Source organism: Actinomadura hibisca NBRC 15177, assembly GCF_001552635.1.
Lineage (GTDB): Bacteria > Actinomycetota > Actinomycetes > Streptosporangiales > Streptosporangiaceae > Spirillospora > Spirillospora hibisca.
On sequence record NZ_BCRO01000049.1, the window covers coordinates 1 to 57,105 of the forward strand.

Sequence of the window (57,105 nt, forward strand, 5' to 3'; positions counted from 1 at the left end):
CCCCGGTAGCTGGGGTAGCTGGTCAGGTTCGGGCGCGGAGCTGAGGTCGTTGGTCGGGTGCGGGGCACGGGGCTGAGGTTCTTGGTCACGCGCGGGGCGCGGGCTGGGGTTGTTGGTCGGGTGCAGGGCACGGGGCTGGCGTCGTTGGGCACGCGCGCAGCGCGGGCTGAGGTAGTTGCGCGGAGCGCCAAACGCGGAGCGTGCCCTTGGCGCGGAGCGCGCCTTTGACGCGGAGCGCGCCTTTGACGCGGAGCGCGCCTTTGACGCGGAGCGCGCCTTTGACGCGGAGCGCGCCTTTGACGCGGAGCGCGCCTTTAGCGCGGAGCGCGGGGTTGGGATTGTTGGGCACGTCCAGGACGCGAAACCGGGGTCGCTGGTCACGCGTGGGGCGCGGGGTTGGGGTAGTTGTTTGGGCGCAGAGCGCGGGAGCGGCACGGCACAGACGTGCAGCGGAGAGTTAGGCAGGTTGGGCAGGATTTCCGCCCCCGCCTGACTCTTAACGCCAGACGGCCCCGCACCAGACACGGTGCGGGGCCGTCACAAAACCGTTCAGTCAGCCAGGTTTCCGGCCGTCACCGACACCTCTATCTCCTCCGCCCGGCCGACCCCCATCGCCTCCGCCATCTTCCGGAACGTCGCCGCCCCAGCACCCCGGTTGCGCCGCTCCAGCGTGCGCGCCAGCGCCTCGTAGGCCCAGCCGTTGCCCGGGTCCAGCTCCACCAGGCTGCGCAGCGACTGCTCCGCGCGGCCCAGCTGGGCGCTGTGGAAGTACGCGCGGGCCAGCAGTTCGAGGGTGGCGCGGTTGGACGGGTCGGCCTCGTTGATGGGGGCCAGGATGCGCGCGGCGGAGATGTAGTCCTTGGCGTCGAAGAACATCTGGGCGCGCTGGAACTCGTCGTAGGTGTTCATGGGGCGCCTCCCTCGGTCCGGTGTGGTTGAACGTTAAACCAGAGGGGGTCCGCCTTTGTTCCCCTACTCCCCCAGCTCCTGCTGGAGGCGCTCGCGTTCGTTCTCCAGCGTCTCGATCTGCGCGTCGCGGTCCGCGCGGGCCTGCAACGCCTGGCCCGCGTCCCCGAAGTCCTGCGGGTCGTCGTTCGGCTCGCCCAGCTCGCCGCGCAACATCCGCAACGCGTCGTCGATCTCACGGATGCGCCCCCGCTTGTCCTCGGGCGTCTGGTTCACATCTCCGGTCGGGTCGTTCATTCGTTCCTCCTGATCTCGCACTGTCCGCTGAATCCGTCGTTCCCCGGGTGGGGTTCGGGCGCGGCTCTCAGCGCCGCCTCCACCGCCTCGCCCAGCGACTCCACGTCATACGAGCCCTCATGCAGCACCCCGTTCACGAAGAACGTCGGCGTCCCTTCCACTCCCGCCCGTGCGCCGCCATCCCGCACCCCATCCACCCTCGCCAGATGCCCCGGCACGTCCCCCCACGGCCGCACCCCCATCTCCTCCGCGTACCGCGTCAGGTCCGCATCCGTCAGTGCGAGCTGGTTCGCGAACAGCACCTCGTGCATCTCCCAGAACTTGCCCGCGTCCGCCGCGTCCTCCGCCACCAGCGCCGCCGGGAACGCGTGCGGGTGTATCTCGCGCAGCGGGAAGTGCCGGAACACCACGCGCAGCCGGTCGCCGTACCGGCTCCGCAGTTCGTGCAGGATCTCCTCCGCCTGGCCGCAGTACGGGCACTCGTAGTCCCCGTACTCCACCAGCGTCACCGGCGCGTCCGCCGGGCCGCGCGTGTGGTCGGCGGCCGTGATCGGCGGCATCGGTTCGGGCGGCGAGTCGCTCCGTTCCGCGTCCGGCGGCGCGCACGCCCCGCCTTTGTTCCACGCCAGCCGGAAGATCAGCCAGCCCAGCAGCGCCGACACCGTCGAGCCCGTCAGGATGCCGATCTTGGCCTGGCTCTGCAGCGCCGGGTCGTCGCGGAACGCCAGGCCGGTGATGAACAGCGACACCGTGAACCCGATCCCCGACGTCGCCGCGCCGCCCAGCACCTGCCCCCACTGGAGGTTGCCCGGCAGCTCGCCCCACTTGAGCCGCAGCGGCAGCCACGTCCCGGCCGTGATGCCGACGAACTTGCCCACCACCAGGCCCAGCACCACGCCGTGCGTGACCGGCGACGACGCCGCCGCGCGCAACGTCGCGCCGTCCAGTTGCACGCCCGCGTTGGCCACCGCGAAGACCGGCACGATCACGTAGCTCGTCCACGGATGCAGCAGCAGTTGCAGCCGGTCGTTGACCGACACCGCCTGCTGCACGCTGCGCTGCACCTCCCGCGCCTGCTCGGGCGTCGGGTCCCGGGTGAGCGCCTGCACCGCCTCGCCCGCCTCCAGCAACTGGCGGTCCTTGGGCGCGTAGACCGCCACCGTGATGCCCAGCAGCAGTCCGGCCAGGGTCGGGTGGATGCCGCTCTCCACCGTCGCCACCCACAGGCCGAAGCCCAGCACGACGTACGCCGGGCCGCGCCACAACCTGATCCAGCGCATCGCCACGATCAGGGCGATCAGCAGCAGCGCGATCAGCAGCGCCGTCCAGTTCAGCTTCTCGGTGTAGAAGACGGCCACGACCAGGATCGCGCCGACGTCGTCGGCCACCGCCAGCGTCAGCAGGAACACCCGCAGCGGCGCCGGGCAGCGCGCCCCCAGCACCGCCAGCAGGCCCAGCACGAACGCGGTGTCGCTCGCCATCGGGATGCCCCAGCCGCTCGCGCCCGGACCGCCCGCGTTGATGACGTAGTAGATCAGCGCGGGCAGCGCCATGCCGCCCAGCGCCGCCACGAGCGGCACCGCCACCAGCCGCCGGTCGCGCAGCTGCCCCACCTTGATCTCGCGCCAGATCTCCAGCCCGACGACGAAGAAGAACAGCGCCATCAGGCCGTCGTTCACCCAGTGTTCGAGGTCCAGGTCGAACGAGCGCGCCCCGAACTCCACCGCCAGCGTCGTGTGCCAGAAGGTGTCGTAGGTGTCACCCCAGGGCGAGTTGGCCCACACCAGCCCGGCCAGCGTCGCGACCAGCAGCACGCTGGTGCTGCCGGTCTCGGTGGCCAAGAAGGCGCGCAGCCCCTCCGGCACCACGCGCGGGGCGTGGGAGCGCTCGGTCATCGCGGCGGGCCGTCAGAGGCGGATGACGGTCTTGCCCCGCGCGCCCCCGGCCTTGTTGCGGGCCAGCGCCGCGGGCGCGTCCCGCAGGGAGACCTCCTCGTCGATGCGGATCGTGAGCTCGCCCGCGTCGATCAGGTCCGCCAGGGTGCGCAGCAGGTCGCCGCTCGCCTCGTTCTGCATGTTGACGCCGCGGAGCTCCTGGGCCTCCAGCGCGTCGGTGTTGAGCGCGTGCGCCGTGGAGACGATGGTCCCGCCGGGCCGCATCAGCGGCACGATCTCGTCCAGCTGGGCCTTGCTCCCGACCAGGTCGAGCACCGCGTCCAGGCCGTCGGGGACCAGCGCTCGCACCCGCTCGCCGAGCCCGCCGCCGGTGTAGTCCACGGTCTCGGACGCGCCCAGCTTCCGCATCTCCTCGGTCGTGTCGGGCCGGGCGGTGGCGATGACGCGGGCGCCGTTCCGCGCGCCGAGCTGCACCGCCGACTGCCCCACGCCGCCGGTCGCGCCGAGGATCAGCAGCGTCCGCCCCTCGTCGGCGCCGGCGATCCGGACCGCGTTCCAGGCGGTCATCGACGCGGTCGGCACCGCGGCGGCCTGGGAGTAGATCATCCCCTCGGGCATGGCGGCCAGCGTGCCGTCGGCGGGCGCGACGGCGAACTCGGCGTAGCTGCCCAGGCCGCGCGACACGTCCTGGAAGCTCCCGTAGACCTGGTCGCCGGGCCGGAACGCGGTCACGTCCGCGCCGACCGCCTCGACCACGCCCGCGCCGTCGCTGCCCAGGATCAGCGGGAAGGAGTGCTCGACGGCGTCCTTGAGGAGGCCGTCGGCGACCTTCCAGTCGATCGGGTTGAGCCCGGCGGCGACCAGCTTCACCAGGACCTCGCCCGGCCCCGGATCGGGCCTGGGCAGGTCGGTGAGCACCGGCGTGGCTCCGAACTCGGCAACGGCAACGGCTCGCATCGTGAGTCCCCCGATTCACCAGCGACGACTTCCATCCAAAAGTCGATCTACCCGATCGCCTTTCGTGTCACACAAATGACCAGGTCATCGGGGCTTGTCGGGCTTAACCGGCGCTTTGGGCGGAAAGGACCACCCCGGAAGGGGGACGACGACATGACCGAACGCACGCCGCAGGACGAGGCCCAGGCGCTCCAGGACCAGATGGGCGACGACGAGCAGGAGTTCGCCATCGCCGAGACCGAGCGCTACGTCGAGGACCCGCCGGACGACATGGTGATCGGGGAGCCCGAGGAGGGCCCGCTGGAGATCTCCGAGTACGAGCGCGAGACGGCCCGCCGGGGCGATCCGGCGCCCGACGACCGGCCGCAGGACGACCGTCCCGCCGAGGCCGACGCGATGCACGAGCTGCCGCGCCGCGAGCGCCGGATGGACGACTACGACCTCTGACGGGCCGGCTTGGCGGGCCGGTCTGACGGGCCGGTCTGGCGGGCTGCTCTGACGGGCAAGCCCAGCGATCCCGGCCGACGCGACCGGGACCACCGCTCAGCGGTCCCGGCCCGGCCGGTCCGGCTTCTTCGGCTTGTCGGGCCTCAACGTGCCGTCACCGCGCTTGTCCTTCTTATCCCGCTTGTCGCGCTTCTTGCGCTCCTTCTTGTCCTTGGGCCGCTTGGGCGGGTCCTCGCCCGAGCCCCGGCTGAAGTAGTGCCCCGGCGGCCGCACGAACGGCGTCGCGGCCCGTCCCGCCAGCGCCGCCGCCATCGTGTCCTGCCAGATCGGGGCCGGGATCGTCGCGCCGAACACCGTGCCGTAGCACTGGCCGTCCATGCACAGCGAGGTCATCGGGTACCGGTAGCCGCCGCGCGGGTCGCCCACCCACACCGCCGACGCCAGATCGGGGGTGTACCCGGCGAACCAGGCCGCCGAGAAGTTGTCCACGGTGCCGGTCTTGCCGGCGGCGGGCCGGCCGATGCCCATCCCGCGCGCGGTGCCCTGGGTCAGCACGCCGCGCAACACGTGGTTGACGGCGTCGGCCACGCCCTTGCCGATCACCTGGCGGCAGTCCGCCGACGGGATCTTGAGGTTCTTCCCGGCCGCGTCGGTGATCTGGTTGATGGCGACCGGCTTGCAGTAGCGGCCGCGCGCGCCGAAGGCGGCGTAGGCGGCGGCGAGGCGCAGCGGCGACACCGGGTTGAAGCCGAGGGTGAACGACGGGTACTGCTGCATCGGCTTGCCGTTGGCCTGCTTCATGCCGAGCCGCTCGGCCATCCGCGCCGTCTCGCACAACCCGACCTGCTTCTCCAGCGCCAGGAAGTAGGTGTTGACCGAGTGGTGGGTGCCGGTGACTAGGCTGAACGTCCGGCCGCCCTCGCCGTCGGCGGAGTTGCGCAGCGACGCGCCGGGGTCGCCGACGCGCCGCCCCTTGCAGTCGCGGAACCCGACGGGCGTGTAGCGGTCGGCGGCCATCAGCCGCGACCCGAACGGCTGGTCCTGCTCCAGCGCCGCCGCCAGCGTGAACGCCTTGAAGGTGGACCCGGCCTGCATCCCGATGCTGGACCCGTGGCTGGCGTCGGCCGCGAAGTTGATCCAGGTCTTGCCGCGCTCCTTGTTGGGGCCGAGCGCGCGGTCGACCGCCATGCCCTTGATCTGCCCGGTGCCCGGCTGCACCAGTGCCTGCGCGGCGGCCTTGCCCGCCGAGTTCTTGCGCGGGACGTGCCGGTCCACCGCGCGCTGCGCGGCGCGCTGGGTCTTCCAGTCCAGCGTGGTGCGGATGGTGAGGCCGCCCTGCTTGAGCAACTTCTCGCGGGCCTTGGGGGTCTTGCCGAACACCGGGTTGGTGAGGATCTCCCGGTGCACGTAGTCGCAGAAGAACGGGGCCTTGCTGGAGACGCACCCGCTGCGCACCGACTGGAGTTTCAGGCCGAGCGGCTGGGCCTTGGCGCGGGCGGCGTCGGCCTGGGTGATCTGGCCCAGCTCCGCCATCCGCGCCAGCACGACGTCGCGGCGCTCACGGGCCTGGCCGGGATGCTGGGTGGGGTCGTAGGCGTAGGGGTAGCGGACCACGCCCGCCAGCAGCGCCGACTCGGTGAGGGTGAGCTTGGCGGCGGGCTTGGAGAAGTAGCGGCGGGCGGCGGCCTCGATGCCGTACGCGCCCGCGCCGTAGTAGGCGATGTTGAGGTAGCGGCGCAGGATCTCGTCCTTGGAGAACTGCCGCTCCATCGCCACCGCGTACTTCAGCTCGCGGAGCTTTCGGGCCGGGGTGAGGGCGCGGGCGGCCTGGCGTTCGGCGTCGTTGTCGGCCTGGGTGAGCAGCAGGTTCTTCACGTACTGCTGGGTGATGCCCGACCCGCCCTGGGTGACCTCGCCCGCGCCCAGGTTGCTGGCCAGCGCCCGCGCGGTGCCCTTGGCGTCCAGCGCGCCGTGCTCGTAGAAGCGGCTGTCCTCGATGGCGAGGACGGCCTTGCGCGCGATGGGCGCGATCTGGTCGAGGCGGACGTCCACGCGGTTCTCGTAGAAGAACGTCGCCAGCAGCGACCCGTCGGCCGCCAGGATGCGGGTGCGCAGCGGCACGCCGCTGGTCCGGAGGTCGGCGGGCTCCTCGTCGAACCAGGTCGCCGCGTCGCGCGTGGCGACCCCGGCCGACCCGGCGAACGGCAGCACCATCAGCGCCACCAGCACGCCCGACAGCGCGCCGAGCCCGGCCAGGCCGCGCACCGCCCGCAACCGTTCGGCGGTGGTCAGGGCCGCACCGCGTCCGCCCCGGCGACGGCTCGCCCGCCCGCCACCACCGGTCCCATCGCGTCCTCGAACCCCACCTAGCACGCGTTCAGCGTAAAGGGGGACACTCCGCCCGACCACCCCATCGGGGATCTTGACTGCTCTAGGACGTCTGCTGCTGCTCCCACGCGCGGACACGATCGCGGAATACCCGGGAAACCGCGCGCAACTCCGCCTCGGCGTCAACTCCCGCCGCCTGCGCCTCCCGTACCAGGGCGAACAGCCGCGAACCGAAGTCCTCTCCCGCCGGGTCGAGGTCGGCCGGGGCGTCCAGGCGGGCGGCGCGGCGCTGGAGCTGGGCGGCCAGCGACAACGACGGCTGGCCCATCGGGACGCCGTCGAACTCCGACGCGGCGGCACCGCTCTTGGCCGAGCGCTCGGCGGCCTTGATCTGCTCCCAGTTGGCGTTGACCTCGTCGGCCCCCGACACGGTGACGTCGGCGAACACGTGCGGGTGGCGGCGCACGAGCTTGTCGACGATCCCGGCGGCGACGTCGTCGATGGTGAAGGCGGTCTCGTCGGTGCGCTCGGCGGCGACGACCGCGTGGAAGGCGACCTGCATCAGGACGTCGCCCAGCTCCTCGCGCAGCGCGCCGTAGTCGCCCTCCTCGACGGTGTCGGCGACCTCGTAGGACTCCTCCAGCAGGTACTTCACCAGCGACTCGTGGGTCTGCTTGGCGTCCCAGGGGCACTCGCGGCGCAGCGTGTCCATGACGTGGACGAGGTCGAGCAGCCGCGCGCCGGGCAGGTCGTAGGAGCCGTGCAGGACCTCCACGTCCAGCGGGTCGGCGACCACGAGCTGCCCGATCTCGCGCATGAGGCGCTCGTCGCCGTCCGGGTCGGCGATCCACAACGTGGGGTGCCGCCGGGCGGACTCCACCAGGGCGCGCGGGTCGGGGTCGGTGACCTGCTCGGCGTGCACGCCCGCGTCCACCAGGCCCGGCAGCAGCGGGTGGTCGTTGCGGACGAGCACGCGCGCCGACGAGCGCAGCGCCTCCCACGCGGGCCAGGACAGCAGACCGGGGGCCACCCGGTGCGTGGTCGCGAGCAGGGTCAGGGACGGCGAGGCCATGGTCAGCGGATACCCGATTCGGTGTTGGACAGGTGGTACTTCACCGGCGCGATCTCGACCTGGTTCGGGTCGAACGAGCCGTACCGCGGATTGATCTTGATCTTCATGCGGGTGGCGGTCCGCACCAGCAGCGTGTTCCAGCGCTCGCGGACCTGCGCGGTCGCCTGCGCGTCGGGCTGCGCGTCGGCGGGGGCGTCGCCCGCGCCGAGCCTGCGCAGGATCAGCTCGCGCGTCGCCAGGTAGCGGGCGAAGTCCTGGGTGTAGCGCTTGGGCAGCCCGCTCGCCAGGGTGTGCGAGGGCGCGCCGCCCTGCTGGTTCAGCACGCTCATGACCTGGTCGGTCTGGCCGCCGGTGACGCTGACGCCCGCGTCCTTGGCGGCCTCGTCGGCGATGCGGAAGTTGACCAGCGCGGCCAGCGCGTTGCGCACGTCCGACTCGGACTGGTCGCCCTGCTCGGGGCCCGCGCCGTCGCGCATCTGGTTGGCGACCGGGTCGGCCCGGAACTCCTTCTCCCAGTCGGTCACCGCCGTGTTCAGGCTGGAGACGCTGATGCGGTCGTCGCCGATGAGGGCGGCCGCGCCGGGCTGGGCCGCGCCGCCGCAGGCGGTCAGGGCGGCCGCGGCCGCCGCCACGGTCGCGAGGATCTTCACGCGCACAACGTCTCCCCGTCGAAGCGTTCGGTGTCAGGAATGATCATTCGCGGGAATCCTAGGCGCGGGCCGGTTCGAGGAACAGGGCTTCGACCAGGTCTGTGGCCCACTTGAGCAGCTCTTGGTCGCGCAGCGGCCGTCCGCCGAGGGGCGCGGTCTTCGGCACCGGCACCAGCAGCGTGCTGGTGGCGGGCTTCAGGACGCTCTTGGGGTAGAGCCGCTGGAGCCGCACCTGCCGCGACTCGGGCAGGTCCACGGGCGCGAACTTGACGAAGTTGCCCTGCAACCCGACGTCGGTGAGCCCCGCCCGGCGCGCCCTGGTGCGGAACCGGGCCACCTCCAGCAGGTTCAGCACCGGGACCGGCAGCGGGCCGAAGCGGTCCTTCAGCTCCTCGTGCACGGCGGCGATCTCGTCCTCGGCGGTGATCGCGGCGATGCGGCGGTAGGCGTCCAGCCGCAACCGCTCGCCGGGCACGTACTCGTGCGGCAGGTGCGCCTCGACCGGCAGCTCGACCTTGGTGTCGGCCATGGTCTCGGCCGCGCCGCCGCCCCCCTCCTTGAGGTCGCGGACGGCCTCGCCGACCATGCGCACGTACAGGTCGAAGCCGACGCCCGCCACGTGCCCGGACTGCTCGGCGCCCAGGATGTTGCCCGCGCCGCGGATCTCCAGGTCCTTCATCGCCACGTACATGCCCGCGCCGACCTCGGTGTGCTGGGCCAGCGTCGTCAGCCGCTCGTGCGCGGTCTCGGTGAGCGGCACCTCGGGCGGGTACAGGAAGTAGGCGTAGGCGCGCTCGCGGCCTCGTCCGACGCGGCCGCGCAGCTGGTGGAGCTGCGACAGGCCGTACATGTCGGCGCGGTCCACGATCAGGGTGTTGGCGTTGGGCACGTCCAGGCCCGACTCCACGATCGTGGTGGCGACCAGGACGTCGTAGTTCTTCTCCCAGAAGTCCACCATGACCTTTTCGAGCTGCTGCTCGTTCATCTGGCCGTGCGCGACGGCGATGCGCGCCTCGGGGACCAGGCGGGCCAGCGTGGCGGCGGCCTTGTCGATCGAGCGGACGCGGTTGTGCACGAAGAACACCTGGCCCTCGCGCAGCAGCTCGCGGCGGATCGCGGCGGCGATCTGCTTCTCCTCGTAGGGGCCGACGAAGGTCAGCACCGGGTGCCGCTCCTCCGGCGGGGTGAGGATCGTGGACATCTCGCGGATGCCGGTCAGGCCCATCTCCAGGGTGCGCGGGATCGGCGTGGCCGACATCGCCAGCACGTCCACCTGGGTGCGCAGCCGCTTCAGCTCCTCCTTGTGCTCGACGCCGAAGCGCTGCTCCTCGTCGATGATGACCAGGCCGAGGTCCTTGAAGCGGGTCTTGGACGACAGGATGCGATGCGTGCCGACCACCACGTCCACGCTGCCCTCGGCGAGGCCCCGCATCGTCTCCTCGATCTCGGCCTCGCTCTGGAACCGGCTGATCGGCTTGACCGTCACCGGGAACGCGCTGAACCGCTCGGCGAAGGTGGACAGGTGCTGCTGCACCAGCAGCGTCGTCGGCACCAGCACCGCGACCTGGCGGCCGTCCTGCACCGCCTTGAACGCCGCGCGCACCGCGATCTCGGTCTTGCCGTAGCCGACGTCGCCGCAGATCAGCCGGTCCATCGGGACCGGCTTCTCCATGTCGCCCTTGACCTCGTCGATGGCGGCGAGCTGGTCGGGGGTCTCCACGTAGGGGAAGGCGTCCTCCAGCTCGCGCTGCCAGGGCGTGTCGGGCGCGAACGCGTGCCCGGGGCTCGCCATGCGCGCCGAGTAGAGCCGGATCAGCTCCCCGGCGATCTGCTTGACGGCCTTGCGCGCCTTGCTCTTGGCCTTCTGCCAGTCGGCGCCGCCCAGCCGGTGCAGCGAGGGGGCCTCGCCGCCGACGTAGCGGGTCAGCTCCTCCAGCTGGTCGGTGGGGACGAACAGCTTGTCGCCCTTGGCGTACTCCAGGATCAGGTACTCGCGCGTCGCGCCCTGCACGTTGCGGCTGACCAGCTCCACGTACCGGCCGACGCCGTGCTGCTCGTGCACCACGTAGTCGCCCGCGTGCAGCCGGAGCGGGTCGACGCCGCCGCGCCGCCGCGAGGGCATGCGGCGCATGTCCTTGGTGGAGGTCTTCTGGCCCGACAGGTCGGTCTCGGTGAGGACGGCGAGCTTGACGGCCTCCCAGGTGAAGCCGTTCTCCAGCAGGCCGGTGGCCACGTTGACCAGCGACGGCGCGGGCAGGCCGGGCAGGTCGGTGAGCCGGGCCCCCAGGCCCTCCTCGCCGACCAGCTGCACCAGGCGCTCGGCGGGGCCGGGCCCGGCGGTGACCAGCACCACGTGCCAGCCGCCGTCGATCCAGCGCTTGAGGTCGCCGACGACGCGGGCGGTGTCGCCCCGGTACGCCTCGGCGGGGCGCACGTCCAGGTCGAGGGAGTTGCGGCCCTCGCCGAGCGGGGACGCGCCCGCGTCCTCGGGTCCGGCGTTCAGCGCGGTGACCGTCCAGCGGGGCAGGCCGATCTCGGCGTTGTGCTCGCGCACCTCCTCCAGGGAGCGGAACGCGGCCGCGCCGAGGTCGATCGGGGCCTCTCCCCCGGCGGCGGCGTTGACCCAGCTCGCCTCCAGGAACTCCTGGCTGGTGCGCACCAGCTCGACGGCGCGGGTGCGGATGCGCTCGGGCTCGCACACCAGCAGCGCCGAGCCGTCGGGCAGCAGGTCGGTGAGCAGCTCCATGCGCTCGGCGAGCACGGGCGAGAACGCCTCCATGCCCTCCACGGTGTCGCCGTCGGCGATGCGGCCGAGGATCTCCTCCAGGGCCGGGTGCTGCTCGGCCAGCAGCCGGGCGCGCTCGCGGACCTCGTCGGTCAGCGGCAGCTCGCGGCAGGGCGGGGCCCACAGGCCGTCGGGCGCGACCTCCAGCGAGCGCTGGTCGGCGGCCTTGAAGTAGCGGATCTCCTCGACGGTGTCGCCCCAGAACTCCACCCGCAGCGGGTGCTCCTCGGTGGGCGGGAAGACGTCGAGGATGCCGCCGCGCACGGCGATCTCGCCGCGCTTCTCCACCAGGTCGACGCGGTGGTAACCGGCGTCCACCAGGCGGCGGACGGCGTCGTCGAGGTCCGCCTCGTCGCCGCCGCGCAGCCGGACCGGCTCCAGGTCGGCCAGCCCGGACACGATCGGCTGGAGCACGGCGCGGACCGGCGTGACGACCACGTTCAGGCGGCCTCCGGCCCCGTCCCCGGCGTCCGGGTGCACCAGGCGGCGCAGCACCGCCAGGCGCTGGCCCACGGTGTCCGAGCGCGGCGACAACTTCTCGTGCGGCAACGTCTCCCACGCCGGGAAGTGCGCGACGCGGTCGGGGTCGAGCAGGCTGCTCAGCGCGGCGGTCAGGTCCTCGGCCTCGCGGCCGGTCGCGGTGACCGCCAGCACGACGCCCGCGCCCTCGCCGCCCCCGCCCCCGGCGGCGACCGCGCGCGCCAGGGCCGCGCTCAGGATCGGCCACATCGACGGCGGCGCGACCACGTCGGTGTCCACGCGCGCCTGCGCGACGGCACCGGCCAGCCTCTCGTCGGTGCACGCCAGATCAACAAGTCCAGAAAGCGTCATCTTCGCCCGCTACTCATCCGCCCCGGGAGGGACCGGCGAACCGCCTGGCACCTCCGCGCCGCCGCCCTCGCCCGATGCGGGGCAGCCCGAAAACCCGGGAATCGCTCCGACCCCGGCATCACCGTCCAGCCTACGCGCCCGACCACCCTCCGCGCGGGCGAGGTGGACCACACGGGACGCCCGCACCGTCGCAACACACGTGTAGCATGTGAGACATCGATGTCTCAAACAGGACGGGGATGGCGCAGATGCGGAACGAGGAGGAGATCCTCGGCGCGGCGACCCGGCAGCTCAACGAGAAGCCGACCGCCTCCATGGCCGAGATCGCCGAGGCCATCGGCATCAGCCGCGCCACCCTGCACCGGCACTACGCCTCCCGCGAGGCGCTGCTGCGGGTGCTGGGCGAGCGCGCCACCGCGCGCTGGGAGCAGTCGCAGGACGCCGCCGGGATCGACGCCGCCGCCGCGTCCGGCGACCCGGCCCGGCTGACGGCGGCATTGCGCGCGCTGCTGGCCGCCTACGTCACCGACGCCGACGAGTACGGCTTCGCCCTGACCGAGCATTTCCTCACCGACCTGCCTGACCTGGTCTCCTGGGGGGAACGCCTGGAAGAGCGCGAGATCGCCTTCTACGCCGCCTGCCAGGCGGCCGGGGTGCTGCGCGACGACCTGCCCGCGCGCTGGGTGAGCAACGCCGTCTACGGCTTCATGATCGCGGTGCGGGAGAGCCTGCGCCGCGGCGACGTGGCGCGGCGCGACATCGAGAACCTGCTGATCACCACCTTCCTGTCGGGCGCCGGGGCGCGCCCCGGCGGGACGTCCGCACCCGGGGGAACCTCATGACGACCGCCAAGACGCCGGCGGCGGCCGCGGCCGCGACGCCGCCGCCGGACCCGCGCCGCTGGGCGGGGCTGGCGGTCCTGTCGGCGAGCCTGCTGCTCGTCGTCATGGACATGACCATCCTGAACGTGGCGCTGCCCGAACTGTCGGCCGACCTCAAGCCCGACTCGGTCCAGCTGCTGTGGATGGTGGACATCTACTCGCTGGTGGTGTCGGGCCTGCTGGTCACGATGGCCGCGCTCGGCGACCGGTGGGGCCGCAAGCGCCTGCTGCTGACCGGCTTCGCGATCTTCGGCGTCGCCTCGCTGGGCGCGCTGGCGGCCGACAGCCCCGGCGCGGTCATCGCGGTGCGCGCGCTGCTGGGCGTCGGCGGCGCGATGATCATGCCGTCCACGCTGTCGATGATCCGGCACCTGTTCACCGACCCGCGCGAGCGCGCCACCGCGCTCGGCGTCTGGGCGACGATGGCGGCGGTCGGCGGCGCGCTCGGCCCGATCCTGGGCGGGGCGCTGCTGGAGCGCTTCAGCTGGCACTCGGCGTTCCTGGTGAACGTGCCGGTGATGGTGGTGGCGATCGTGGCCGGGCTGCTCCTGCTGCCCGAGTCGCGCACCCCCACGCCCGGCCCCTGGGACCTGGTCGGCACCGCGCAGTCGATCGTCGGCATGGTCGCGCTGGTCTACTCGATCAAGCACTTCGGCAAGGAGGGCTTCGGCGACCCGCAGGCGTGGATCTCCGGGGTGATCGCGGTGGTGGCGCTGTGGTTGTTCGTCCGGCGCTGCCTGAACCGGCCCGACCCGCTGCTGGAGGTGGGGCTGTTCCGCAACCGCGCCTTCACCGCCGGGACCGTCACCGCCCTCGCCGTCAGCATCGCGATGGCCGCCACCATGCTGCTGCTCGCCCAGTGGATGCAGCTCGTGCAGGGCTACTCGCCGCTGGAGACGGGCGTGCGGATGTTGCCCGAGGCCGTCGGCGCGATGATCGCCTCACCGCTGGCCCCGGCCCTGGCGGGCCGGATCGGCGCCCGCACCGTGCTGTCGGGCGGCCTGGCGATCTCCGGCATCGGCCTGCTGGTGATCTTCTGCTGGCCGGCGCCGCTGGGCTACCCCGCCGTGGCGGTCGCGCTGGCGCTGGTCGGCGTGGGCCTGGGCTCGCTGGCGATCGCCTCGGCCGTCATCATGGCGGGCGCGCCCCCGGCCAAGTCCGGCAGCGCCGCCGCCATCGAGGAGACCAGCTACGAGATCGGCGGCGCGCTCGGCGTCGCGGTGCTCGGCAGCATCGCCGCCGTGTTCTACCGCACCCACCTGAGCCTGGACGACCTGGCCGCCGACGGCGTCACCGGCACCACCGCGCACCAGGCGCAGGAGTCGATCGGCGGCGCGATGGAGATCGCCCGGCACCTGGGCGCCGACGGCGCGCGCCTCGCCGAGCAGGCCCGGGACGCCTTCACCGGCTCGCTGGAGTGGACGAGCGTCGCGGGCGGCGTGCTGATGCTGGCCACGGCGCTGGTGGTGTGGTGGCTGACCCCCCGCGACCTGGACCTGGCCGAGGTCGAGCACTGAGCCGAGGGCCGTGACGGCCGCGCGGCGGCGTCGGGTGACCGCGCCGTGCGGTCAGGCGGCCGCGCGGCGGGGTCAGCTGCGCGGCGCGCTGATGAGCTGGCGCAGCGCGGTGCTGGAGGTGTGCACCGTGTAGGGGAAGTAGACGACCCGGACGCCGACCCCGCCGAGGTCGCGCTCCAGCCGGTCGCCCTTCTCGGTGCCCTTCCAGTCGTCGCCCTTGAACAGCACGTCGAAGCCCAGCCGCTCCCACATCACCAGCTTGTCGCTGGACACGTCGGTGACGACCTCGTCCACGCAGCTCATCCCGCCGACGATGGCCATGCGCTCGGCGTGCGGGACGATCGGGCCCCGCCCCTTGGCCACCTTCAGCACCTCGTCGGTGACCACGCCGGCGATCAGGTGGTCGCAACCCTGGCGGGCCCGCCGCAGGATGTTCAGGTGCCCGATGTGGAACATGTCGTAGGCGCCCGGCACGTAGCCGACCACGCCGGTGCGGGCCGGGTCGCGGCGCGCCCTCATCGGCGCGGCCCGAGGTCGGGGACGGGCCGGGCCTGCGGCCCCGGGGCCTGCCCGGGGGCCTGGCCGTGGGTCTGCCCGGCGGCCTGCCCGTGGGCCGGGGCCGCGGGGGCGTCCAGCGCGGCGACCTCGCGGAACCACTTGACCGCGGCGGCCAGCAGGAACAGCAGGTTCCCCGCGAAGATCAGCGTGTAGACCGGCAGGAACACCGCCGGGAAGCCCAGCAGCAGGAACGCCACGCACAGGACCCCGTAGTCGGTGGGGATCACCAGCAGCGAGCGCAGCGTGGACGGGGCCCCGGCCGCCGGGGCGGGCGCGCCGGTCGCCGCGCGGTGCGCGCGGGCCAGCAGGTCCTTGAGGATCATCCCGAAGAACATCACCGCGGCGACCACCGTGAAGCCCAGCGGCACCAGCAGCCAGGCCGCCCGGTCCAGGTCGAAGAACCGGTACCAGGAGACCAGCACCGCGCCGTGCAGCGCGGAGATCTTGAGGCTGTCGACCATGTGGTCCAGGAACTCGCCGGCCTTGGAGCCGCCGCCGCGCAGCCGGGCGAGCTGCCCGTCGGCCGCGTCGAAGGCGTAGCCGACCACCAGCGCCAGGCACACCGCGACGCCGAGCCAGGCGGCGGGCTGCACCAGCGCGATCAGCGCGACGCCGGTGAAGGTGAAGGCGGCGCTGATGCCGGTGACCTGGTTGGGCGTCAGGCCGACGACGTACGACGCCGCCGCCAGCAGCCGACCCAGCTTGCGGTTGACGAAGCGCGAGTAGGCGGGCGCGCCCTTGGTGGTCTTCTGCGCCGACGCCAGGCGGGCCAAAGCGGCGCCGAACGTGCGGTCCGGGACGTTCACGCCACCGACTCCTCGGGCTCGAATCCGGCCAGCGCGGCGCGCAGCACGGGACCGGCGGTCTCGGCGACCCCGGTGAAGGCGACGACGCGCACGCCGGTGCCGGTCAGGGCCTGCTCGGCGGCGGCGCCGGAGGGGGCGTCGGGGCAGCCGGTGAAGACCACCGAGAACCCCAGCTCGGCGTGCGCGGCGCGCAGGTCCAGCTCCTCGACGGCGACGACCTCGGCGACGCCCCGCACGGCGGCGACGATCTCCATGCGCTCGATCAGCGGCACGATCGGCCGGGCGCCGGTCAGCCGCTCGGCGGCCCCGTCGCCCAGCACGCCGACCACCAGGCGGTCGCAGGCCATCTCGGCCCGGTCCAGCACGTCCAGATGCCCGATATGGAAGAGGTCGAAGACCCCGGGCGCATAGCCGACCAACCCGTCCATGCGTCCCCCTCGCGCGCTTGTGTCACCGGTGGTTCAGTCGCGGATCAAAGGTACGTTAGCAGTTCTTTGCTTACGCATTGCCACAGTTGGGGATGCTCGCGGCGACTTCCGCGCGGTCCCATTGATCACTCAGGGCGACACGGCCACCACCAACAATGAGCAAATAGCGGACAGTCCGCAGCGGTCCGGTTACGCTGCGAGTTTGTGACCGAACTGCGCACCTCGCCGGTCAGCCACGGCGAACTGTTCTCCGAACGCGCCCGCCAGTACGCCCAGGACCGGCCGCTACCGGAGCGGATCAGCATCCTGGAGGCCGGGTGCGGCTGGGGCTCCGGTCTCGACCTCGGCGACCTCGCGCACCAGGTCATCGGGGTCGACGTCGAGTCCCCCGCGCTGCGCGCCCACACCCGGCGGCGCGCCGACCTGGCCACCTGGCACCTGGGCGACCTGCGCACCGTGCCGATGCCGCCGCGCGCCTACGACGTGGTGTACGCGCCGTACGTGATCGAGCGGGTGCCGCACGCCGAGCTGGTGCTGGACCGCATGGTGGCCGCGCTCAAGCCCGGCGGCCTGCTCATGATCACCCTGCGTGACCGCAACACGGCCTTCGGGTTCCTGGACCGCACGCTGCCGCCGTGGTTGCGCGAGACGTTGTGGGACGAGCCGGGCGGCCCGCGGCGGCCCGGCCCCCCGGCGGGCGGCCCGCCGCCGAAGCCGGCGCCCGCGCCGCTGCCGCCGCCCGCCGCCGTCTACGACCCGGTCGCCTCCCGGCAGGGCATGCGCTGGTACTGCGTGATGCGCGGCCTGGTGATCGCCGAGGAGTACGCCTCGCGCCGCTGCCTGGAGGCACAGGGGGCCGGTTCCGGCCTGGCGGGCCGGGTGTGCGAGGCGGTCGCGGCGCTCAGCCGGGGCCGGCTCACCGCCGAGCACAGCGAGGTCTCGCTGGTGATCCGCAAGCCGGAGAACCGCTTCGCCCGGGTCATCTGAGGCGGCCCGCCGTGCCGGTGACCACATCCGTCCACGCCGGAGTGCCCCGGGCGAGGTGCGGCCACCCCGGGGACCTCGGTATTTTTCTGCGGAAAACCCTACTGACCTGGATCAGCCCGGCCATCCGAACCGGGCGGGATCGGAGACCGCGGTGACCGCCGAAGCCGGCCTTCCCGACACGCTGCGCGACCTGCCCACCTGGACCCCCGACGGGGTCGAGCTGGCCGACCTGGAACTGCTGCTGGCCGGGGTCTACCGGCCGCTGGCCGGGTTCCTCGGCTCGTTCGACACCGCCATGGTCATCGCGGGCGGCCGGCTGGCGGACGGCACCCCCTGGCCGGTGCCGGTCACCCTCGCGGTCCCCAAGGAGCTGACCGCGCACGAGCGGCTGGTCCTCCAGGACCCCGAGGGCGTGCCGCTGGCCGTGCTCGCCGTCGGCGAGGCGTGGCAGGACCCCACCACCCAGGGCTGGCGGCTGGCGGGGACGCTGGAGCCGCTGCGCGCCCCGGCGCACGGACCGTTCCACCGGCTGCGCCGCCGTCCCGACGAGATCGAGCCCGCCGAGGGCCCGACGCTCGCGGTCGCCACCCGCGAGCCGCTGCACCGCAAGCAGCTCGGCCAGCTCCGCCAGGTCGCCGAGCGGCTCGGCGCGCGCGTGCTGGTGCTGCCGCTGCTGGGCGGCGGGCACGACGAGTCGCTGGTGCGCGCGCTGCTGGCGGTGCGCAAGGAGCTGCCGGAGGGCGCGCGGATCGTCCCCGTGCCGCTGCCGCCGCGCGACCTGGACGGCCCGCGCGACGTGCTGTTGCGTTCGCACGTGGCCGCCGCCTACGGCGCGACCCACCTGCTGGCCGAGGCCGAGGCGGAGGGGACGGCCGTCCCGGTGGTGGTGCCCGAGCCGTGGGCCTACGACGCCGACATCGAGGTGTGGCGGCCCGTCGCGCGCATCGACCCCGACCACGTGCAGGCCGAGCTGACGCCCGAGCGCCTGGGCGAGCTGCTGGACCGGGGCGAGCCGGTGCCCGACTGGTTCACCCCGCCCGCCGTGGCCGCCGAGCTGGCCGTGGCCCGCCCGCCCAAGTCCTCGCGCGGCCTCACCGTCTTCTTCACCGGCCTGTCGGGCTCGGGCAAGTCCACCGTGGCGCGCGGCCTCGCCGACGCGCTGGTGGAGCGCGGCGGCCGCGACGTCACGCTGCTGGACGGCGACGTGGTGCGGCGGCTGCTGTCGGCCGGGCTGACCTTCTCCCGCTCCGACCGCGACCTGAACATCCGGCGCATCGGCTACGTCGCCGCCGAGGTGACCCGGCACGGCGGCGCGGCGATCTGCGCGCCGATCGCGCCGTACGCGGCGACCCGCGCCGAGGTGCGGCGGATGGTGGAGGCGGCGGGCGACTTCGTGCTGGTCCACGTCGCGACGCCGCTGGAGGAGTGCGAGCGGCGCGACCGCAAGGGCCTGTACGCCAAGGCGCGCGCGGGGCTGATCCCGGAGTTCACCGGCGTCTCCGACCCCTACGAGGAGCCCGAGGACGCCGACCTGGTCCTGGACACCTCGCAGGTCTCCCCCGAGGAGGCGGTGGCGAAGGTGCTGGACCTGCTGGTGTCCGGCGGCTGGGTGCGCGCCGAGTAACTCCGGGGCGACCGTCCCCCTCCGGCCCCAGGGGTACCGCGGATAAGGGATGGCCCTTACCCTGGTACTCGGTTTTTCCTATATAGCCGGTAGGTCATAGCGATGGACTTCGATTGGACGATGGCGCTGGGCTCGTTCCTGGTCGCCGTCGTCGTGGGCCTGACGGGCATGGGCGGCGGCGCGCTCATGACGCCCATGCTGGTCACCTTCTTCGGCGTCAGCCCGCTCGCGGCGGTCTCCAGCGACCTGGTCGCGGCGGCGGTGATGAAGCCGGTGGGCAGCGCGGTCCACTACCGCCAGGGCACCATCAACATGCGGCTGGTGGCCTGGTTGTGCGTCGGCTCGGTGCCCGCCGCGTTCAGCGGGGTGCTGGTCGCCCGCGCGCTGGGCGACGGCGAGGGCGTGCAGCGCGTCATCGAGATCGCCATGGGCACGGCCCTGCTCGTCGCGGCCGCCGGGCTGGTGGTGCGGGGACTGCTCGCCCGCCGCGCAGGCGGGGACGCGCCCGACGGCGCCGAGGCCCCGGAGATCACCGTCCGGCCGCTGCCGACGGTGCTGGTCGGCGCGGTCGGCGGCCTGGTGGTGGGCATCACCTCGGTCGGCTCCGGCTCGCTGATCATCGTGGCGCTGCTGGCCCTCTACCCGGCGCTGAAGGCCAACCAGCTGGTGGGGACCGACCTGCTCCAGGCCGTGCCGCTGGTGTTCGCCGCCGCGCTCGGCCACCTGCTGTTCGGCGACTTCCGGATGGAGGTCACCGCCGCGCTGCTGGTGGGCTCGGTCCCGGGCGTCTACCTGGGCTCGCGGATCTCCTCGCGCGCGCCGGGCGGGCTGATCCGCCGCGCGCTGGCGTTCGTTCTGGTGGCGTCGGCGCTGAAGATGTTCGGCGTGCCGCTGACCGCGCTGGCGTGGATCCTGGTCGCGATGCTGGCGGCCGCGACGGCGGTGTGGCTGGTGCAGCGCAACCGGGCCCCGCGCCCGTCCGCGACCGTCCTGGCGGACGACACAGGCGGCGCGGACGAGCGGGTCGATCAGCGCGTCTGAGGGACCAGCGGTTCCGCGGCGGCGACCGGGGCCTGCCGGGGCGGGTCGCCCTTGCGGAGCATCCGCCACAACATCGCCGCCGACACCAGGCCGCCCGCGCCCAGGCAGTACGGCGCGTACGCGGCGTGGCCCGGGTCGGCCAGCAGCAGGCCCGCCAGGACGGCCAGCCCGGTGAGGCTCTCCACGCCCCGGATCGCGAAGACCGTCCGGGACCGCTTGCGGGCCGTCGCCAGGCTGGCCAGCGGCAACGTGCACGCGAAGCACACCGCGTAGATCCCCCACCCGGCGAGCGCGACCTCGTCCACCGCGAACGACCCGCCGGTGACCAGCGGGCCCAGCCAGTCGACCAGCAGGACGCCGCCCAGGCTGAGCACCAGCGCGATCCCCGACATCAGCCCGCACGCGCGGACCGCCTGCCGGGCCCGCATCGGCCGCCCCTCCCGCTCGGCCTTGGCGAAGTCGCCGAGCAGGAACCAGCCCGCCCCGTTCACGAACGTCAGCGCCGGGGCCAGCAGCAGCCGGGCCGCCTCCACCCCCGCCAGCGCGGCGGTGGACGCGAACGCGGCGATCATCACCCGGGCCAGCAGCAGCGCGGTCGGCCGGATGCCGGCCTGGATCGACCGCCACCACGCGAACGCGGCGACCTCCCGCAGCGCGGTGCCGCGCAGCGGCGCGAGGGCGTACTCCTCGGCGGGCAGCCGGAACCGGGCCAGCACGATCGAGGCGGCGCAGCCCGCGCACATCGCGGCCAGCAGCAGCTCCACCGACGCGGAGCGGCCCGCCACCAGCAGCCCGCCCAGCGCCGCCAGCGTCACCACCAGGTAGCAGGCGTCGTTGAGGGTCAGCCGCCAGAACTCCATGCGGGCGGTGAAGACGCGGCGGCCGGTCTCGTTGGTCAGCCACAGCGCCACCAGCAGCGCGAACAGCGCGGTGCCCGCGGCTCCGGCCAGGCCCATCGCCACCGACACCACCGCGCCGACCAGCGCGCCGAGCGAGACGCTGCCGAGCACCGACCAGACCAGCGCGCCGCGCACCCGCGGCTCGAACCGGTCGAAGACGGTCAGGGTGTCGCCCACCCACGAGGTCTGCACCGCGGTGATCATGACCAGGACGGCGACGAACAGCGCGTACGCGCCGTACCCGGCCGCGCCCAGCGACCGCGCGGCCAGCGCCTGCACCAGCAGGCTGCCGCCCGCGGTGACGAACTGGACGGTGACCGCGCCGCCGGCCGACGACAGCAGCTTGCCCGCCTTGCGCGCGAGGGGGCCGCGGGCGGGGCTCACGTGTCCAGGTCGTAGCGCATCAGGGACGAGTCCCCTTTTCCCTTGCCCGCGCTCTTGCCGGAGTTCTCGGCCGCCTCTCCGGCGATCTTCGAGGTGACGTCCTCGGCGGTGCGGGTCGGGTCGTCGGCGGGCTTGGCCGGGGCCGACTTGGCGGGGGTGTCCTTCTTGACGTGCCCGCCGTTGCTGCGCGACCTCTTGCCGTTGGCGGCCCCGTTGGTGGCGCCGTTGCCGGTACCGTTGCTGGCCCCGTTGCGGCGCGGCGTCCCGGGGTCGGCCTCCGGGTACTTGGACGAGTAGAGGCCGCCCGCCCGCTCCATCACGCGCTCCATCCCCGGGTCGAGCGGCGCGGGCCGCGCGGACCGGTCCTGGCGCGCCGGCGGGGCGATGGCCTGCGGCTCGAAGGCCGTGCCGTCCAGGATCGGCGCGGGCGCGGCCGGGGTGGCGGGCACCGGGGCCGCGGCCGGCGCCGGGCGGCCGCCGGACGGCCTGGACGCCGCCCGCAGGAACGACACCACGCAGGCCAGGATCAGGCCGAGGGCCAGGCCGATCACCGCGTTCTGCGGCAGCTTGCTGCCGGTGGCGGCGCCGGTGTCGGCGGTGTCCACGAACTGCACGCCGTCGTTGGTCTTGGCGCGCGCCGACAGCAGCCCGCTCTCCTCCACCTGGAGCTTCTTGAGGTTGTTGACCATCAGCCGGTAGGCGTTGGTGCCCGACTGGGTGCCGGCGAGGTCGTCGGTGATCTTCTTCTGGGCGGTCTGCAACGCCTTGAGCTGGCCGTCCAGCCGGGCGATGTTGGTGGAGACGGTGACGTCCTGGTAGGCCTGCACCACCGCGTTGGCGATGGTCGCGGCCTCCGGCATGCTGGCGCCGGTGGCGTTCACGATCACCACGCCGCCGTCGGGCTTGCTGGAGGTCTTGACCCGGCCGCGCAGCTGCTCGCCGGTCATCTTCGGGCCGCGCTTGCTCTTGACGATCTCGGCGGCGCGGGCCAGCACCGGCGCCGAGCCCGCGAACGCGGCGCGCTGGGCGGTGTAGGTCGCGTAGCCCGGACCCGACACCACGCCCATGCGCAGCACGTTGTTGTTGTTGGTGGGGTCGGTGACGGCGAACCGGGCGGTGGCCTGGACGCTGCTGAACAGCAGCTGGGTCGCCGCGACCGACGCCAGCACCGAGGCCAGCACGATGAGGAACGACATCAGCCGGAAGCGCCATACGGCCTCCACGAGACTGATCTCCGGAGTCGCCGGGGCGGGGGTCTGTGCTGTCATCAGGTGCTCTGCGTCCTCGTGCGGTCGGTCAGGTTCGTGATCGCGTCGTGCAGCTCGCGGTGGTAGCGGTCCTTGCCGAAGCGGCGGGCGGCGTCGGCGCGGGCGCGCTTGGCCGTCGCGAGCGCGCCGTCCCAGTCGGCCAGGAGGCGGGCGACGCCGTCGGCCAGCGCGGCGGGGTCGTCGGGGGCGACCAGCACGCCGTTGTCGCCGTCGGAGACGATCTCGACCAGGCCCTGGGTGGCGCTGGCCACCACCGGGCGGCCGGCCAGCATCGCCTCCACCGCGACGTTACCGAACGGCTCCACCCGGGAGGGGACGATCGCGATGTCGGCCTCGGCGAAGCTCTCGGCGACCGAGGACCGGAACCCGGCCAGCACCACGCCCGGATCTCCGGCGGCCAGGGTCCGCAGCTCCTCCTCGAACCACTCGTAGCCGGGGAAGATGTCGCCGACCAGGGTGAGCGCGACGTCATGGCCGCGCTCGCGCAGCAGCCGCACGGCGCGGACGGCGACGTCGGAGCCCTTGCGCGGCGACAGCCGCCCGACCAGCACGATCCGCGCCGGGCCGGTGAGCACCGCGCGCGGCTCGGTGGCCACGCCGGGGTCCTCGACGCCGTTGTAGATGATCTGTGCGCGCCGCCCGGCCGGGCCGAGGGCGGCGGCGCTGGCCCGGCTGTTGACCACGACCGTGCGGGCCAGCCGCAGCGGGGCCGACAGCGCCGCGCGGACCGGGCCGGGCACGCCGTCCTCGGCCTCGTGCACGTGGCAGAGCGAGGGCACCCGGGCGAGCGCGCCGGCCACCAGCCACAGCGGGATCGTGACGGTGTTGACGTACAGGGCGGCGGCGCGTTCGCGGCGCAGCAGGCGCACGGCGGCGGGCAGCGTCCGCGCGGCGGCCAGCGCCAGCCGCACCAGCCCCAGCGGGGACATGTACGCCTTGCGCAGCACCGGGACGGGCAGGACGACGATCTCGGCCCCGGCCGCCCGGAGCGCCTGCGACAGCGGCCCGTCGGCCGGTAGCGTCACCAGCACCCGGTGGTCCGGCGTCAGGGCGCGGACCGACTCCACGAGCATCCGGTCCGAGCCGTAGAGGTCGGGCGACGGGTGCGCCAGCACCACGACGGACCTCCGGCGAGCTTCGCCCACATCCCCTCCTTCTGGCGTGCCGGACCCCTCCGGCCACCAGTCTCCCGTAAGACTCAGATTAACTCCGGTTTACCTGCGGGACGGTCGTCGGCACAGCGCATAATCTGTGCCAATCATCAGTCGAGGGTTCGTGAAGGATCTGGGGGACATCGGTGCGCATCGCCATGGTAGGGACTCGCGGCGTCCCGGCGCGTTACGGCGGCTTCGAAACGGCGGTGGAGGAGATCGGCAAGCGCCTGGTGGCCGCCGGGCACGAGGTCACCGTGTACTGCCGGGGCGACAAGCACGCCGACGGCGAGTACCTCGGGATGCGGCTGGTCCACCTGCCCGCGATCGAGAAGAAGGTCGCCGAGACCCTCAGCCACACCGGGTTCTCCGTGCTGCACGCCTTCCGGGAGAAGATCGGCCGCGACGGCGCCGACGTCGCGCTGGTGTTCAACGCCGCCAACGCCCCGCTCCTGCCGGTGCTGCGCACGCTGCGCATCCCCGTCGCCACGCACGTGGACGGCCTGGAGTGGAAGCGCACCAAGTGGAGCGGCACCGGCCAGCGCTACTACCGCGCGGCCGAGGCGCTGGCGGTGCGCTGGTCGGACGCGCTGATCGCCGACGCGCGCGGCATCCAGGACTACTACCGCGAACGGTTCGGCGCGGAGTCGGTGTTCATCGCCTACGGCGCGCCGATCCTCGCCGAGACCGACACCGCCAAGCTGGCCGAGGCCGGGTACACGCCCGGCGGGTACCACCTGGTGGTGGCGCGGTTCGAGCCGGAGAACCACGTGCACCTGGCCGTGGAGGGCTACCGCCGCAGTAGCGCGACCAAGCCGCTGGTGGTGGTCGGGTCGGCGCCCTACGCCGACGAGTACACCGCCCGGCTGAAGGCGCTGGCCGGGGACGACCCGCGCATCACCTTCCTCGGCGGCGTGTGGGACCAGGACCTGCTGGACGCCCTGTACGCCGGAGCGCTCACCTACCTGCACGGGCACTCGGTGGGCGGCACCAACCCGTCGCTGCTGCGCGCGATGGGCGCGGGGGCCTCGGTGGTGGCCTACGACGTGAACTTCAACCGCGAGGTGCTGGGCGCGGAGGCGGGCCGCTTCTTCCATGACGCGGCCTCGCTGGCGGCCGAGGTCGAGGCGGCCGAGGCCGACCCGAGCGCCGCCGCCGACCGGGGCGAGGCGGCGCGCAAGCGGGCCGCCGAGCAGTACGTGTGGGACGACGTGGCCGCGGCGTACGAGCGGCTGTGCGAGGACCTGGCGGCGCGGCGGCTGACCCGCCGGACCGTCCGGCCGAGGAACAAGTAGGCGCGGCCGGTCCCGGCCCGCCGTCACGGCGGGCCGGGACCGGGCGGGCACGGGGGGCATTCGCATGACCACATTCGGACACAAGGACGACACAGGTCTCGATCCGCTACGCAGCGTGCTCATTCGGGCACGCATAGGCAGGGGGAATGTGCTGGTGCCTGCGGGCACCCGACGGGAGGCGCTGGCGGGGGTCGCGCTGCTGACCCGTTCGCGGCCCGCCGCCGTCGCCTGCCAGTGGTTGCTGTACCTGGCGGTGGCCGCGGCAGGGCCCAGGGCCGTCCCGGGGCCCCGCGCGCTCTGGGAACCGCCGGGCGGCGCGGCGGAATGGCGGGAGCTGGCGGCGCGGGTGGGGCCGTTCGACGCGCTGGCGGTCTACGAGCGCCCGCAGCGCTCACGGCAGGGCCTGGCGGCGGTGCTGCTGAACGGGGGACGGCCGCGCGGATTTCTCAAAGTGCGCGACGACCCGGCCGAACTGGACCGGGAGGAGCGCGCGATGGCGGCGTTCCCGGACGGCCGCGCCCCGGCGTTCCGGGTGCCGCGCGTCCTGGACCGGGGCGAGACGGCCGGACGGCACTGGATGTTGCTGGAGGCGATGCCGCCCCGGCCCGCGCGTCCGGCCCGCCACACCTGCGTGACGCGGGTCGCCGCCCAGGTGCAGGACCGTCTCGCGGCGGTCCTGCCGCGTCCCGCCGGGATCCCGGGGCACTGGCGGCCCATGCACGGTGACCTGACGATGTGGAACCTGCGCCGCTGCGGCGCCGGACTCCCCTGGTTGATCGACTGGGAGGACGCCGCCTGGGCCCCGCCCGAGGCCGACCCCGTCTACTACGCCGCCACCCGCGCCACCGTGCTGGACCGTCCGCCCGCCCGGGGCGGCCCGGCCGAGACCGTGGACTTCTGGCTGCGGCGAGTCGCGGCCCGGTCGGCGGGCGACGACGCGTCGTTCAACCGGCGGCTGGCCGGGGCGCTGCGCGCCATGCGCTGATCCCGCGCCGGTCTCGCGCTGAAACGCCGCGTGCCCTGGCGCGGAAGCGCCAGGGCACACGGATCGTGCCGGGATCAGCGGCCGGCCGCGCCGGAGGCGGGGCTGACGGTGACGTTGCCCAGCGGGTCGGTCACCTTGATCTTGTAGGTGTGCTGGCCCGCGGGCGGCGAGGCGTCCACGTAGCTCATGTTCGGCAGGCTCCAGAACGTGGAGTTCTGGTTGAGCGTGGCGATCGGGGTGGTGCCGCTGTCCCGCAGCACCTCGTACTTCAGCGCCGTGTTGTCCATGTCCCAGGTGGCCTTCCAGGACACCGTGATCCTCCTGGACAGCAGCGACTTGCGGGCCGAGGGCGCCGTCATCGCGACCGGGGCGGACTTGTTGGGGGCCTTCTCCCGGAGCGCGAACCGGACCAGGCCCTGCTGGGCCTTGCCGTTGACGCTGGGGAACTCGCCGCCCATCGCGATGTAGTCGCTGTTGCCCGTGACGGCCCAGGCGGCCTGGTACTGCTTGGTGAACGAGCCCATGGCCAGCGTCGGGAACCAGTGCAGCAGGCTCGGCACCGGCTGGCGCGAGTAGTTGCTGTTGGAGCCCGGCAGCGCCTTGTCGGTGCCGGTGGCGTAGCTGGTCTCGGCCAGCGCGCGGTGCCAGGTCGTCGGGCTGGTCTCGGGGAAGGCGCCCAGCGAGGAGCAGTCGTGGGCGTGCGAGACGCTGTAGACCGACTTGCCCTGCGCGAAGATGCCGTAGGTCGCGCCGTAGCAGTTGTCCAGCCACACCAGGTCGCCGTTGTCGGCCTTGGCGGCGAACCGGCCGTCGTACCAGTGGCCGCCCTCGCCGTTGGCCGCCCCGAAGACGGTGTCGCCCTGGACGAACAGGTCGGTGACGTAGGAGAAGTTGCTGCCCTGGCGGGTGGGCACCGGGCGGCTGGTCCAGGTGGCGAGCGCGCCGGTGCCGGTGTCGACCGCGCCGACGCCGACCTTGGCGGTGCCGTTCAGCTTCTGGAACTTGCCACCGATGATCACCCGCTCGCCGCCGGGGGCGACGGCCAGCGCCATCACCTCGTCGTCGTCGGCGGTGGGCTTCCAGGTGTCGACGTTGGTGCCGTCGGCGGCCTTCACCGCCGCCAGCCGCTGCCGCGACTTGCCGTTGACGTTGAAGAAGTTGCCGCCGAAGTAGACGGTGGAGTCGGTCGCGGCGATGCCCCGCACCTTGTTGGACACCTTGGGGGCGAAGTTCGCGACCAGGTCGCCGGTGGCGGTGTCGAACGCGGCCAGGCGGGTGCGCGGCTGCCCGTCCACGGTGGTGAACTCGCCGCCGACGTACACGCGCTTGCCGTCCGGCGAGGCCACGACGCGCAGGCCCTGGCCGTCGAGGCTGTGGTCGAACGAGGTGACCAGCTCGCCGGTCAGCAGGTTGAACGCGAGGATGTTCTTGCGCGGCACCTCGCGGGCGTCGCCCGCCGCCGCGCCCGGCGGGCGCGCCTTGGTGAAGTTGCCCGTCGCGTAGACGATGTTCCCGACCGTGGTCATGCTCCACACCACGCCGTCGACCTGCCAGGTCGGCAGCGCGTCCGCGCTCACCGTGGCGGGCGTCCCGGTCGGCGGGCTGGTGTCGGCGCCGGCCGCTCCGAAGGGGACGAAGGCCGTTCCCACGAGCGCGGCGGCCGCGATGGTGCCCAGTCCCGCCCGCCTCCGGCGCGTCAGAGCTCTCACGTGTCGGTACCCCCTGCCCAGGATGCCCTCGGCGACCCCAGCGGCCACTCCGGTCAGGAGATGGTAATGGATGAGATCCCCTGTATCACGGGAAACAACTGGACATGTACACAAAAAATCGCCCCGCCGAGGTGGGAACCTCGACGGGGCGACGGGATCATGCCGCGAGCGGCCGTCCGAACGGCTACTGCAGGCGCAAGGCCTTCAGGTCGTCCACCCACACCGTGAGGGGGGCGTTGGTCGCGTTGGAGGCGACGTAGGTGCGCAGGCCGATCGCGCCCGCCTTCTGCAACGCGGCGGTGGAGTCGGTGGTGCTGATCTGCCAGCCCGGCTCGGCCGAACCGTTGTTGGGCCACACCTTGGCCTTGAGCGCGCTCGGCGACCCGCTGGCCTCCATGCGCATCCACATGCCCGCGCCCGCCTTGTAGGTCACGCCGGGCAGCACCTTCTCGGTGCCGAGCATGGTCTCCTTGCCGGCCGCGTCGGTGCGGCTGAACTGGAGGCCGACGCCGCCGGTGGGCAGGAACCGGGCGCGCGCCCGGTACTCGCCCGCGCCGGGGACCTTGCGGCCGACCAGCCAGATCGCGACGCCGTTGCCGGTGGTGAGCTTGTTGACCGCGACCTTCACCTTCACGTCGCTGTAGCCCGACGACACGGCGTTCAGCGAGGCCGCCGCCGTGGTGCCCTTGGCGCTGTGCAGGATCGAGGCGTTGGAGCCGCCGACCGCCAGCGCCTGGCCGGTGCCCAGCGGGGTCCACGCGCCGCCGGTGTCGGCGCTGCCCCAGCCGCCGGTGACCTTGCGGGTGAAGGTGTCGGCCGCCAGGTTCTGCGTCCGGACCGTGACGACCTTGGTGGTCTCGGCCGCCGCGCCGGTGTTGTCGGTGACCGTCAGCTTGACCGTCTGGTTCCCGGCCGCCGCGTAGGTGTGCGACGGCTTGGCGCCGGTGCCGGTCTTGCCGTCGCCGAAGTCCCACGCGTAGGCGGCGACGGAGCCGTCGGGGTCGGCCGACGCCGAGGCGTCGAAGGTGCACGCCTCCCAGGTGCAGGACGCCTCGAAGGCGGCCGTGGGCGGCTGGTTGGGGGTGGTCGCCCCGGTGCCGACGCCGTGGTGGCGCGCCACCTCGGTGCCCGACAGCGCCTTCGGGTAGACCGCGACCTCGTCCAGGGCGCCGTTCAGGTTGTCGCTGCCGGGACGGTCCGGCCAGCCGCCGAGGTTGTCGCCGCCGACGCGCCAGAAGCCCGGGTAGACCTGGCCGCCCTTGACGTCGGCGTCGGCGGCGGCCTGCTTGCCGTCGACGTACAACTTCATCCCGGCCTCGCCGCTGAGGGTGCCGACCACGTGGTGCCACTGGCCGTCGTTCAGCCCGGCGTCGCTGCGGACGGTCTTGGTGGCGCCCGGGTAGACGCCGAACACCGCGCGGCCGTCGTTGGTCAGGTAGAGCTGGCGGTCGTAGGAGGTGCTGGCGCCGGTGTTCCGGTTGCCGTAACCGATGATCTTGCCGCCGGACTTGCTGGTGGTCTTCACCCACGCCTCGACGCTGAAGTCGCGCGGGGTGCTGGCGGCGGCGCTGGAGGCGGTGCCCTCGGCGGTGCCGTCGAAGGCGGTGGCCTGGTCGGTGTCGCCCTTGATCGCGCCGGTCTGGCCGCGGGCCGCGCCGGAGGCCAGGGTCAGGTCGTTGGAGCCGGCGTAGTCGTAGGAGGCGGTGCCGCCGTCCTCGCCGAGCCGCCACAGGTGGTCGGCGCCGTCACCGTTGACCTCGTTCACGTAGGGGCCGGTGGTGCCGGCGCCCGCCGTGGCGGAGTCGGAGGCGGCGCTGGTGACCGTGTTCCCGGCGGCGTCCTTGGCCCGCACCTTGTAGGTGTGGGCGACGCCGGGCTGGGCGGTGCGGTCGAAGAACGCCAGGTTCGAGTGCTCCCAGAAGGTGGACCTGCGCTCGACCACGCCGACCGGGGTGGTGCCGTTGTCGCGCAGCACCTCGTAGGTGAGGGCGTGGTTGTCCATGTCCCAGGTGGTGCGCCAGCCGACCCGGACGCCGCCGGGCAGGCTCCGCGCGGTGGGCGCGGTCAGCTCGGCGGCCTCGGGCCCGGTCTTGTTGGGCGCCCGGTTCTTCAGCGCGAACCGGACCAGGCCCTGCTGGGCCTTGCCGTTGACGCGCGGGAACTCGCCGCCCATCGCGACGTAGTCGCTGTTGCCCGTGACGGCCCAGGCCGCCTGGTTCTGCTTGGTGAACGAGCCCATCGCCAGGGTCGGGTACCAGTGCAGCAGGCTCGGGATCGGCTGCTTGTTGTAGTTGCTGCCCGCTCCCGGAGGCGCCTGGTCGGTGCCGGTGGGGTAGCTGGTCTCGGCCAGCGCGCGGTGCCAGGTCTGCGGTTTGGTCTCCGGGAAGGCGCCCAGCGAAGCGCAGTCGTGGGCGTGCGAGACGCTGTAGACCGACTTGCCCTGGGCGAAGATGCCGTAGGTCGCGCCGTAGCAGTTGTCCAGCCACACCAGGTCGCCGTTGTCGGCCTTGGCCGCGAACCGGCCGTCGAACCAGTGGCCGCCCTCACCGTCGGCGGAGGCGAACACCGTGTCGCCCTGGATGAACAGGTCGGTGACGTACGACAGGTTCATCTTGGCGGACTCGCGGGTGGGGATGGGCTTGCTCGTCCACAGCCGGGCCGCGCCGGTGGCGGCGTCGACCGCGCCGATGCCGACCTGCTGCGCGCCGTTGAGGTTCTGGAACTTGCCGCCGACCAGGACGCGCTCGTCGCCGGGGGCGATGGCCAGCGCCATCACCTCGTCGTCGACGACGGGCTTCCAGGTGTCGACGTTGGCGCCGTCGGCGGCCTTCACCGCCGCCAGCCGCTGCCGCGACTTGCCGTTGACGTTGAAGAAGTTGCCGCCCAGGTAGACCGTGGAGTTGGTCGCGGCGATGCCGCGGACCTTGGCCGAGACGGCGGGCTTGAAGCCGGCGACCAGGGCGCCGGTGGCGGTGTCGAACGCGGCGATGCGCTGGCGGGCCTGGCCGTCCACGGTGGTGAACTCGCCGCCCACGTACACGCGCTTGCCGTCCGGCGAGGCCACGACGCGCAGGCCCTGGCCGTCGAGGCTGTGGTTGAACGAGGTGACCAGCTCGCCGGTGGTGATGTCGAAGGCCAGCAGGTTCTTGCGCGCCACCTCGCGCGCGTCGCCCGCCTTGGCGCCCGGCGGCCGCGCCTTGGTGAAGTTGCCCGTCGCGTAGACGGTGCTGCCGACAGTGGTCATGCTCCACACCACGCCGTCGACCTGCCAGGTCGGCAGCGGGTCGGCGCTGACGGTGGGCGGCGTGCCCTCCGGCGGGTCGGTGTCGGCTCCCGCGGGGGCGATCGGCGGAACGGTCGCACCGAGCAGCAGGGTGGTCAGAGCGGTACCGGCGGCGACGGCGATCCGCCGGCGCGCTTGAGAAAGGACTCTCACAGGTTGAAGTTCCCTTTGGCGCTCAAATCCCGGCGTTCACTTTGTCACCGAGGCAAAGGAAGGTTAACCGATCCTTGACCCTGCCGACCGGCAAAGCCGGACCCTCACCGCCAACCCGCCGCCCATCACCGCCATCACCGCTCATCGCCGCTCATCACCGCCATCGCGTCCTTCAGGCCCTTCACGGCATTCACGGACCGTCCGCCCATCCCGGCTGTCTACACTGGCAACACTCCAGCTCGCCCGGCCCCGCCACCGGCGTCCCTGGCCCCCTGCGTCGATCGAGGAGAAGCCGTCATGCCCCACCCGGGAACGCGCCCGCCCCGGCACCTGGCGGTGACCGGCGCGGCACTGGCCCTCGTGCTGGCCCTCACCGGCTGCTCCGGCGAGAAGAAGAAGGCCGAGGACAAGCCCGGCCCGCCGCCCCCGGCGCCCAGCGCGCCGCCCGAGGCCGCCGCGACCGACGTGCCCGGCTCCACGGCGCTGAAGTCCTCGACCGGGCTGCGCAAGCCGGTCACCTACCCCGACAAGATCAGCGTGGCGGTGGCGGGCGTCCGCTCGGTGCGCAACAAGGCCAAGGGGCCCGGCGAGATCACCGGCAAGTCGCTGACGATCTTCACGCTGCGCTTCACCAACGGCTCGGGCGCGCCGCTGGACCTCAACCAGGTGCGGGTGGTCGCGCGGTACGGCGCCAAGAAGGCGCAGGCCAGCCCGACCTCCTACGGTAATCTGAACGACTTCTACGGCACCGTCGAGCCGGGCAAGAGCAGGTCGGCGTCCTACGCGTTCGACCTGCCCAGCGCCGGTTACAAGCAGGTCGTCCTGGGCGTCCGGTTCTCCGCCAAGCACCACACGGCCGTCTTCGCCGGGGCGGTCCAGCGCTAGACCGGTCCGGGTGCGGCCAGAGCAGGCCGGTGACCCGAGTGGCCGGACGGGCCTGAGATGGGTACGTTCTTGGTTGAGCGTCCCCAGGGCGAAGGGTCACGTCATGTCTCGCAACACGCACCGCGCGATGGTCGTCAGGGTCTTCGCCCTTCCCGTGGTCGCGGGAGTCGGCGTCCTCGGCCTGCAACTCCCCCACGAACCGGGGCGGCCGCCCGCCGCCGTCGCGCCGCAGGGCCCGCCCGGCGCGGCCACCGTGGGGACCGCGCGCTACCCCGTGCCCGACGACGCGGTCGTGGTGTCCCCGTCCGGCGACGACGGCGCGGACGGCACGCTCGACGAGCCGCTGCGCACCGTCGGCCGGGCCATTGCCAAGGCCCGCTCCAACGCCACGATCGTGCTGCGCGGCGGCGTCTACCACGAGACCGTGACCGTCCCCGGCGGCAAGAGGCTGACGATCCAGGCCCACCCCGGCGAGGCCGTCTGGTTCGACGGCAGCTCCCCGGTGACGCGGTGGGCGGCGCGCGACGGCCGGTGGGTCAGCGACGGCTGGACGGCCCGCTTCGACGCCAGCCCCACCTACACCGCCGGCGCGAAGGCGAGCGCCGACGACGACTTCCGGTTCGTCTCGCCCCAGTACCCGATGGCCGCCCACCCCGACCAGGTGTGGGTGGACGGCGTCGCCCAGCGGCAGGTCGGCTCGCGCGACCAGGTCGGGCACGGCGCGTTCTACGTGGACGAGGGCGCGCGGCAGCTGGTGCTGGGCGACGACCCCACCGGCAAGGACGTGCGGGCCAGCACGCTCAGCGAGGCGATCACCGTGCGCGGCGCGGGCTCGACGCTGCGCGGCCTGGGCGTGCGCCGGTACGCCACCAGCCTGCCGCAGATGGGCAGCGTCAAGATCGCCGCACCCGGCGTGACGGTGGAGCACGTGGCGATCACCGACTCGGCCACCACCGGGCTGAGCGTGCTGGCCGCCGGGGCCCGAATCCGGCACGTCACCACCGCGCGCGCCGGGATGCTCGGCATCCACGGCAACCACGCCGACGACCTGCGCGTCGAGCACTCCCGCAGCGCCCGCAACAACCTCGAACGCTTCAAGTACGCCCCGGTGTCGGGCGGCATCAAGATCACCCGGTCCCGGAAGGTCGCGGTCACCAACACCGTCGCCGCCGACAACCTGGGCAAGGGCGTCTGGATGGACGAGTCGGTCTACGACATCACGCTGACCGCCGACCGGATCGTCCGCAACGCCGACCACGGCGTCTCGCTGGAGCTCAGCGCCAAGGCGCTGGTGGCCGGCAACGTCATCCGCGGCAACGGCGGCGACGGACTGCGCCTCAACGGCACCTCCGACGCCCAGATCTGGAACAACACCCTGGCCAAGAACGGCCGCACCCTCCACCTGGTCCAGGACTCCCGCGACCCGCGCAACCCGGCCACGCCCGGCCGCGACCCGCGGCGCAAGACCCCCGACCCGGCGATGACCTGGCAGATCGGCAAGACCACGATCAGCAACAACGTGCTGGCCGACGCCCGCGAGGGCACGCCCTGCCTGCTGTGCGTGGAGGACCACACGCACCGGCGCAGCGCCGCGCAGATGGACATCACCGCCAACGGCAACCTCTACGTCCGGCCCGACTCGACCTCCCCGCGCACCCTGGTCGTGTGGTCGAGGGGCGCGGGCGACCCCGCGACCTTCCCCGACCTCGGCGAGTTCCGGTCGGCCACCGGGCAGGAGGGGGCCGGGCAGGCGCGCGACGCCCGGCACGCGGCCGGGGCCGACGGCGCCCTCGACCGCGTGGTGCTGGCGGAGGCGCAGAGCGCGGCCCGCCCGCTGCCCGCCTGGATCGCCGAGGTGCTCGGCAAGCCCGTCGACAGCCGGCACATGGGCGCCTGGGGCCCCATGACGCTGCCCGAGCAGCCGCAGCCCGCCCCCTCGCCCTCCCCCGCCGCCACGCCCTCGGCGCCCGCCCACCGGCCCTAGGGACGGCCGGGGCTCGGGCGCTGGCGCTTGCTCAGGCTGCTCAGGCGCTGCTCAGGGCCGTGCGCCGCTCAGGGCCGTGTCCAGGGGAAGGTGCGGCCGAGCAGCCGCTCCAGGTCGTCCTGGAACGGCGCGTAGTGCTCGGCCAGCCTCCGCCGGGTCGTCGGGGCCAGCTCCTGGCTCGGCGCGGCGTTCCACACCCGGCGGGCCGAGGCGGGCAGCGGCGCGGGCGGCAGGCCGAGGAACGCCGCGACCTCGTCGCAGGCCGCCTGCGGGTCGGCGTAGAACTCCTCGGCGGCCAGCACGTGCGTCCGCTCCACTGGGAAGTGCTCCAGCCAGCGCCGCAGGTGCGGGGCGTACTCGCCCTGCGCCCGGTAGGACAGCTGCTCGTGGGCGTAGCTGCGGTACCCCGGCCGCGAGACGATCAGCTCGCGCTCGCCCGCCAGCCGCTCGTCCTCGGCCGCCAGGGCGTCCTCGAAGGTCTCCAGCGGCTCGGCGTGCTGCCTGCGGCGCTCCCGGTAGTGGGAGAAGGCCCGCTCCACCGGGTCGCGCAGGATCAGCAGGATGCGGGCGTTCGGGACGTCCCGCCCGGCCCGCCCCGCCGCCAGCGGGTGGAACAGGTAGTACGGCGACCCCTCCCCCACAGCGACGGGCCCGCCCAGCCTCCGTTGGGCCGCGCGGCGGGCGGCGGCGGTCGGGAAGTGCGAGCGGTACCAGGCCGCGCCCCGGTCGTAGTGGGAGTCGAAGTAGTGCACGCCCTTGGTGTCGTTGGCCTTGGGCAGCCACCGCGCCCTGGGGAACAGCGGCAGCACCGCCGGATGCGCCAGCAGCGTGTAGTACAGCGACGTCGAGCCGCCGCGCTTGGCCCCGATGAGCAGGAAGTCCGGGCCGGGCCGGAACCCCGCCGTCGCCGTCCCGTAGCGGCGCACCGCCGCGCGGCCCGCCGTGATCAACGTGCGGGGCGGCATCCCTCGATTCATCCGTGACAGCGTAGGTTCCCCCCAAGGTCCGTATCCTGTGTTCCGTTCTTCCCAGCACAGGAGCCCCCATGACCTCCACGGGCATGTTCCCCCGCCCGGTCCTGTTCCCCCGGCGGCGCCCGCCCGCGCCCTCGGCCGGCTGGTGGGCCTACGTGCTGCCGCTCGCCCTCATGCTGGCCAGCGACTACAAGCTGCGCAGCCGGGACGTGGACCAGACCGTCGGCGGCAGCGCCGACCTGACCGTGCTGGTGGAGATCGCCGTCTACGGCGCGGCGGCGCTGTACCTGGTGCACCGGTTCGGGCTGCGGCCCCCCACCCGCAAGATCACCGGGCTGCTCACGGCCGCCTGGGCGTTCGCCGGGTACGTGGCGATGTCGGCGGCCTGGTCGCCGTTCAAGGCGCTCGGCCTGGTCCGCGGCGCGCAACTGCTGGTCACCATGCTGGTGATGCACATGGTGGCGACGCGCGCCACGCCCGCCGACCTGCGGCGGCTCGCGCACGCCTTCATCGGGGTCGTGGTGGTCTCGGTCGCGATCGGCGTCGCCCACCCGTTCCCGCGCACCCACCGCACCGAGGACCGGTTCAACTGGCTGTTCGTGCACCCGGTCATCGCCGGCGTCTACCTCGGCGTCGCGGTGCTGCTGACGGTGGGCTTCCTGATCCGCCAGGCCGACCGCGACCACCGGCTGTGGCATCCGGGCGTCTACGCGGGCGTGCTGCTGCTGCTGACCGGGGCGCTGGTGGCGACCGGCACCCGCGGCGCGGCCCTGGGCTGCGCGGCCGGGCTGTTCGTGCTGCTGGCCACCGCGCGCGGCCCGCGCGGCCGGGTCGACGTGGCGGTGCTCGGCGCGGCCGTGGCGGCGCTGGGCGCCCTGGCGTTCTCCGACAAGATCATGGCGTTCGTGGCGCGCGGCGAGTCCGCCGAGAAGCTCGCCTCGCTCAACTCCCGCACCGACCTGTGGACGCTGGCGATGCGGGCCTACGCGGAGGAACCGATCTTCGGCCGGGGGCTGGGGGCCTCGCGCGGGCTGTTCCTGGAGGACATCGGCCTCGGCGGCGGCCACAACGCGTTCATCAACGCCCTGGTGGACAACGGCACGGTCGGCGCGGCCGCGTTCGCCGCGCTGCTGCTGACCCTGGGGTTCGTGCTCCTGCTGCTGACCCGGCACCGGGCGTTGCGGCCCGACGCCGGGATGTTGCTGGGCCTGCTCGGCTTCTTCCTGGTGGACAGCATCACCACCGAGGGCCTGGCCGCCCCCGCCAACGTGTCGGGGATCTGGCTGCTGGTCCTGGTGGCCTGGACCGAGACGTTGCGCCGCCAGGGCGCCGCGCCGCCCGACCTGTACGGCGCGTCGGCCGTCCCGTCAGCCGTCCCGGCGGCGGCCCCGCAGGTAGAAGCCGCCGCCCAGCAGCCCTAGCAGCCCGAGGCCCGCCAGCGCGCCGGTGCCGATCAGGCCGCCGGGCAGGCCGTCGCCGACCGGGTAGGACACCGGGCGGCTGCGCTCGGTCAGCGCTACCGTCGAACTCGGCCGCGGCCTGCCCGCCTTCGCCCCGGCGGGCAGCGCGACCGCCCGGAACATGGGCCGGGCGCCCGTGTCGGCCAGCAGCGCCCGCCGCCCGTCGGCCGAGACGCCGAACGCCGGGCCCGGGTTCGCGGCCCCGGCGGCGGCGCCCGCGGCGTCGAGCCGGATCACGTGCGTGACCTGCTCGCGGACGCCGCTCAGCACCCGGAGCGCGTCCGGGGCGCGCAGCACGACGCGCCCGTCCCGGGTGAACGCGCCGCCGCGCACCGCGAACGGCAGCCGCCGGATGCGGGTCAGCACGTTGTCCAGCCCCGGGTTCAGCACGGCGGGCAGCGCGTACACCGCCGCCGACGTGCTGGCCCGGGTGACGATGTAGAGCCGGCCCTCGCGCTGGTCGGCCATCAGCGTCCCGGCCTCGTGCGGGCCGTCGGGGAAGCCGACCTTGAAGGGCTGGGCGGCCAGCCTGCCGTCGGCGGGCCGCGCGGGCTCGGGGATGCGGTACAGGCTGAGGACGCCGCGCCCGGAGCGCGCCTCGGCCAGGTCGGCGAGGACCAGCGTGCCCGCCCCGTTCTCGCCCTTGACGATCGTCAGGGCGTCCCAGCGGCGGGCCCCGGTCACGGTGTAGGTCGCCCGGACGCGCCCGTCCGCGCCGAGCGCGACCAGCCGGGGGCGGGCGGAGCGGCCGTCGAACGACCACCAGACGGACGGGTCGGCGACACCGTGCACCAGCGCGCGGGGCTGGGGCAGGCGCGCGTCGGCGCGGAACGCCGGCTGGGGGGCGGGCGAGGTCGTGACGGCCGGCCGGGGCGTCGGGGCGGACGCGGTGGTGGACACGGCGGCGTGCGCGGGCAGGGTGGGCATGACGGTCAGCGCCGCGATGGCCAGGGTGGTGACCGCGGGGTGCCACGGTCGGTCATGGACGACTTTCACAGCGTTATCCCCCCTCTTCAGTGAAGCTGTGGCATTCTTGCGCATGTGGACCCACTCGGCATCAAAGGTGCTTTTTTGTTCTCGCCCCGTATCCACGGGGACCAGCGCGGCTCGTTCCACGAGTGGTTCCGGGCGGACGTGCTGGCCGAGCACGTCGGGCACCGGCTGAACCTGGCCCAGGCGAACTGCTCGGTCTCGGCCCGCGGCGCGCTGCGCGGCGTGCACTTCGCCGACGTGCCGCCCGGCCAGGCCAAGTACGTCGCCTGCGTGCGCGGCGCGATCCTGGACGTGGTCGTGGACCTGCGCGTCGGCTCCCCCGACTTCGGCCGGTGGGAGGCGGTCCGCCTGGACGACCGCAACCGCCGCTGCCTCTACATCGCCGAGGGGCTCGGCCACGCCTTCCTGGCCCTGGAGGACGACTCCACCGTCGTCTACCTGTGCTCGGAGGGCTACGCCCCCGGACGCGAGCACGGGGTGCACCCCCTCGACCCCGAGCTGGGCATCGAATGGCCCGCCGAGATCGAGCCGACCCTGTCGGCCAAGGACGCCGACGCGCCGTCGCTGGCCGAGGCCCGCACGGCCGGGCTGCTCCCCGACTACCAGCAGTGCCTGGACTTCTACGCCAAGCTGTAGCCCAGCTCGGGCCAGGCGGCGTGCAGGGCCGCGCGCCAGTCGCGCATCGGCGGCAGGCCCGCCGCCGCCCAGCGGTCGTGCCCCAGCACGCTGAACGCGGGCCGTGCCGCCGGGCGCGGGAACCGGTCGGAGGTGGTGGGGCGCACCCGCTCGGGGTCCTGCCCGAGCAGGCCGAACACCTCCTGGGCCAGGCCGCGCCAGCTCGTGCGGCCGCCGTTGGTGCCGTGGTAGACGCCCGGCGCGGCCCCGGAGGCGGCCAGCAGGATGATCTGCTCGGCCAGGTCGCCGGTCCAGGTCGGCTGCCCGACCTGGTCGTCCACCACGTCCAGGGTGTCGCGCTCGCCCGCCAGCCGCACCATGGTGGCGACGAAGTTGGGGCCGTGCGCGCCGTACAACCAGGCGGTGCGGACGACGTAGCCGCGGCCGGTCGCGAGAACCGCCCGCTCCCCCGCCAGCTTGGTGCGGCCGTAGGCGTTGACCGGGCCGGTGGGGGCGTCCTCGGCGTAGGGGCCGGCGGCCCCCGTGCCGTCGAAGACGTAGTCGGTGGAGATCTGGACGAGGGTGGCGTCGCCGCAGGCCTCGGCGAGGTTCGCCACGGCGGTGCCGTTGAGGGCGAGCGCCTCGTCCTCGTGCGCCTCGGCGTCGTCCACGGCCGTCCAGGCGGCGCAGTTCACCACAGTGGCGGGGCGGTGCTCGCGCAGCACGGCGCGCACGGCGTCGGCGTCGCGGAGGTCGAGGTCGGCGCGGGTCGGCGCGACCACGTCCTCGCCGCGGGCGCGCAGGCGCGCGACCAGGTCGGTGCCGAGCATCCCCCCGGCACCGGTGACGAGCCAGGTCACCGGGCGTCCTCGGCGCGCTTCTTGAGCGGCTCCCACCAGGCGCGGTTGGCCTCGTACCAGCGGACGGTCCCGGCGAGACCCTCCTCGAAGCCGACGGTCGGCGCGTACCCGAGGGCGCGCAGCTTGCCGTCGGCCAGGGAGTAGCGGCGGTCGTGGCCCTTGCGGTCGGCGACGCGCTCGACCCGGTCCCAGTCCGCGCCCAGGGCGTCCAGCAGCCGCCGCGTCAGCTCCAGGTTGGTCAGCTCGGCGGTGCCCGCGATGTGGTAGACCTCGCCCGGCTCGCCGCGCTCGGCCGCGACCTGGATGCCCCGGCAGTGGTCGGCGACGTGGATCCAGTCGCGCACGTTGCCGCCGTCGCCGTAGAGCGGCACGGTGCGGCCGTCCATCAGGTTGGTGGCGAACAGCGGGATGACCTTCTCGGGGTACTGGTAGGGGCCGTAGTTGTTGCCGCAGCGGGTGATGCTGACCGGCAGGCCGTGGGTGCGCGCGTACGCCCGGACGATCATGTCGCCGCCGGCCTTGGCCGCCGAGTAGGGCGAGTTGGGCGCCAGCGGCGCGTCCTCGTCCCAGGAGCCGGCGTCGATGCTGCCGTACACCTCGTCGGTGGACACCTGCACCACGCGCGGCGTCCCCGCGTCCAGGCACGCCTGCATGAGGGTCTGCACGCCGAGCACGTTGGTGCGCACGAACTCGCCCGCGCTGGCGATCGACCGGTCCACGTGCGACTCGGCCGCGAAGTTCAGCACCACGTCGTGGCCGGGCACCAGCTCCGCCAGCAGATCGGCGTCGCAGATGTCGCCGTGCACGAACGCGAAGCGGCCCTCGACCGGCTCCAGGTTGGCCAGGTTGCCGGCGTAGGTGAGGCGGTCGAGCACGGTGACCTCGGCGCCCGCCCACGCGGGGTAGGCGCCCGAGACCAGCTCGCGGACGTAGTGGGACCCGATGAAACCGGCGCCGCCGGTGACGAGGACGCGCGTCATTTGCTGATCTGCACTTTGCTGTGGTCTCCCAGGACGAGTCGGTGGGCGCGCGGGACGCGCGGGGCGGGGGTGACCTCCGCCTCCCGGCCGATCAGCGACACCTCGATGCGGCCGACGCCGTCGATGGAGGCGCCGCGCAGCACGATCGAGTACTCGACCTCGCTGTCGATGATCCGGCAGTCGCGGTCGATGGAGGTGAACGGGCCGAGGTAGGAGTCGCGCACCACCGAGCCGGCGCCGACGATCACCGGGCCGACGATCCGGGAGGCGGTCACGGTCGCGCCCGCCTCCACCACCACCCGGCCGATCAGCTCGCTGGACTCGTCCACCTCGCCGGCCACGTGCGGCTCGACGCCCTCCAGCACCAGCCGGTTGACCTCCAGCATGTCGGTGACGTTGCCGGTGTCCTTCCAGTAGCCGGTGATGACGGTGGACTCCACCCGGCGGCCCTCGTCGATCAGGCACTGGATGGCGTCGGTGATCTCCAGCTCGTCCCGCCAGGACGGCTTGAGCCCCGCCACGGCCCGGTGCACGGCCGGGCTGAAGATGTAGACCCCGACCAGCGCCAGGTCGCTCTTGGGGTGCTCGGGCTTCTCCTCCAGGCCGACCACGCGCCCGGCGGCGTCCAGCTCGGCGACGCCGAAGGCGCGCGGGTCGGAGACGCGGGTCAGCATGATCTGCGCCTGCGGGCGCTCGGCGCGGAACCGGTCGACCAGGTCGTCGATGCCGCCGACGACGAAGTTGTCGCCCAGGTACATCACGAAGTCGTCCTCGCCCAGGAACTCGCGGGCGATCAGCACCGCGTGGGCCAGGCCCCGGGGGGCGTCCTGCGGCAGGTAGGTGACCTCCAGGCCGAAGGCCGAGCCGTCGCCGACGGCCGCCCGGATCTCGGCGGCGGTGTCGCCGACGACGATCCCGACCTCGCGGATGCCGGCGTCGCGGATGGCCTCCAGGCCGTAGAACAGCACCGGCTTGTTGGCCACCGGCACGAGCTGCTTGGCCGAGGTGTGGGTGATGGGGCGCAGGCGCGACCCGGCCCCGCCCGCCAGCACGAGCGCCTTCACGAGGCCGTCTCAGGCGACGGGCCCGGGGGGACGAGCTGGTTCAAAGGGACTCCAGAGGTGCCAGTGAGTCAATTCGCCTTTGACATTACCGGCACCGGACGGCCGATACTGCCAAACCGCCCTGGTGAGCCCCGGTGGGCCCGGGGTGAACCGCCCGTCCCCCGCGTGCTACTTCGCCCCAGTGATCATCCCCGCCGCCACCGTGTTGTTGGTGGCCTCGTCGATCAGGATGAAGCCGCCGGTCAGCCGGTTGCGGCCGTAGTCGTCGACGAACAGCGGCTGGGTGACCCGCAGCGAGATGCGGCCGATCTCGTTCAGGCCGAGGGCGGTCGCCTGCTCGTCGCGGTGCAGGGTGTTGACGTCCAGCCGGTAGTTCAGGTCCTTCACCATCGCCTTGGCGGTGCGGGTGGTGTGCTTCAGGACCAGCTTCATGCGCGGGGCGAGCGGCCGGTCGGGGGTCATCCAGCACACCATGGCGTCCAGGTCCTGGGCGACCTCGGGCCGGTTGTGCGGCCGGGCGATCATGTCGCCCCGGGAGATGTCGATCTCGTCGGCCAGCCGCAGCGTCACCGACATCGGCGCGTACGCCTCCTCGACCGGCCCGGCCGGGCCGTCGATGTGGGTGATGGTGGTGGTGAGGCCGGACGGCAGGTGCACCACCTCGTCGCCCGGCTTGAGCACCCCGCCCGCGACCTGGCCCGCGTAGCCCCGGTAGTCGTGCAGCTCGGGGTCGGTGGAGGCGTGCGGGCGGATCACGTACTGCACCGGGAACCGCACGTCGATCAGGTTGCGGTCGGAGGCGATGTGCACGTGCTCCAGGTGGTGCAGCAGCGAGGAGCCCTCGTACCAGGGCATGTTCACCGACCGCTCCACCACGTTGTCGCCGTGCAGCGCCGACAGCGGGATGAAGGTCAGGTCGGTGATCTCCAGCTTGGAGGCGAACGCGGTGAACTCGTCCACGATCCGCTCGTAGACGGCCCGGTCGTAGTCCACCAGGTCCATCTTGTTGATCGCGACCACCAGGTGCGGCACCTTCAGCAGCGTGGTGAGGAAGGCGTGCCGCCGGGACTGCTCCAGGATGCCCTTGCGCGCGTCCACCAGGATGATCGCGAGGTCGGCGGTGGAGGCGCCGGTGACCATGTTGCGGGTGTACTGGATGTGCCCGGGGGTGTCGGCGATGATGAACTTGCGGCGCGGCGTCGCGAAGTAGCGGTAGGCCACGTCGATGGTGATGCCCTGCTCGCGCTCGGCCCGCAGGCCGTCGGTGAGCAGCGCGAGGTTGGTGTACTCCTCGCCGCGGTCGGCGCTGGTGCGCTCCACCGACTCCAGCTGGTCCTCGAAGATCGACTTGGAGTCGAACAGCAGGCGGCCGATCAGCGTGGACTTGCCGTCGTCCACGCTGCCCGCCGTGGCGAACCGCAGGATGTCCATGTTCTTCGGGTTGGACATTAGAAGTAGCCCTCCTTCTTGCGGTCCTCCATGGCGGCCTCGCTGGCCCGGTCGTCGGCGCGGGTCTGGCCGCGCTCGGTGACGCGCGTGGCCGCGATCTCCTCGATCACCTCGTCCAGCGTGGCGGCGGTGGACTTCACCGCGCCGGTGCAGGAGGCGTCGCCGACGGTGCGGTAGCGCACCGTCGCCTCGAACGCGGGCTCGTCGTCGCCGCGGTTGGCGTACTCGATGTCGGCCAGCAGCATGCCGTCGCGCTCGAACACCCGGCGGTTGTGCGCGAAGTAGATCGGCGGCAGCTCCAGCTCCTCGCGCCGGATGTAGTCCCAGATGTCCAGCTCGGTCCAGTTGGACAGCGGGAACACCCGGACGTGCTCGCCCTGCCTGATCTTGGTGTTGTACAGGTTCCACAGCTCGGGCCGCTGGTTCTTGGGGTCCCACTGGCCGAACTCGTCGCGGAAGGACACCACGCGCTCCTTGGCGCGGGCCTTCTCCTCGTCGCGGCGCGCGCCGCCGAACGCGGCGTCGAAGCGGTGCTCCTCGATCGCGTCGAGCAGCGTGGTGGTCTGGAGGCGGTTGCGCGAGGCGCGCCGCCCGGTCTCCTCCACCACGCGGCCCTGGTCGATCGACTCCTGCACGGAGGCGACCACCAGGCGCAGGCCCAGCTCGGCGACGCGGCGGTCGCGGTAGTCGATGACCTCGGGGAAGTTGTGCCCGGTGTCGACGTGCATGACCGGGAACGGGATCGGCGCCGGCCAGAACGCCTTCTGGGCGAGGCGCAACATGACGATGCTGTCCTTGCCGCCGGAGAACAGCAGGACGGGCCGCTCGAACTCGGCGGCCACCTCGCGGATGATGTGGATCGACTCGGCTTCGAGGACGTCCAACTGGGACAGAAGGTAATCGCAGCGCTGCATGGTCTGGGGCTCTCTCCACGCTGTTGGGCAGATGCACCGGCACGGGCGCTGGGCACGGGCCCGCGCCCACCGGTCTGGGCGTCGTTCTGGCGGCCGGGCGGCCGCTAGGGACAGCCCGGCAGAGCGTCGCTCACGTCCCGGATGCCGGTCAGCAGCGTCGATGCCGACACGGGATGGCACACCAGGATATCCGGCAGCCTGGGGTCGCTCCGGTTATAGGCCAGCGGCGAGCCGTCGATGCGGGAGGCGTGCGCGCCCGCCGCGAGGGCGACGGCCGCCGGGGCGGCCGAGTCCCACTCGTACTGGCCCCCGGCATGGACGTAGGCGTCCACCTCGCCCAGCAGCACCGCCGAGATCTTCGCGCCCGCCGAGCCGATCGGCACCAGCTCGACGTCCAGGTCGAGACGTTCGGCGAGCTTCTGTACGAACTCCGGCGGCCGGGTGCGGCTGACGGCGATCCGCAGGCGGCCGGGGTCGGGCGCGGGGGCCTTCAGCACCGACTCGCGTGAGGCGGTGACCGTCACCGCGCCGCCGAGCGCGGCGGTGCGCAGGGTGCGGCCCTGGGCGGGCAGCGCGACCGCGCCCGCCGTCAGGCGGCCCTTCTCCCACAGCGCCACGTGCACGGCCCAGTCGCGGCGGCCCTCCTCGGAGAACTCGCGGGTGCCGTCCAGCGGGTCGACGATCCAGACCCGGTCGGCCGACAGGCGGTCGGCGTCGGCGGTGTTGGCGGTGGGCGCGGCGGCGCCGCGGGCGGCCACCGAGGCCGCGACGGAGGCGCGGCCCTCCTCCGACAGGATCGCGTCGCCGGGACAGCGCTCGGCCAGGGCGGCCATCAGGTACTCGTGCGACCGCAGGTCGCCGGTGTCCTTGAGGGCCTTCGCGTCGGCGAAGCCCTCCCGCTCCCGAACCTCCAGCAGCAGCCGGCCCGCCGCCGCGGCGAGCTCGCCCGCCAGCGCGTGGTCGTCCACCACCGCGATCTCTGTCATTCGTCCGCCCGTAATCCCGACTCGGCTGATCTGTTGGGTCTACATTCTCACGGCCGCGCGCGGACCGGGAGCGGGACGGGGGTATGTGGGTGTTCTCGCGGCCGTCGCGGCGCTAGTACGCGCCCGAGCCGCGGAACACCGCCGACCAGGTCTTCCACATGATCTGCAGGTCCAGCGCCAGCGACCAGTTGTCCACGTACCGCAGGTCCAGCCGCACCGACTCGTCCCAGGTCAGGTCGGACCGGCCGCTCACCTGCCACAACCCCGTCAGGCCGGGCTTGACCACCAGCCGACGGTACACGTCCCCGCCGTACTGGGCGACCTCTTCGGGCAGCGGCGGGCGCGGGCCGACCAGCGACATGTCGCCGCGCACCACGTTGAGCAGCTGCGGCAGCTCGTCCACCGAGTAGCGGCGCAACCAGCGGCCGATCGGGGTGACGCGCGGGTCGTGCCGGATCTTGAACAGGGCGCCGTCGTGCTCGTTGTCGACCATCAGCTCGACCTTGCGGGCCTCGGCGTCCACCACCATCGTGCGGAACTTGTAGACGGTGAACTCCCCGCCGTCGCGGCCGACGCGGGTCTGCCGGAACAACACCGGGCCCCGGTCGGTCACCTTGATCAGCACCGCCACCGCCAGCAGCAGCGGGCTCAGCACCAGCAGCCCCGCCAGCGCGCCGGTCCGGTCGAACAGGCCCTTGAGCACCTTGCGGGCGCCCGCCAGCTCGGGGTGCTCCACGTGCAGCAGCGGCAGGCCCGACACCGGCCGGATCGAGATGCGCGGACCGGTCACGTCCATCAGCGCGGGCGCCACCACCAGTTCGATGTCGTCGCGCTCGATCTGCCAGGCCAGGCGGCGCAGCGCCACCCCGTCCATCTCCGGACAGGCCAGCACCGCGACCGAGTCGGCGCCGATCTGCCCGACCGCCGACGCGGCCTGCGCGAAGTCGCCCAGCACCGGCACGCCCTCGACCTCGTCGACCGCGTCGTCACCGCTGGCCAGCACCGGCGGCAGGCACACCCCGACGATGTCCATGCCGTGGTAGCGCTTCTCCCGCAGCAGCCGGATCAGGTCGGCGACGGCCGCGCGGTGCCCGACCGCCAGCACCCGCCGCATGTAGTGGCCGTTCCAGCGCTTGCGGTGCAGCCACTTGCGCAGCCGGTAGCGGGCGACCAGGTTCAGGAAGGTGCCCAGCGGCAGCGCCATCATCACGTAACCGCGGGCCACCTCGACCTTGAGGGCGTAGGAGACGATCGCCACCGACGCGGTGAGGATGAACCCCGCCCGCAGCACCCGGTGGAACTCCTCGTAGCCGACCCCGATGTAGCGTGGCTGGTAGGCCCGGCACAGCAGCAGGGTGAGCAGCCACAACACCGGCAGCAGCGCGGTAAAGGCGACGTAGGGGAAGGTGGGGTGGTCGGGGATGCCGGGGAAGCGCACCATCAGCGCCACCAGCCCGGCCAGCGCCATGCTGCCCAGGTCCAGCAGCCGCGCGAGCCGCCGGTAGGTGCCGGTCCAGTTCTGGGATCCGGCGACCGGTCCGGCCGTCTCGGCCGGCGTCTCGACCGATAGCAGCCTGTCCACCGTCGTCATGAACTCCTCACCCACCTCTGTCGGGCTCGGACACCCCGTAATGCATGTTTCATCACAAGGACGGTTGAATGCCGCCTGAGGTTCACATGTGACTTGAAACCCGTTTGTGAGGCATCTTACGGCCGGTTTACCAAAGGGTGGGCCCGAAAGCGCCGCCTGTGGCCTGTAATCCACACGACAGTCGTCGCCGCTGGTCAGGTGGCGTGGAAGGTGTTCTGCGCCGCCGCCAGGCCCTCGGTCAGCAGCGCCTCGACCGCGTCGCCGGCGCGCTCGGCGTTCAGGTCGAGTTCCTTGCGCTCGGTCGCGGAGAAGTCCTTCAGCACGAACGCCGCCGCGTCCATCCGGCCCGGCGGCCGGCCGACCCCGAAGCGCACCCGCGGGTACTCCTTGGCGCCCAGCGATCTGGTGATCGACCGCAGCCCGTTGTGGCCGTTGTCACCGCCGCCCTGCTTCAGCCGGATCGCGCCGTAGGGGATGTCCAGCTCGTCGTGGACGACCACCACGTTCTCGACCGGCACCTTGTAGAAGTCGCGCAGCGCCTTCACCGGGCCGCCCGACTCGTTCATGTAGGTGCGGGGCTTGGCCAGCACGACGCGCGTGCCCGCGAGGCGGCCCTCGACCACATCGGCGCGCGCCTTGTGCGACTTGAAGCGGCCCCCGACACGGCCCGCGAGCACGTCCAGGACCATGAAACCGGCGTTGTGCCGGTGGCCCGCGTAGGAGGGGCCGGGGTTGCCCAGCCCCACCACCAGCCAGAGATCACCGCTCACCGCACACCTCCGTACAGGCCGACGGCCCCCGCCGGTGACACCGGCGGGGGCCGTGGAACATCGTCGCGCCGCCCGGGGGCGGGGTACTACTCGGCGGACTCGCCCTCGGCGGCTTCGCCCTCGCCCTCGCCCTCGGCGGCCTCGGTCTCGCCCTCGGCGGCCGCGGTCTCGCCCTCGGCGGCCGCGGTCTCGTCCTCGGCGGTCTCGGTGCTCTCCTCCAGCGCGGCGGCGGCGGCCGCGGCGTCGGTGATCTGCAGGACCAGGGCCTCCTCGTCGGTGACCAGGGTGGCGCCGGACGGCAGCTTCACGTCCTTGGCCAGCAGCTGGGAGCCGATCTCCAGGCCCTCGACGCTCACCTCGACCGACTCGGGGATGTGGGTCGCCTCGGCCTCGATGGACAGCTGCACCAGCTCCTGCTGGAGCTGGCCGCCGGAGACCAGCTCGCCGGTGATCTCCAGCGGGATCTCGACGGTGACCTTCTCGCCGCGCTTGACCAGCAGCAGGTCGACGTGCTCCAGGAAGCCCTTGATCGGGTCGCGCTGCACGTCCTTGGGCAGGGCGAGCTCGGCGCCCGAGCCGAGGCCGTCCAGGGTGAGCAGCACGTTGGGGGTCTTCAGGGCGAGCATCAGCTCGTGGCCCGGAAGGGAGATGTGCTGGGGGTCGGTGCCGTGGCCGTAGAGGACGGCGGGAACCTTGCCGGCCCGGCGGGTGCGCCGCGCGGCACCCTTACCGAACTCGGTGCGCGGCTCGGCGGCAATGCGTACCTCGGACACGGCGAAAACTCCTCGTTTGTTGCGATCCACGGCCGTCCGGCATTGGACGTCCGCTACGGACAGAGCGAATCAGGCGTTGCTCGATGCGTCAGGCGCCTCGAAGATTCTTTGCGTTCCCCAGGGAGTGCGAGACCTGTGCCGGAACCGCACTGAACGACCCGGGGCATACGCGGATTCGACAAGTCTAGCCGATCGGCGCAATGCGCAAAGCCAGCGGCCCCGCACGGCCACGCGATCGTTACCGTCCCCCGGGCCCCTGCCGGACCCGCCGTCCAGGGTAGGCGAACGGCGCCGCGCGCGACGCACGGACGCCGGGTCCCGATCGGGACCCGGCGTCCGGGGGGGTCGTGCGGCCGCGGCTAGCTGTGGCCGCCGAACAGGCTGGTCACCGAGCCGTCGGAGAACACCTCGTTGATCGCGCGGGCGACCAGCGGGGCGATCGACAACACGGTCAGCTTGTCGAACTGCTTCTCCTCGGGGATCGGCAGGGTGTTGGTCAGCACCACCTCGGAGATCCGCGAGTTCTTGAGGCGGTCGACCGCCGGGCCCGACAACACGCCGTGCGTGGCGGCCACCACGACCTTGGTGGCGCCCTGCTCGAACAGCGCGTCGGCGGCCTTCACGATGGTGCCGCCGGTGTCGATCATGTCGTCCACGATGACGCAGGTGCGGCCCTTGACCTCGCCGACCACGTCGAAGACCTTGACCTCGTTGGCCACGTCCGGATCGCGCTTCTTGTGGATGATCGCCATCGGCACGCCGCCCATCCGGTCCGACCAGCGCTCGGTGACGCGCACCCGGCCGGCGTCGGGGGCGACCATGGTGACCTGGGTGAGGTCCAGCCGGCTCTCGAAGTGCGCGGCCAGCAGGTCCAGCGCGAACAGGTGGTCCACCGGGCCGTCGAAGAAGCCCTGGATCTGCGCGGTGTGCAGGTCCACGGTGATCAGCCGGTCGGCCCCGGCGGTCTTGAACAGGTCGGCCATCAGCCGCGCCGAGATGGGCTCGCGGCCGCGGTGCTTCTTGTCCTGCCGGGCGTAGCCGAAGAACGGCGCGACCACCGTGATCCGCTTGGCGGAGGCGCGCTTGAGCGCGTCCACCATGATCAGCTGCTCCATGATCCACTGGTTGATGGGAGCGGTGTGGCTCTGGATCACGAAGGCGTCGGAGCCGCGGACCGACTCCAGGAACCGCACGAACGTCTCACCGTTGGCGAAGTCGTACGCCGAGGTCGGCGTCAGCTCGACGTGGAGGTTGTCGGCTACTTCCTTGGCCAGGTCCGGGTGGGCTCGGCCGGTGAAGAGCATCAGCTTCTTCTGGCCGCTCGCCTTGATCCCACTCACCTCTGACAACTCCCCCTCAATGGAACTTCCCTTGCCGTGGGTTGTCGTCCCCACTGCCCGCACGCGCAAGAGTCGCTCTCCCGTGTCGCGCGGGACGTCTGTTGTGGCCGGGAGGACAGCCTCCCGGCGCGGTCAGCCCGCGCCCTCGCCCGCACCGTCCGCGCCGGCCTCCCGCGCGCGGCGGGCGGCCTCGGCGGACTTCGTGCCGGCCAGGCGGCGCTCGGTCCATCCCGCGATGTTGCGCTGCCGCGCCCGCGCGACGGCCATCGCGCCGGGCGGCACGTCGGAGACGATGACCGAGCCGGCGGCCGTGTAGGCCCCGTCGCCGATCTCGACCGGCGCGACGATCATGTTGTCGCTGCCGATCTTGACGTGGTCGCCCACGACGCTGCGGTGCTTGTTGACGCCGTCGTAGTTGACGAACACCGACGAGGCCCCGATGTTGCAGCCCTCGCCGATCTCGGCGTCGCCCACGTAGGTCAGGTGCGGGACCTTCGACCCCTCGCCGACCTCGGCGTTCTTCATCTCAACATACGTCCCCGCCTTGGCCTTGCGCGCCAGCCGCGTGCCCGGCCGTAGGTAGGCGTAGGGGCCGACGGACGCCTCCGGGCCGATCTCGGCGCCGACGCACACCGCGTTGACCACCGTGGCGTCCGCGCCGACGCGGGTGTCGGTCAGCGTGCAACCCGGCCCGACCTCGGCGCCCTCGCCCAGGTGGGTGGCGCCGTGCAGCTGGGTGCCGGGGCGGACGACGGCGTCGGGCTCGGCGGTGACCTGCACGTCGATCCAGGTGGTGGCGGGGTCGACGATCGTGACGCCGGCCCGCATGTGGGCCTCCAGCACGCGGTCGTTGAGCTGCCGCCGCGCCTGGGCGAGCTGCACCTTGTCGTTGACGCCCTGCGTCTCGACCCAGTCGGGGGTCAGGAACGCCCCGGCCCGGTGGCCGTCGCCGCGCAGGATGGCGACCACGTCGGTGAGGTATTCCTCACCGTTGGCGTTGTCGGTGGTGACCCGCTTGAGGGCGTCGCCCAGCAGCGCGCCGTCGAAGGCGTACATGCCGACGTTGATCTCGCGGACGGCGCGTTGCGCGTCGTCGGCGTCCTTGTGCTCGATGATCGAGGTCACCGCGCCGTCGGCGCCGCGCATGATGCGTCCGTAACCGGTGGCGTCGGGCATCTCGGTGGTGAGGACCGTCACCGCGTTGCCCTCGTCCTCGTGCGTCCGCACGAGCCGGGCGAGGGTCTCCCCGCGCAGCAGCGGGTGGTCGCCGTTGGTGACCACGACGGTCCCGCTCAGCGGGCCGACCTGCTCCAGGACCGTGCGGACGGCGTGCCCGGTGCCGCCCTGCCGCTCCTGCACGACCGGCTCGGCGGCCGGGGCGTGCCCGGCCAGGTGCTCGACCACCTGCTCGCGGCGGTGGCCGACGACCACCACCAGGCGCTCGGGGTCCAGCTCACCGGCCGCGGCCAGCACGTGGCCGAGCATGGAGCGCCCGCCCAGCTCGTGCAGGACCTTGGAGGTACGGGACTTCATCCGGGTGCCCTCGCCTGCGGCGAGGACGATGACGGCAGCCGGGCGGCTCGCGCTCACGAAGAGGCTCCTCGGCATTGCGGACGGAAAGAGGCTCGGGCGCCCCGGACCTGGGTCCTGGACCTGTCCGGCCACCGTCTGCCTGCGGTAACAGGGCATGACGGAACACGGCTCGCCCGACACCCGAAGGATACCGCCCGCCCCCGATATGTCACCCCGGGGCCCGCCCGACACGACCGCGGCGCGGCCGGCGCCGCGCCGCTAGGGCTCCCGGGGGAGGAATCGAACCTCCGTTGACTGAACCAAAATCAGTAGTCCTGCCTCTAGACGACCCGGGAAGGTCCGGTCCCGGCGGCCTGCCCCGTCGAGAGGGGCGCCGTCCAGGACCGGGACTCACGATACCGGTTCCCGGGCCGTCGCCCCATTCGGTAAACGGAAGATCCCGGCGGTGCCTTCAGTTCCCGGCGGCGAGCCAGTCGGGAAGCGGCTCTCGGGCCGACAGCCAGGCTTCGGGGATTCCCTCCGCGCCCAGGTGTGCGCCGACGACGCCGCCCGCGATGGCGGCGGTGGTGTCCATGTCGCCGCCGACCATCGCGCAGGCGCGTACGGCGGACTCGAAATCGGTGAGGCGGGTGGCGGCGGCCCACAGCGCGAACGGAACGGTGTCCTGAGCCGTGATGCGGTCGCCCTCGCGCACGCGCATGAGGAGTTCGTAGGCACCCGCGCCGTAGCCGCGGCCGACGTCCATGCGGGAGGCGAACGATTCGGCCAGGTCATCCTGCTCTATACGCCCGTGTCGGTTTAGGACGTCCACGATCGAGCAGGCCATCTGCGTGTCGTCCGACCACTCCCACGGCGCCGGGGGCAGGCCGGACACGGGGGACACGCCCCTGTTGTCGAGCATGAAGAACTGGTCGCCGAAGGCGTCGCCGGTCGAGAGGCCGGCGAGCGAACCTTCGGCGAGCACCGAGCGTTGGTCGGAGGTGAGGGCCATCCCGGTCCTTTCTTTCTCAGGCGGAGCCGCCGCCATCTGACGCGCACGCGAGCCTTGCGCCTCCAGAGCCGGAATCCCACTGATTTTACTCGTGCACGCTGTCCAACCTACGCAAGCGTAGGTTACGGTGGCGTAGGTAAGCGTCCTCCAAGCGCAGGAAGTGGTGACACATGACTACAGCCCCCGTTGTCGACCCCTCGCCGTCCCGGCCGCAGCCCAGGCCCGAAGTCGAACCGGGCGTCCGGGGCAACGCCGAGAAAATCCTCATCGGGGTCTTCACCGGGGTCCCCTTCCTCGCGCTGATCGCGGCCGTGCCGCTCGCCTGGGGACGTTTCCTGGGCTGGTCGGACGTGCTGCTGACGGCCGTCTTCTACTTCATCTCCGCCGGCGGCATCACCGTCGGCTACCACCGCTACTTCACGCACGGCTCGTTCAAGGCCAACCGCCCCCTGAAGATCTTCCTGGCGATCGCCGGCGGCCTGGCCATGGAGGGCCCGGTCATCACCTGGGTCGCCGACCACCGGCGGCACCACAAGCACTCCGACAAGGAGATGGACCCGCACTCGCCCTGGCGCTTCGGCGACGACTGGAAGGCGCTGACCAAGGGCCTGCTGTGGGCGCACTACGGCTGGCTGTTCAACGCCAACCGCACCTCCAAGGAGCGCTTCGCCAAGGACCTGCTGAACGACAAGGACATGGTCCGCATCCACAAGTGGTTCCCCGGCCTGGTCGCGGTGTCGTTCCTGCTCCCGGCCGCGCTCGGCGGCCTCATCACCATGTCCTGGATGGGCGCGCTGACCGCCCTGTTCTGGGCCGGGTTCGTGCGCATCACGCTGGTGCACCACGTCACCTGGTCGATCAACTCGATCTGCCACACCTTCGGCGAGAAGCCCTTCGAGGCGCGTGACAAGTCCCGCAACGTGTGGTGGCTCGCCATCCCGTCGCTGGGCGAGTCCTGGCACAACCTGCACCACTCGGACCCGACCTGCGCCCGGCACGGCGTGCTCAAGGGCCAGGTGGACATCAGCGCCCGCGTGATCTGGACGTTCGAGAAGGCGGGCTGGGCGCACGACGTGCGCTGGCCGACCCCGGAGCGCCTGGAAGCCAAGCGCGTCAAGCAGGCGGCCTAGGCTGGAAGGGCAGACGACTTTCCGCCACGCGGGTCCGCAGGCCCGCCCGACCGAGACAATGGGGCCCGTGACTGAACCCGCCCCCCGGTCCCGCAGGAAGCGGATGACCGGCAAGGAACGACGCGAGCAGCTCCTCACCATCGGCCGCACGCTCTTCGCCGAACGGGGCCTGGACGGCACGTCGGTGGAGGAGATCGCCGCCGCGGCCGGGGTCTCCAAGCCGGTGGTGTACGAGCACTTCGGCGGCAAGGAGGGGCTGTACGCGGTCGTGGTGGACCGCGAGTTCGAGAAGTTGCTGGGCCTGGTCACCGAGGCGCTGACCTCGGCGATCCACTACCGCCGCAAGCTGGAGAGGGCGGCGCTGGCGCTGCTGGAGTACATCGACGAGAACCCCGACGGCTTCCGCATCCTGGTGCGCGACTCCCACGGCGGCACCGGCACCGGCAGCTACGCCAGCCTGCTCAGCGAGATCGCGGGCGAGGTCGAGCACCTGATGGCCCAGGAGCTGGACCGGCACGAGTACGACGACAAGTTCGCGCCCATGTACGCGCAGATGCTGGTCGGGATGGTCGCGCTGACCGGGCAGTGGTGGCTGGACGCGCGGCGGCCCAAGCGCGAGGAGGTCGCCGCGCACGTGGTGAACCTCGCCTGGAACGGCCTGTCGGGCCTGGAGCCCAGGCCGTCGCTGGACCCGCGCCGCCGCCGCAAGGAGCTGGAGCGGCTGGAGAAGCGCGCGGAGAAGGCCGCGGCCAAGGCCGAGAAGGCCGAGGAACGCGCGCTGGCCAGGGCGGAGAAGGCCCAGCGCAAGCAGCGCCGCCCCGACGAGGAGGCGCTGCCCGAGGCGGCCGAGGCGTCCGAGGAGGACGTGCCCGAGGAGGCCACCGAGGCGGTCGTCGAACCGGCCGCCGAGGTGGCCACGGAGATCGGCTCGCGCTGATCCTCCCGCGGGTGACCGGGGCCACGCCCGGTCACCCCGGCTGACGCAGCGTAAGAATTGTCATACCCGTGTCCTAGCCTCGGCGGTGAACCGAGAAGGAGGACACGGATGCAGAACCCCCCGCTCCACTCCCCGCCCCAGCCCTCGCTCCCCCACCGCTTAACCGGGCACATGAGCGCGGAGGCGCCGCCATGAGCGCGCCCGGGGGCCGCACGGCGGCCGACACGACGGCGGACGACTGCGCCGCCGACTTCCTGACGGACGTGGAAGAGTCGCTGGACATCCTGACGGACGCCTGCCGAGCCCCGGCGAACGCCTTCACGAACGCCACACGACCTCGCGACCACGTGGCTGAGCTGCGCCGTCTGCTACTCCGCCTGCACGCCCTACTACTCAACTGGGAGGCGGAGACGACCCCACGACGCTGAGGAACGACACCGGCCCACCTGGGAGCCACGCTGGGAGCCAACGGGTGCCGCTTGGAGCTACCGGACATCGCCAGGTCGGCTCGGTTCCGGGAAGCGAAAACCGGTGGCCGTCTGGAGTTCGTCCAGGCGGCCACCGGCCGGGGTCGCCGGCTCGGGTCGCGAGTCCGGGGCTGGTCGAGTGCCGCCCGCCGTCCGAGGGGGCACACCGCAGGGGAACGAGTCGTGTCCCTCGCACGGCGGGCGGCACCCTGCTCTAGGGGCCGGCGCGTCTCGCCACCACGAAGACGCGCCGGAACGGGAACACGGTGCCGTAGGACGCGGGCGGGTACGCCTCGCGCAGCCGGGCTCCGTACTCCTGGAGGAAGTCGTCGGTGTCGCCTGGGCCCAGCCGGGCCAGGACGGGGCGCAGCGCCGTGCCCTTGACCCATTCCAGGACGGGGTCGTCGCCGGGCAGCACCTGCGCGTAGGTGGTCTCCCACGCGTCCACGGCGTAGCCGAGGGGGGCGAGCAGGTCCAGGTAACCGGCGGGGTCGCGCACGGGGTCGCGTCGCACCGCGCCGGTGAGCAGGTCGCGCCATCGGGGCGACTCGCACAGCTCGCGGAGGATCGTGTGGCTGGGGGCGTCGAAGTTGCCGGGCACCTGGAAGGCCAGCACGCCGCCGGGGGCCAGCGCCTCGCCCCAGCGGGGCAGCAGTTCGGCGTGCTCGGGCACCCAGTGCAGCACCGCGTTGGACACGATGAGGTCGAGCGGCTCGACGGCCTGCCAGGTGGTCACGTCACCGACCTCGAAGCGCGTCCGGGGGCTCTGGTGGGCCCGCGCCGCCGCGATCATCTCGGGCGAGGAGTCGACGCCGTGGATCCCGGCGTCCGGCCAGCGCTGCGCCAGCGAGGCGGTCAGCTCGCCCGAACCGCAGCCGAGGTCGACGACGCGGCGGGGCGCGGCCAGGGGCACGCGGCCGAGCAGTTCGGCGAACGGCCGTCCGCGCTCGTCGCCGAAGACCCCGTACTGCGCGGGGTCCCACACGGCGGCGGGCGGCTGGGCGCCTGCTTGTCTCGACATCAAGAGACATGATGCCCCGCCTGTATCTTGATGTCAAGAAAGTCATCTCGATATCAAGACAGGTAGGCTGTCCCGCATGCATGATGAGGTCGATCGGCTGGTCGAGGCGTGGCACACCGAGCGCCCGGACCTCGACGTGCGGCCGCTGCACGTCCTCAGCCGGGTCTCCCGCCTGGCGCGCCACCTGGACCGCGCGCGCCGCGCCGTCTTCGTCGCCCACGACCTGGAGCCGTGGGAGTTCGACGTGCTGACCGCCCTGCGCCGCGCGGGCAAGCCCTACCAGCTCAGCCCCGGCCGGCTGCTGCGCGCCACCCTGGTCACCTCCGGCACGATGACCAACCGCATCGACCGCCTGGCCGCCACCGGCCTGGTCGAGCGGCATCCCGACCCGGCCGACAAGCGCGGCGTCCTGGTGCGGCTGACCGACGCCGGGCGCACCCGCGTGGACGCCGCGTTCGCCGACCTGCTGACCCGCGAGCACGCCATCCTGGAGTCGCTGAGCCCGGACGAGCGCGACGCCCTGGCCGACCTGCTGCGCTCGCTGCTGGTCCCCTTCGACAGCGACGGCGATCCGCGCCCCAACTGATCCCTGCATGGCAAAAGGCCCACCCCGGCGTCACCGGTGCGGGCCTTCGGCCAACGGTCAGTCCACGTCCTCCGCGAGCATCAGCCACTCCTCCTCGACCTGGGCCGACTCCGCCTGGACCGCCTTGAGCTTGGCGTCCAGCTCCTGGAGCTTGCCGTAGTCGGTGGCGTGCGCGGCCAGTTGCTCGTGCAGTTCGGCGGCCTGCTTGGACAACTTCTCCAGGCGGCGTTCGAGCTTGTCCAGCTCCTTGCGGGCCTTCCAGTCCTGGCCGCTGGCCTTGGGCTTGGCGGCGGTGGGGGCCGGGGCGGCGGCCTTCCCGGCGGGCGCGGCGGCCTGGCGCGTCGGGGCCGTCCCGGCGGCGCGCCGCTCCAGGTACTCGTCGACGCCGCCCGGCAACATCGACACCCCGCCGTCGCCCAGCAGCGCCGCGACGCGGTCGGTGATCCGCTCCAGGAAGTAGCGGTCGTGGCTGACCACGACCAGCGTGCCCGGCCAGCCGTCGAGGATGTCCTCCAGCTCGGTCAGCGTCTCGATGTCGAGGTCGTTGGTCGGCTCGTCCAGCAGCATGACGTTGGGCTCGCCCATCAGCAGCCGGAGCATCTGGAGGCGGCGGCGCTCGCCGCCCGACAGGTCGCCGACCGGCGTCCACTGGCGGTCGCCGGGGAAGCCGAGGCGCTCCAGGAGCTGGCTCGCGGTCCACTCGCGCTTGCCGACGGTGATGCGGCGGCGGATCTCCTCCACCGACTCCAGCACGCGCCGGGTCGGGTCGAGCTCCTCCAGGTTCTGCGACAGGTGCGCGAGCTGCACCGTCTTGCCGCGGACGACCTTGCCCGACGTCGGCGGCATGCCGTCCAGCAGGCGCAGCAGCGTGCTCTTGCCGCTGCCGTTCATGCCGACCAGGCCGATGCGGTCGCCCGGACCCAGCTGCCAGGTCAGGTGGGAGAAGATGGCGCGGTCGCCGAGGCTGACGCCGACGTCCTCAAGGTCGTAGACGGTCTTGCCGAGCCGGGCGGTCGCGAAGCGGGTCAGCTCGACGCTGTCGCGCGCCGGCGGCTCGTCGGCGATCAGCGCCTGCGCGGCGTCCACCCGGAACTTGGGCTTGGAGGTGCGGGCCTGCGGGCCGCGCCGCAGCCAGGCCAGCTCCTTGCGCAGCAGGTTCTGCCGCTTGCTCTCGGTCGCGGCCGCGATGCGCGCCCGCTCGGCCTTGGCCAGCACGAACGCCGAGTAGCCGCCCTCGTAGCGCTCGACGGCGCCGTCCACGACCTCCCAGGTGCGGGTGGTGACCTCGTCCAGGAACCAGCGGTCGTGCGTGACGACCAGCAGCGCGACCTTGCGGTCCTTCAGGTGCGCGGCCAGCCACGCGATCGCCTCGATGTCGAGGTGGTTGGTCGGCTCGTCCAGCGCCAGCAGGTCCGACTCGGGCACCAGCAGGCGCGCCAGGGCCACCCGGCGGCGCTCCCCGCCGGACATGCCGGCGACCGGGGCGTCCAGGTCCAGGTCGGCCAGCAGGCCCGCCAGGATGTCGCGGACGCGGGTGTCGCCCGCCCACTCGTGCTCGGCGCGGTCGCCGAGCACCTCCGAGCGCACGGTCGCGCCCTCGGCGAACTCGTCGCGCTGGGTCAGGTAGCCCAGGCGCAGGCCGCGCGTGTGCGTGACGCGGCCCCC

Annotated in this window: 48 protein-coding genes and 1 tRNA gene (1 of these 49 only partly in view); 16 read left to right on the forward strand and 33 right to left on the reverse strand. The window is 72.9% G+C overall.

Translation table 11 applies throughout. The features are described 5' to 3' along the window. Positions 1–549: 549 nt before the first annotated feature. The 4 genes from AH6_RS23420 to AH6_RS23435 form a co-directional block, all read right to left on the reverse strand. Entirely contained in the window at positions 550–909 is a 360-nt protein-coding gene (locus tag AH6_RS23420) for a tetratricopeptide repeat protein (protein ID WP_067483391.1), read from the reverse strand. Between the two features lie 63 nt (positions 910–972). Beyond that, on the reverse strand, positions 973–1,203 hold the full coding sequence (locus tag AH6_RS23425; protein WP_067483393.1) for a hypothetical protein: 231 nt from the start codon (positions 1,201–1,203) through the stop codon (positions 973–975). Further along, a complete protein-coding gene (nhaA, locus tag AH6_RS23430; protein ID WP_067483395.1) occupies positions 1,200–3,098 on the reverse strand; it encodes a Na+/H+ antiporter NhaA in 1,899 nt (632 codons plus the stop codon). The genes AH6_RS23425 and nhaA overlap by 4 nt, the downstream gene beginning before the upstream one ends. A gap of 12 nt (positions 3,099–3,110) precedes the next feature. Next, on the reverse strand, positions 3,111–4,055 hold the full coding sequence (locus AH6_RS23435; protein WP_067483397.1) for an NADP-dependent oxidoreductase: 945 nt from the start codon (positions 4,053–4,055) through the stop codon (positions 3,111–3,113). A 153-nt stretch (positions 4,056–4,208) separates the two neighbouring features. Here AH6_RS23435 and AH6_RS23440 point away from each other — a divergent pair, with 153 nt between their 5' ends. After that, the gene (locus tag AH6_RS23440; RefSeq protein ID WP_067483399.1) at positions 4,209–4,502 is read left to right on the forward strand and encodes a hypothetical protein; all 294 of its coding nucleotides are present in this window, start codon (positions 4,209–4,211) and stop codon (positions 4,500–4,502) included. A gap of 96 nt (positions 4,503–4,598) precedes the next feature. Here the strand turns inward: AH6_RS23440 and AH6_RS23445 are convergent, their stop codons facing one another. From AH6_RS23445 to mfd, 4 genes are read right to left on the reverse strand one after another with little or no spacing between them, the layout of a single operon-like run. Next, on the reverse strand, positions 4,599–6,875 hold the full coding sequence (locus tag AH6_RS23445) for a transglycosylase domain-containing protein (protein ID WP_245679436.1): 2,277 nt from the start codon (positions 6,873–6,875) through the stop codon (positions 4,599–4,601). 58 nt (positions 6,876–6,933) lie between these two features. Continuing rightward, positions 6,934–7,902, reverse strand: a complete 969-nt coding sequence (locus tag AH6_RS23450) for a nucleoside triphosphate pyrophosphohydrolase (RefSeq protein ID WP_067483401.1) — start codon at positions 7,900–7,902, stop codon at positions 6,934–6,936. Positions 7,903–7,904: 2 nt separating this feature from the next. Continuing rightward, positions 7,905–8,558 (reverse strand): hypothetical protein, encoded by a 654-nt coding sequence (locus AH6_RS23455; RefSeq protein ID WP_067483403.1) that lies wholly within the window; start codon positions 8,556–8,558, stop codon positions 7,905–7,907. Positions 8,559–8,610: 52 nt separating this feature from the next. After that, entirely contained in the window at positions 8,611–12,168 is a 3,558-nt protein-coding gene (mfd, locus tag AH6_RS23460; RefSeq protein WP_067483405.1) for a transcription-repair coupling factor, read from the reverse strand. A gap of 239 nt (positions 12,169–12,407) precedes the next feature. Between mfd and AH6_RS23465 the strand changes: the two genes are divergently transcribed. Both AH6_RS23465 and AH6_RS23470 read left to right on the forward strand, forming a co-directional pair. Next, the gene (locus AH6_RS23465) at positions 12,408–13,010 is read left to right on the forward strand and encodes a TetR/AcrR family transcriptional regulator (protein ID WP_218005914.1); all 603 of its coding nucleotides are present in this window, start codon (positions 12,408–12,410) and stop codon (positions 13,008–13,010) included. Then, the gene (locus tag AH6_RS23470; RefSeq protein WP_067483407.1) at positions 13,007–14,566 is read left to right on the forward strand and encodes an MFS transporter; all 1,560 of its coding nucleotides are present in this window, start codon (positions 13,007–13,009) and stop codon (positions 14,564–14,566) included. The genes AH6_RS23465 and AH6_RS23470 overlap by 4 nt, the downstream gene beginning before the upstream one ends. Positions 14,567–14,638: 72 nt before the next feature. On the opposite strand, the gene AH6_RS23475 is transcribed toward AH6_RS23470, so the two are convergent. Genes AH6_RS23475 through AH6_RS23485 form a run of 3 tightly spaced genes read right to left on the reverse strand, consistent with a single transcriptional unit; the run spans position 14,639 to position 16,358 of the window. Continuing rightward, the gene (locus tag AH6_RS23475; protein ID WP_067483409.1) at positions 14,639–15,085 is read right to left on the reverse strand and encodes an FAD synthase family protein; all 447 of its coding nucleotides are present in this window, start codon (positions 15,083–15,085) and stop codon (positions 14,639–14,641) included. Continuing rightward, positions 15,082–15,930, reverse strand: coding sequence for a CDP-alcohol phosphatidyltransferase family protein (locus AH6_RS23480; protein ID WP_083983373.1), 849 nt, complete (start codon positions 15,928–15,930; stop codon positions 15,082–15,084). The genes AH6_RS23475 and AH6_RS23480 overlap by 4 nt, the downstream gene beginning before the upstream one ends. Beyond that, positions 15,927–16,358 (reverse strand): adenylyltransferase/cytidyltransferase family protein, encoded by a 432-nt coding sequence (locus tag AH6_RS23485; RefSeq protein WP_067483411.1) that lies wholly within the window; start codon positions 16,356–16,358, stop codon positions 15,927–15,929. The genes AH6_RS23480 and AH6_RS23485 overlap by 4 nt, the downstream gene beginning before the upstream one ends. A gap of 204 nt (positions 16,359–16,562) precedes the next feature. On the opposite strand from AH6_RS23485, the gene AH6_RS23490 reads away from it, so the two are divergent. The 3 genes from AH6_RS23490 to AH6_RS23500 all read left to right on the forward strand — a co-directional run bounded on the left by AH6_RS23490 (position 16,563) and on the right by AH6_RS23500 (position 20,010). Continuing rightward, positions 16,563–17,345 carry a class I SAM-dependent methyltransferase gene (locus AH6_RS23490; protein ID WP_067483412.1) on the forward strand — a complete coding sequence of 261 codons (783 nt, stop codon included), beginning with the start codon at positions 16,563–16,565 and terminating at the stop codon, positions 17,343–17,345. A gap of 151 nt (positions 17,346–17,496) precedes the next feature. Then, on the forward strand, positions 17,497–18,969 hold the full coding sequence (cysC, locus tag AH6_RS23495; RefSeq protein ID WP_067483414.1) for an adenylyl-sulfate kinase: 1,473 nt from the start codon (positions 17,497–17,499) through the stop codon (positions 18,967–18,969). A 102-nt stretch (positions 18,970–19,071) separates the two neighbouring features. Continuing rightward, positions 19,072–20,010 carry a sulfite exporter TauE/SafE family protein gene (locus AH6_RS23500; RefSeq protein ID WP_067483416.1) on the forward strand — a complete coding sequence of 313 codons (939 nt, stop codon included), beginning with the start codon at positions 19,072–19,074 and terminating at the stop codon, positions 20,008–20,010. On the opposite strand, the gene AH6_RS23505 is transcribed toward AH6_RS23500, so the two are convergent. Genes AH6_RS23505 through AH6_RS23515 form a run of 3 tightly spaced genes read right to left on the reverse strand, consistent with a single transcriptional unit; the run spans position 19,998 to position 23,706 of the window. Next, complete coding sequence (locus AH6_RS23505) at positions 19,998–21,293, reverse strand: polysaccharide biosynthesis protein (RefSeq protein WP_083983374.1); 1,296 nt, start codon at positions 21,291–21,293, stop codon at positions 19,998–20,000. The two genes, AH6_RS23500 and AH6_RS23505, sit on opposite strands and share 13 nt — an antisense overlap. Further along, positions 21,290–22,561 (reverse strand): GumC domain-containing protein, encoded by a 1,272-nt coding sequence (locus AH6_RS23510; RefSeq protein ID WP_157431654.1) that lies wholly within the window; start codon positions 22,559–22,561, stop codon positions 21,290–21,292. The genes AH6_RS23505 and AH6_RS23510 overlap by 4 nt, the downstream gene beginning before the upstream one ends. Further along, positions 22,561–23,706 (reverse strand): glycosyltransferase family 4 protein, encoded by a 1,146-nt coding sequence (locus AH6_RS23515; RefSeq protein WP_245679437.1) that lies wholly within the window; start codon positions 23,704–23,706, stop codon positions 22,561–22,563. The genes AH6_RS23510 and AH6_RS23515 overlap by 1 nt, the downstream gene beginning before the upstream one ends. 164 nt (positions 23,707–23,870) lie before the next feature. Between AH6_RS23515 and AH6_RS23520 the strand changes: the two genes are divergently transcribed. Both AH6_RS23520 and AH6_RS23525 read left to right on the forward strand, forming a co-directional pair. Beyond that, positions 23,871–25,007 carry a DUF1972 domain-containing protein gene (locus AH6_RS23520; protein WP_067483537.1) on the forward strand — a complete coding sequence of 379 codons (1,137 nt, stop codon included), beginning with the start codon at positions 23,871–23,873 and terminating at the stop codon, positions 25,005–25,007. A gap of 154 nt (positions 25,008–25,161) precedes the next feature. Further along, entirely contained in the window at positions 25,162–25,992 is an 831-nt protein-coding gene (locus AH6_RS23525; RefSeq protein WP_169807898.1) for a protein kinase family protein, read from the forward strand. A gap of 74 nt (positions 25,993–26,066) precedes the next feature. Here AH6_RS23525 and AH6_RS23530 read toward each other — a convergent pair whose 3' ends face one another. Both AH6_RS23530 and AH6_RS46040 read right to left on the reverse strand, forming a co-directional pair. Next, positions 26,067–27,701 carry a PQQ-binding-like beta-propeller repeat protein gene (locus tag AH6_RS23530; protein ID WP_157431656.1) on the reverse strand — a complete coding sequence of 545 codons (1,635 nt, stop codon included), beginning with the start codon at positions 27,699–27,701 and terminating at the stop codon, positions 26,067–26,069. A 184-nt stretch (positions 27,702–27,885) separates the two neighbouring features. Then, entirely contained in the window at positions 27,886–31,137 is a 3,252-nt protein-coding gene (locus AH6_RS46040; protein WP_067483427.1) for a LamG-like jellyroll fold domain-containing protein, read from the reverse strand. A gap of 297 nt (positions 31,138–31,434) precedes the next feature. Here AH6_RS46040 and AH6_RS23540 point away from each other — a divergent pair, with 297 nt between their 5' ends. Next, complete coding sequence (locus AH6_RS23540) at positions 31,435–32,022, forward strand: hypothetical protein (RefSeq protein ID WP_067483429.1); 588 nt, start codon at positions 31,435–31,437, stop codon at positions 32,020–32,022. A 103-nt stretch (positions 32,023–32,125) separates the two neighbouring features. Next, positions 32,126–34,006: a right-handed parallel beta-helix repeat-containing protein gene (locus AH6_RS23545; RefSeq protein ID WP_067483431.1), complete on the forward strand. Its 1,881-nt coding sequence runs from the start codon at positions 32,126–32,128 to the stop codon at positions 34,004–34,006. 68 nt (positions 34,007–34,074) lie between these two features. On the opposite strand, the gene AH6_RS23550 is transcribed toward AH6_RS23545, so the two are convergent. Next, positions 34,075–34,983: a sulfotransferase gene (locus tag AH6_RS23550; RefSeq protein WP_067483434.1), complete on the reverse strand. Its 909-nt coding sequence runs from the start codon at positions 34,981–34,983 to the stop codon at positions 34,075–34,077. Positions 34,984–35,051: 68 nt separating this feature from the next. Between AH6_RS23550 and AH6_RS23555 the strand changes: the two genes are divergently transcribed. Further along, positions 35,052–36,401: an O-antigen ligase family protein gene (locus AH6_RS23555; protein WP_067483436.1), complete on the forward strand. Its 1,350-nt coding sequence runs from the start codon at positions 35,052–35,054 to the stop codon at positions 36,399–36,401. Here the strand turns inward: AH6_RS23555 and AH6_RS23560 are convergent. Next, positions 36,348–37,436, reverse strand: a complete 1,089-nt coding sequence (locus AH6_RS23560) for a hypothetical protein (RefSeq protein ID WP_067483438.1) — start codon at positions 37,434–37,436, stop codon at positions 36,348–36,350. The two genes, AH6_RS23555 and AH6_RS23560, sit on opposite strands and share 54 nt — an antisense overlap. A gap of 45 nt (positions 37,437–37,481) precedes the next feature. On the opposite strand from AH6_RS23560, the gene rfbC reads away from it, so the two are divergent. After that, complete coding sequence (rfbC, locus tag AH6_RS23565; RefSeq protein WP_067483440.1) at positions 37,482–38,069, forward strand: dTDP-4-dehydrorhamnose 3,5-epimerase; 588 nt, start codon at positions 37,482–37,484, stop codon at positions 38,067–38,069. Here rfbC and rfbD read toward each other — a convergent pair. From rfbD to AH6_RS23630, 13 genes are all read right to left on the reverse strand, one after another. Next, positions 38,054–38,908 (reverse strand): dTDP-4-dehydrorhamnose reductase, encoded by an 855-nt coding sequence (gene rfbD, locus AH6_RS23570; protein WP_169807899.1) that lies wholly within the window; start codon positions 38,906–38,908, stop codon positions 38,054–38,056. The two genes, rfbC and rfbD, sit on opposite strands and share 16 nt — an antisense overlap. Further along, the gene (rfbB, locus tag AH6_RS23575) at positions 38,905–39,888 is read right to left on the reverse strand and encodes a dTDP-glucose 4,6-dehydratase (protein WP_067483442.1); all 984 of its coding nucleotides are present in this window, start codon (positions 39,886–39,888) and stop codon (positions 38,905–38,907) included. Before rfbB ends, rfbD begins: the two co-directional genes overlap by 4 nt. Continuing rightward, entirely contained in the window at positions 39,885–40,952 is a 1,068-nt protein-coding gene (locus AH6_RS23580) for a glucose-1-phosphate thymidylyltransferase (RefSeq protein ID WP_067483444.1), read from the reverse strand. The genes rfbB and AH6_RS23580 overlap by 4 nt, the downstream gene beginning before the upstream one ends. A gap of 168 nt (positions 40,953–41,120) precedes the next feature. Continuing rightward, on the reverse strand, positions 41,121–42,383 hold the full coding sequence (locus AH6_RS23585; protein ID WP_373861787.1) for a sulfate adenylyltransferase subunit 1: 1,263 nt from the start codon (positions 42,381–42,383) through the stop codon (positions 41,121–41,123). A gap of 17 nt (positions 42,384–42,400) precedes the next feature. Further along, a complete protein-coding gene (cysD, locus tag AH6_RS23590; RefSeq protein ID WP_067483454.1) occupies positions 42,401–43,315 on the reverse strand; it encodes a sulfate adenylyltransferase subunit CysD in 915 nt (304 codons plus the stop codon). 104 nt (positions 43,316–43,419) lie between these two features. Then, positions 43,420–44,301 carry a 3'(2'),5'-bisphosphate nucleotidase CysQ gene (locus tag AH6_RS23595; protein WP_067483456.1) on the reverse strand — a complete coding sequence of 294 codons (882 nt, stop codon included), beginning with the start codon at positions 44,299–44,301 and terminating at the stop codon, positions 43,420–43,422. A gap of 112 nt (positions 44,302–44,413) precedes the next feature. After that, complete coding sequence (locus AH6_RS23600) at positions 44,414–45,892, reverse strand: sugar transferase (protein ID WP_067483542.1); 1,479 nt, start codon at positions 45,890–45,892, stop codon at positions 44,414–44,416. A 194-nt stretch (positions 45,893–46,086) separates the two neighbouring features. Next, positions 46,087–46,662, reverse strand: coding sequence for an aminoacyl-tRNA hydrolase (pth, locus tag AH6_RS23605; RefSeq protein ID WP_067483458.1), 576 nt, complete (start codon positions 46,660–46,662; stop codon positions 46,087–46,089). An 86-nt stretch (positions 46,663–46,748) separates the two neighbouring features. Then, the gene (locus AH6_RS23610; protein ID WP_067483460.1) at positions 46,749–47,435 is read right to left on the reverse strand and encodes a 50S ribosomal protein L25/general stress protein Ctc; all 687 of its coding nucleotides are present in this window, start codon (positions 47,433–47,435) and stop codon (positions 46,749–46,751) included. Positions 47,436–47,794: 359 nt separating this feature from the next. Next, entirely contained in the window at positions 47,795–48,775 is a 981-nt protein-coding gene (locus AH6_RS23615) for a ribose-phosphate diphosphokinase (RefSeq protein WP_067483462.1), read from the reverse strand. Between the two features lie 132 nt (positions 48,776–48,907). Next, positions 48,908–50,365, reverse strand: a complete 1,458-nt coding sequence (gene glmU, locus AH6_RS23620) for a bifunctional UDP-N-acetylglucosamine diphosphorylase/glucosamine-1-phosphate N-acetyltransferase GlmU (RefSeq protein ID WP_067483464.1) — start codon at positions 50,363–50,365, stop codon at positions 48,908–48,910. A 207-nt stretch (positions 50,366–50,572) separates the two neighbouring features. Then, a tRNA-Gln gene (locus tag AH6_RS23625) sits at positions 50,573–50,643 on the reverse strand. A gap of 116 nt (positions 50,644–50,759) precedes the next feature. Further along, a complete protein-coding gene (locus tag AH6_RS23630) occupies positions 50,760–51,299 on the reverse strand; it encodes an ADP-ribosylglycohydrolase family protein (RefSeq protein WP_067483466.1) in 540 nt (179 codons plus the stop codon). Positions 51,300–51,469: 170 nt separating this feature from the next. On the opposite strand from AH6_RS23630, the gene AH6_RS23635 reads away from it, so the two are divergent. The 3 genes from AH6_RS23635 (at position 51,470) to AH6_RS23645 (ending at position 53,794) form a co-directional block, all read left to right on the forward strand. Then, on the forward strand, positions 51,470–52,429 hold the full coding sequence (locus AH6_RS23635; RefSeq protein WP_067483468.1) for an acyl-CoA desaturase: 960 nt from the start codon (positions 51,470–51,472) through the stop codon (positions 52,427–52,429). 58 nt (positions 52,430–52,487) lie between these two features. After that, on the forward strand, positions 52,488–53,366 hold the full coding sequence (locus AH6_RS23640; protein WP_067483470.1) for a TetR/AcrR family transcriptional regulator: 879 nt from the start codon (positions 52,488–52,490) through the stop codon (positions 53,364–53,366). Between the two features lie 191 nt (positions 53,367–53,557). Continuing rightward, positions 53,558–53,794, forward strand: coding sequence for a hypothetical protein (locus tag AH6_RS23645; RefSeq protein WP_067483472.1), 237 nt, complete (start codon positions 53,558–53,560; stop codon positions 53,792–53,794). Positions 53,795–54,047: 253 nt separating this feature from the next. Here AH6_RS23645 and AH6_RS23650 read toward each other — a convergent pair whose 3' ends face one another. Beyond that, positions 54,048–54,854 (reverse strand): trans-aconitate 2-methyltransferase, encoded by an 807-nt coding sequence (locus AH6_RS23650; RefSeq protein ID WP_067483474.1) that lies wholly within the window; start codon positions 54,852–54,854, stop codon positions 54,048–54,050. A gap of 76 nt (positions 54,855–54,930) precedes the next feature. Here AH6_RS23650 and AH6_RS23655 point away from each other — a divergent pair, with 76 nt between their 5' ends. After that, positions 54,931–55,440 carry a MarR family winged helix-turn-helix transcriptional regulator gene (locus tag AH6_RS23655; RefSeq protein WP_067483476.1) on the forward strand — a complete coding sequence of 170 codons (510 nt, stop codon included), beginning with the start codon at positions 54,931–54,933 and terminating at the stop codon, positions 55,438–55,440. Positions 55,441–55,497: 57 nt separating this feature from the next. Here AH6_RS23655 and AH6_RS23660 read toward each other — a convergent pair whose 3' ends face one another. Continuing rightward, positions 55,498–57,105, reverse strand: the 3' portion of a protein-coding gene (locus AH6_RS23660) for an ABC-F family ATP-binding cassette domain-containing protein (RefSeq protein WP_067483478.1). It continues 168 nt past the right edge of the window; only the last 1,608 of its 1,776 coding nucleotides appear in the window; its start codon lies off the right edge, out of view; the stop codon is at positions 55,498–55,500.

What these genes read in the sequence shown, in the direction of transcription:
- AH6_RS23435 (WP_067483397.1), bottom strand. Translation starts at nt 4,055, where the DNA reads ATGCGAGCCGTTGCCGTTGCCGAGTTCGGAGCCACGCCGGTGCTCACC.
- cysD (WP_067483454.1), bottom strand. Translation starts at nt 43,315, where the DNA reads ATGCAGCGCTGCGATTACCTTCTGTCCCAGTTGGACGTCCTCGAAGCC.
- AH6_RS23425 (WP_067483393.1), bottom strand. Translation starts at nt 1,203, where the DNA reads ATGAACGACCCGACCGGAGATGTGAACCAGACGCCCGAGGACAAGCGG.
- AH6_RS23465 (WP_218005914.1), top strand. Translation starts at nt 12,408, where the DNA reads ATGGCGCAGATGCGGAACGAGGAGGAGATCCTCGGCGCGGCGACCCGG.
- mfd (WP_067483405.1), bottom strand. Translation starts at nt 12,168, where the DNA reads ATGACGCTTTCTGGACTTGTTGATCTGGCGTGCACCGACGAGAGGCTG.
- nhaA (WP_067483395.1), bottom strand. Translation starts at nt 3,098, where the DNA reads ATGACCGAGCGCTCCCACGCCCCGCGCGTGGTGCCGGAGGGGCTGCGC.
- AH6_RS23420 (WP_067483391.1), bottom strand. Translation starts at nt 909, where the DNA reads ATGAACACCTACGACGAGTTCCAGCGCGCCCAGATGTTCTTCGACGCC.
- AH6_RS23520 (WP_067483537.1), top strand. Translation starts at nt 23,871, where the DNA reads ATGGTAGGGACTCGCGGCGTCCCGGCGCGTTACGGCGGCTTCGAAACG.
- AH6_RS23540 (WP_067483429.1), top strand. Translation starts at nt 31,435, where the DNA reads ATGCCCCACCCGGGAACGCGCCCGCCCCGGCACCTGGCGGTGACCGGC.
- AH6_RS23655 (WP_067483476.1), top strand. Translation starts at nt 54,931, where the DNA reads ATGCATGATGAGGTCGATCGGCTGGTCGAGGCGTGGCACACCGAGCGC.
- AH6_RS23640 (WP_067483470.1), top strand. Translation starts at nt 52,488, where the DNA reads ATGGGGCCCGTGACTGAACCCGCCCCCCGGTCCCGCAGGAAGCGGATG.
- AH6_RS23600 (WP_067483542.1), bottom strand. Translation starts at nt 45,892, where the DNA reads ATGACGACGGTGGACAGGCTGCTATCGGTCGAGACGCCGGCCGAGACG.
- AH6_RS23630 (WP_067483466.1), bottom strand. Translation starts at nt 51,299, where the DNA reads ATGGCCCTCACCTCCGACCAACGCTCGGTGCTCGCCGAAGGTTCGCTC.
- AH6_RS23475 (WP_067483409.1), bottom strand. Translation starts at nt 15,085, where the DNA reads ATGAGGGCGCGCCGCGACCCGGCCCGCACCGGCGTGGTCGGCTACGTG.
- AH6_RS23595 (WP_067483456.1), bottom strand. Translation starts at nt 44,301, where the DNA reads ATGACAGAGATCGCGGTGGTGGACGACCACGCGCTGGCGGGCGAGCTC.
- AH6_RS23450 (WP_067483401.1), bottom strand. Translation starts at nt 7,902, where the DNA reads ATGGCCTCGCCGTCCCTGACCCTGCTCGCGACCACGCACCGGGTGGCC.
- AH6_RS23545 (WP_067483431.1), top strand. Translation starts at nt 32,126, where the DNA reads ATGTCTCGCAACACGCACCGCGCGATGGTCGTCAGGGTCTTCGCCCTT.
- AH6_RS23635 (WP_067483468.1), top strand. Translation starts at nt 51,470, where the DNA reads ATGACTACAGCCCCCGTTGTCGACCCCTCGCCGTCCCGGCCGCAGCCC.
- AH6_RS23550 (WP_067483434.1), bottom strand. Translation starts at nt 34,983, where the DNA reads ATGAATCGAGGGATGCCGCCCCGCACGTTGATCACGGCGGGCCGCGCG.
- AH6_RS23650 (WP_067483474.1), bottom strand. Translation starts at nt 54,854, where the DNA reads ATGTCGAGACAAGCAGGCGCCCAGCCGCCCGCCGCCGTGTGGGACCCC.
- AH6_RS23645 (WP_067483472.1), top strand. Translation starts at nt 53,558, where the DNA reads ATGAGCGCGCCCGGGGGCCGCACGGCGGCCGACACGACGGCGGACGAC.
- AH6_RS23440 (WP_067483399.1), top strand. Translation starts at nt 4,209, where the DNA reads ATGACCGAACGCACGCCGCAGGACGAGGCCCAGGCGCTCCAGGACCAG.
- AH6_RS23470 (WP_067483407.1), top strand. Translation starts at nt 13,007, where the DNA reads ATGACGACCGCCAAGACGCCGGCGGCGGCCGCGGCCGCGACGCCGCCG.
- AH6_RS23485 (WP_067483411.1), bottom strand. Translation starts at nt 16,358, where the DNA reads ATGGACGGGTTGGTCGGCTATGCGCCCGGGGTCTTCGACCTCTTCCAT.
- AH6_RS23585 (WP_373861787.1), bottom strand. Translation starts at nt 42,383, where the DNA reads ATGGACATCCTGCGGTTCGCCACGGCGGGCAGCGTGGACGACGGCAAG.
- AH6_RS23500 (WP_067483416.1), top strand. Translation starts at nt 19,072, where the DNA reads ATGGACTTCGATTGGACGATGGCGCTGGGCTCGTTCCTGGTCGCCGTC.
- AH6_RS23510 (WP_157431654.1), bottom strand. Translation starts at nt 22,561, where the DNA reads ATGACAGCACAGACCCCCGCCCCGGCGACTCCGGAGATCAGTCTCGTG.
- AH6_RS23555 (WP_067483436.1), top strand. Translation starts at nt 35,052, where the DNA reads ATGACCTCCACGGGCATGTTCCCCCGCCCGGTCCTGTTCCCCCGGCGG.
- rfbB (WP_067483442.1), bottom strand. Translation starts at nt 39,888, where the DNA reads ATGACGCGCGTCCTCGTCACCGGCGGCGCCGGTTTCATCGGGTCCCAC.